This is a genomic window from Mucilaginibacter sp. P5_A6, assembly GCF_056400585.1.
On the sequence record NZ_JBFUKZ010000031.1, the window covers coordinates 1 to 55,618 of the forward strand.

The following is a 55,618-nucleotide window of genomic DNA, read 5'->3' on the forward strand; positions in this document are numbered from 1 at the left end:
GGGTTGCCGCTGCCATATAGTAAAAACCCTTTTACCGATAAATTAGACCTGTTTTATACCAATTCGGCACAGCTTACAAAAATGTATAATAGCTATACTTTGCTGGTTAAAAAATACAGGAATCATCCGTCTATCTTATTCTGGTGTGTAGGAAACGAGCTTGATTTTCCATATAAGCCCAATTACAATCCATTTTATACAGCTATTAATCATATTGTTGATGTAATCCATACCATTGATCCTAACCACCCGGTAACCACCACAATAATTAACTTTCAGCGAAGAAACATCATTAATATAAAATTTAAAACGAAAATCGATGTTATATCATTCAATATTTTTGGGGATATCAGATCGTTAAATAAAGACCTGAAAGATTTTGAATGGCTTTGGGACGGTCCGTTTTTGCTAACCGAATGGGGAATTGACGGCCCCTGGGGAGATCATGAACACACACTATGGGGTGCATATATTGAACCCACAAGCACTAAAAAGGCTGAACAAAATTTGGCCATATACAAACAGTTTATGCCGGTAAATAATCCTGGTTTTTTAGGTTCGCTTGTGTTTTACTGGGGTCATAAACAAGAATATACTTCAACATGGTTTAGTCTTTTTGACGAAAATGGCGCGGCTTCTGAAACAGTTGGTGCCATGCAGTACATTTGGACTTCTAAATGGCCACAACATACTGGCCCCCCAATTAATTACATGTTGGTCAACGACAAAGGAGCAAGAGATAATATTCTTTTTAAACCAGATACCCTTACATATGCCCGGCTTTATTTGGCTAATGCTGATACCGTAGGATTATCATATAAATGGCAAATAAAACCCGAAGACTGGTATAAAACAAGCAGGGATGCCAATCAAAATAAACAAAAGCCAGTAGAGCATTTGTTTATTTCGCAGAAAAATACAACCGTTTCTTTCCGTACACCGTTAAAGGAAGGACCCTACCGTGTATTTGTTACCGTTTATGACCGATTTGGCAATTTTTCAACCGCCAATGTACCATTTTATGTAGTTGATAATAAATGAAGGCCGAAAAAATACTAAAACCAACCAGGAAGCAGCTTTTAATTTTACGGGTCATAATATTAATTGGCATTGGCAGTATGGGCTTTTTTTTAAACAGCCTGTTAAGCAGATCGGTTGCAGGCAATTTGCCGCTTTATATACTTTTAATAATAACCTTCGTTTTTACCTGCTTTAAAATACTTTACGAATGGTATCATTACTGGCATATCACAGTTCCGCCTACGCCTGCACATGAAAAAGAATATACTGTTGATATTTTTACCACCTTTTGCGCCGGCGAACCGTATGAGATGATAACTGAAACGCTTACGGCTATTCAAAACATCACGTATCCGCATACCACCTACCTTTGCGACGAAGCTGATGACCCCTACCTTAAAGAATTTTGCAAAAAAAACAATATCAACCATGTAACCCGCATCRATAAAATTAACGCTAAAGCCGGAAACATAAATAATGCCCTGCAGCAATCCACCGGCGAACTTTGCGTTGTACTTGACCCCGATCATATTCCTTTTCCCGAGTTTCTTGACCCTATAGTATCGCACTTTAACAATCAAAAAATAGGTTTTGTACAAGTTGTACAAGCTTATTACAATGCAAACCAAGGGTTAATTGCAAAGGGAGCAGCACAACAAACTTACCAGTTTTACGGCCCCATGATGATGACCATGAACAAGTATGGAACAGTACTTGCAATTGGGGCTAACTGTACATTCCGACGAACGGCATTGGAGTCAATAGGTGGCCATGCCGCCGGGTTGGCCGAGGATATGCATACAGCAATGCAATTACATGCTAAGGGCTGGCAATCTGTTTACGTACCCGCTGTATTGGCCAGGGGGTTGGTACCGGCAACCATATCGGCTTATTATAAGCAGCAATTAAAATGGTCGCGCGGAGTATTCGAATTATTGGTTACATCTTATGTTAAGCTATTTACCAAATTTACCTGGAGGCAAAAGTTACACTATGGTCTTATCCCTTTATTTTACCTGTCGGGAATTATATTTTTAATCAATTTTTCAATACCTGTTATTTCCTTGTTCTTTGGTGTTTTTCCGTTCAAGATTGATTTTTCAACTTTTTCAATCATTTGTCTCCCCTTTATCACCTCTGTTGTGCTTATAAGGCATTATGTACAACGCTGGGTTATGGAAGATTCAGAACGTGGTTTCCATGTTGTTGGCGGACTTTTGCTGATTGGAACATGGTGGGTGTTTAACCTTGGCCTTATTTACACCATCATCAGAAAAAATGTGCCTTATTTACCTACACCAAAGGATGTTGGCAAAGAAAACAACTTCAAAATTAATTTACCAAACATTGCTGTTTTAACCATATCATTAACAGCCATAGTTTATAGTTTATATAACGACTGGAACCCTTTTACCCTTTTTATGGCAGGCGTTGCCGGTTTAAACTGCTTATTTATGATTTTTACGCTATTGGCCAGCGTACAATTCAAATTCAGAGCATATAAAAACCACCACCCGATAATTGCAAACCTGGTTCTTAAAATAAGTAGTTTTAAAAGGCTTTTCTGGCTGTTTAGGCGCAGGCTATATTCTGGTATCAGAAGCGGTGCCTTGATGTTAACGGTACTGATAGCATGTTCGAGCATTTACATGTTTAATTATAAGCCGTCGGGTGAAGATAAATATCCGATGATCAAGAAAAAAAGCATGTTTCTTTCCGGGATATTTGCGCCCCAGGAAACAAACGGACTATCCTCTATAAAACTTGTAAAAGCATATCAGGATGCCAATAAAACACATGCAGATATCATATCCTTCTATATACCCTGGGGAGATCAACCAAAATGCTTCCTGCCTTCTGCCCAAATTGATTCGGTTTATAAAAATGGCTCTATCCCAATGATTACCTGGGAGCCATGGGAAACACTGTTTGAATCCCCGGATTCCGCCGGACATATTTATAATGAAAAAAAGGTTTTTGCTAATATTACGGGCGGAAAGTTTGATGCCTACATTAAACAATTTGCCCTGCAGATTAAAGATCTTAAAAAGCCCGTTTTTTTAAGATTTGCTCATGAGGCAGATAATCCCTTTTATCCATGGTCATCAACCGGCGATAATACAGCCGCGGAGTTTAAAGCTGCATGGAAATATGTACACCAGCTTTTTATAAATAACAATGTTTACAATGTAGTTTGGGTTTGGAATCCATGGAAACAAACTGCTGTTAAGGAATATTTTCCGGGTAAAGATTTCGTGGACTGGATAGGTATTACCGGTTTAAATTTTGGTGAATATAATGAAGACAAAAAATCGTATTCTTTTGAACAATTATACAGTCCTTATCACAAACTAATTGGAAATTCGGGATTACCTGTAATGGTGGCGGAAATGGGCTCAGTAAAATTGGCCGGTCGCCAGGACGAGTGGTTAAAAAATGGGATGAGAAGCATTAAAAGCAAATTTCCGGAAATTAAGGGGTATGTACTTTTTAATTCAGACATCGATAAAAATTTACCGGATGGAAGTACCGGCACAATTGACTGGAAGGTGCCACTGATAGGTAAGCTTTCTCCTTCAATAAAATCAAAGATGAAATCCGAAATATCAAACCGGATCTTTTCGCCTGCAGGCAACTCAAATTCGCCCGTTTATAAAATTGACAGTAATGCCATGTTTTTGTCTGTTCATGGCGTTAATTATACTAAAGGACAATATTGGTATAGAAACTCAGTGGCGCTTACAAAAGAAACCGTTGTAAACGATTTAACTGAAATGAAAAAAGCCGGAGTGAACACAGTTAAATTATATGGTGCTAATATATATGACCGTACTATATTTGATGTTGCCAACCGGTTAGGTTTAAAAATTTTCTATGGTTTCTGGATTCAGGAACCGGTTAATTTCATTAATGACCCTGCATTTTTAAATAACCTAAAGAAAAGCATCCTCAAATCTGTAGACGAAAACAAAGACAATAAAAGTATTATTGCCTGGAATATAGGAAATTATCCATTACAGAAGCTGGCTGATTACTACTATAAACCAGAGCTATTTTATCATCAACAAGATTATTTACTTTGGTTAAGGCAATTAGTTAAAGACATAAAGGCAGCGGATCCGCAAAGGATGGTCACAGTGGATGTTTTAGTTTCGCCAATGCTGGAAGAAACAGTAGGAATATTACATACCCATGTACCCGAAATTGACTCCTATGGATTGATATTACCAGAAAACGCATCAGGAAAAGATCAAATAAAAAACTTAAAAGTGCCTTACTTCTTTAGTAATGCCAATGTCGGGGCTTATCTGCGGTTAAATAAAAACAACAATGGCGTATTCATTGATAACTGGCAGGATATGCAAGCTGCCACAACTGTAACATTTAATGGTTTAAAAGATGTTTGGGGACGCAACAAACCTGCTCTTTATCAACTAAGTAAGCACTGGCATGGAAGCGTTGCAAGCAACAGTTTACCGGCAGTTAAGATATTGCGGCCGGCGTTAACAACCAACGAAGGGAGTTCATTACCATATCATGCCTTAGTTTATCTTAATAATAACTGGCATATGGCTGGTTTCTTAAATACAGGATTAAATTTTGAGTGGCACCTTGTTAAAACGAATGCAGATGGCAATGCAATATCTATGGAAAAGCTTGGCACAGGACCAGATATTAATGTAACTATTCCAAAAAACGCGGCGTTATACAGGCTTTATTTAATTGGTTCAAAAGGAGAAAATATAACTACAACGCTATCTATATTAAATATACCGCTGTAGTTTTTAAGAGTTGAAATACCGGTAAGTAATTACAAAAACCACATTGTGAAGAACAAGAGAAACCTTTTATATATAATTATACTGATTACCATTATCCTGGCTTTTATCGTTATAAGGTTTGGCAAACCTTATATAAAATCGGTATTGGTTGATGAGTACATCGCAAGAAGTTTTGAGCCCGTAATTTGCCTTTACGATCCTGAAAAGAGATTTGATGCTCTACATCCCGAAAGCATCAGGCACTACTCAGTTATTTGGAAAAACACGGGAATCTGGTTTAATAAGGAGTATTTAGTGGACGCTTTAAATAAAGGCGATGTGCTGCTTACAATTGAAACCTGGCATAAAAGCAGTTTAACAAGCTCAACCAACAACGTACTAACCGAAACCCTTAACGGAACGTTTGATAAAAAAATAAAAGAATTAGGTGCAATAGTGTCTTTAAGTCGCCACCAGGTTTTTATACGCTGGAACCCCGACATGGAGGTGCCCGCTTACCAATACCCCTGGCAATTCCAATCGCCGCAATTGTATATAAAATCTTTCAACTATTTTGCCAGCCATCTCAAAAAGGAAGCGCCCAACGTAAAAATAGTATGGGGCCCTTCTGGTTATCCCGGCGATACAGAGTATTGGCCCGGCTCCCGATATGTGGACGTTGCAGGTATTACAATGGGCAGTATTTCAGAAAACTATTCGGTTGCTGATCCCGTCCATTATGAATCCRCTTCAGAAATGCTGAGGCTAAAATTGCACAGGATGAGATTTGTTAATAAACCTGTTTTAATATTAGGATCCGACAAAATCACTCCGGCCACTTTTAACAAAAATTGGCTTTCAGAAGTTGCTGCAACCATGGAGAAGTATAAAAACACCATTTATTCTTCAGATAATTATAATTACTTAGCGGTCATTAAACAAAAACCAACCAGGAAGAAATTATTGGTTGGAGTATATGATGCGAATAAGAAATTAATTGGAGAGCATCAAATAACCTCCGAGCATATTTTTACAAACTGGGGCGATATACAAAACGGAGAGTTTAAAAAAAGTTTCAATGATATTATTTTGAGGAACCATGTTCCAATAGTTACCATGGAGCCATGGCGTGATACCTGCACTACAAAAACGCCACCTGATGCCTTAACAAGTGTTTTAAACGGGCAATATGATAACGAAATTAAAAAGTTTTTTAAAATCATTTCCGGGGTTAAACAGGATGTTTATTTACGCTTTGCGCATGAAATGGAAATACCTATCCACCGGTACGGATGGCAAAGCCAGGATCCTGTAAAGTATGTTAACGCTTTCAGGTACTTTATGCACTTTGCTAATAACTTCGCCAATATTCACAAAGTATGGGGACCAGCCGGAGACAGGGGATCAATAGATTTTTATCCGGGCAACGATGTTGTTGATTATGTTAGCATAGCTATATATGGTTTACCAGACAAAAATATAACCGACCCTAATAAACAGGAAGCATTCGACAACATATTTAGCCGTAAAATATACAGAATGCGGTTTATCAACAAGCCTATATTTATAACCGAATTTGGAGTTAAAGGGCCGGAAKATTACCAAACAAACTGGTTAAAGGAGGCAGCTGGCACAATTAATAAAAACGACCAGGTTTTTGGCGTATGTTACTTTAATTTGTACGACAACCCAAAGGCCTGGGGTAAAATAAAAGCTCCCGACTGGAGTATAAGTAAGAAAAGTTTTGGGGAATTTTGTAAAGCCTTAGATTTAAACTAATCTACTTAGATTTAAACAGGCCATACTTCAAAATACAATAAATAGCTCTCACACCATCCTTCCACCCTATCTTCTTGCCTTCTTCATAGGTACGGCCATAGTAGGAAATACCAACTTCATAAATCCTGATCTTTGGCACCCTTGATACTTTGATGGTTACTTCGGGTTCAAAACCAAAGCGTTTTTCGGTAAGCGAAATAGCCTGTATAATTTGGGTATTAAATAATTTATAGCAGGTTTCCATATCAGTAAGGTTTAAATTACTAAACATATTTGATGCAAACGTAAGCCACCTGTTACCAATAGTATGCCAAAAGAACAATATTCTATGCGGGTTACTCCCCATAAACCTCGATCCATAAACAACATCGGCAAAACCGCTAACTACGGGTTTAAGCAGGTCATTGTATTCAGCGGGATCATACTCTAAATCCGCGTCCTGAATGATAAGATAATCACCTGTGGCTTTGGATATACCGGTGTGCAGGGCAGCACCTTTACCCTTGTTAACTTCGTGTTTAAAATATTGAATATCAAGACCGGGGTTAGCTTGTTTGTAGGTATTAATGGCCAACTCGGTATTATCCTTTGAGCAATCGTTTATAATGATCACCTCTTTTTGGATATTGTTGGTAAGATTAACCGATTTAATTTTATCCAAAATCAAGTGGATGGTGTTACCTTCGTTATAAGCCGGAATTATAATTGATAGTTTTTGTATGCCCATTTATTGTTTTTTATCAAGCTATCCGGTTACGGATATGATATCAGTATAAAGCTTTAGATATATCTTTATCGAAAATATTTTGATGCAAGCTGTATTAAAACGAATTAAAACTTACTTACAAAAGCCAAAAATAATATTTCTGCTTGTATTGTTGTCTGTTTTAACCTTATTGTTCGGGTTTTGTTTGCCCAATCCATTATTTAAAAGCCCTACATCCTATGTAATCGATGATGATCAGGGTCAGTTATTAGGGGCATCCATCGCATCAGATGGCCAGTGGCGCTTCCCTTATAATGATAGCGTGCCCGAAAAATTCAGACAGTGTATTATTGCTTTTGAAGATAAACGATTTGAACGCCACCCCGGTTTTGATGCCCTTGCATTTGGTCGTGCCCTTAAACAAAACATATCATCCAAAAAGGTTACCAGTGGCGGCAGTACGCTAACCATGCAGGTAATACGCCTGGCAACCAAACATAAACGCAACATCTGGAACAAGCTCCTGGAGATCTTTATGGCCCTGCGACTTGAACTTACATACAGCAAAAGCGAAATACTGGCACTTTATACCAGCAATGCTCCTTTTGGCACCAATGTAATTGGACTGGATGCCGCATCATGGCGGTATTTCGGGCGCAGTCCCGATAAACTTTCCTGGGGCGAAATGGCTGCTATGGCTGTTTTGCCAAACTCGCCTTCGCTGGTGCACCCCGGCAGAAACAGGCTAATTTTATTGAAAAAACGCAATTTACTGCTAACCCGGCTTTATAAACAAGGCATTATAGATAGCACAACGGCAACCCTCGCGCAGTTAGAACCTGTGCCCGAAAAACCAATACCCCTGCCCTCGCTTGCCCCTCACCTGTTACAGCGTTTTAAAAATGATCATCATGCCAAACCATCAGGAGATACCCGGATCCAGACAAGTATAAAATCTGCCTTGCAGCAACAGGTAAACGATATACTGGAGCAGCATCACCAGGTGTTAAAGGCCAATGATATCAACAACATTGCTGCAATTGTACTTGATGTAGAAACCGGACAAACACTTGCCTATGCGGGCAATATCACGCACCACGAAGATCCGCAGATGGAAAGCGATGTTGATGTAATAGATGCGCCCCGTAGTCCGGGTAGTACATTAAAGCCCCTGTTATATGCATCTATGCTGCATAGCGGGCTCATACTCCCTAATAGCCTCATTCCTGATGTTCCCACGCTTATTGCCGGCTATCACCCCGAAAACTTTGATCTGGGTTATGATGGCGCGGTACCGGCGTCAAGGGCATTATCGCGTTCATTAAATGTACCAGCTGTAAAAATGTTGCAACAATTTAAATATGAGCGGTTTTATGATTTTTTACAGAAGGCCGGCATTACCACACTAACCAAACCCGCAGATCATTACGGGCTTTCACTAATATTAGGTGGCGGCGAGAACACGCTTTGGGAATTAAGCGGCGCCTATGCCGATATGGCCCGGGTGCTTAACCATTACAATAAATACAACGGCAAATATGATCCCGCTGATTTCCATAGCCCGGTTTATAGCAGGCAGTCAACCGATAAACCTTCTTTAGAAAAGTCGGGCCTGCTGGATGCGGCATCTATTTATTATACATTCCAGGCAATGGAGGAAGTAATGCGCCCCGGGGAAGAAATGTTATGGCAGCAGTTTAGCTCTACCCAGCGGATAGCCTGGAAAACCGGTACAAGCTTTGGCTTTAGAGATGGCTGGGCTATAGGTATCACACCCAAATATGTTGTGGGTGTTTGGGTAGGTAATACCGATGGCGAAGGCAGGCCGGGGTTAACGGGAATAAATACAGCAGCACCTGCCCTGTTCGAGATTTTCAGGTTATTGCCTGTTTCGAGGGATTGGTTTGAAATGCCTGCAGGCGAAATGGTAAAAATTAACGTATGCCATCAAAGCGGCTACCGCGCCGGGCAATATTGTGCTGATTCAGACGAAATGCTGGTACCTAAAAGTGGCTTAAAGGCCCCGGTTTGCCCCTATCACCAACTGATCCATTTATCTGCTGATGGCAAATACCAGGTGAACGGGAACTGTGAATCGCCGGATAATATGATTAATAAAAAGTGGTTTGTGCTGCCCCCTTCCATGGAGTATTATTACAAAGCACGCGACTACCAGTATCATGTGTTGCCGCCATTCCGGGGGGGATGTATACAAGCAGAAAACAACAACACCATGGAAGTTATTTACCCTAAAGATGGCGCTAAAATATACGTCCCCCTTGAAGCAGATGGTGCCCGCGGGCGGATGATCTGCAATGCAGCCCACCGTTTACCCGGCATGAAGATCTTTTGGCACCTGGATGATCAATACGTTGGCGAAACCAGAGACTTTCACCAGATGGCTTTAAACCCACTGCCGGGTAAACACATACTTACTTTGGTTGATGGTAATGGGAATACTATCAATATTGGCTTTGAGGTATTGGGTAAGTAATTGCTAAGGGTACCGCAAGGGAGTCGTAAGGACGTCGTAAGTGAGTAGAAGGTTTATGATAAAGGTAGGGTTGGTAATTGCCGTGTAATCTCATCCATCAAAACCCATTACTCAAAACTTAAATTATTATATTGGCTCAATAAATATAATCCCGCATGCTTGAACAGTATGATCTGCACAATTTACTGGTAATTGATATTGAAACGGTACCACAATACAGTACCCACGATGAGGTGCCCGAACACCTGCAAAAACTATGGGAGCAAAAAACGCAATATCAGCGTAAGGATGATACCCCCGAAGATTATTACGAGCGTGCAGGTATCTGGGCCGAATTTGGTAAGATTGTCTGCATATCTGCCGGAATATTTACCGCGGGCAAGGATACCGGATTACGTATTAAGTCGTTTGCCGGGCACGATGAAAAAGATCTTTTAACCCGGTTCTCTGCAATGCTGTTTAACCAGCCTTCCAATTTAATATTGGTTGCACATAACGGTAAAGAATTTGATTTCCCGTATATATGCCGCAGGTTATTGATCAATGGCCTGCCTTTTCCGCCACAATTGCAGCTCGCGGGCAAAAAGCCATGGGAAATAATCCATTTGGATACCATGGAACTATGGAAATTTGGTGATTATAAAAACTACACATCGCTAAACCTGCTTACCGCTATTTTTGATATCGCTACATCAAAAGATGATATTGACGGCAGCATGGTGGGGCATGTTTATTGGAACGAAAACCAGCTCGACCGTATTTGTACCTATTGTCAAAAAGATGTGGTAGCCACAGCGCAACTGATTAGGCGTTACCGGGGCGAAGAATTAATTAAAGATGAAATGATAACCATAGTAGGGCAATAATGCTGAAAGTAAAAAACCTTGGAATTAGTTTTAAAACCGGAGATGGCTTATTTTCTGCAGTAAAAAACATATCCTTTAATTTAAAAAAAGGTGAAACTATCGGTATAGTTGGTGAATCTGGTTCTGGCAAGTCGGTTACTTCGCTTGCGCTGATGCGTTTGTTGAATGAGCATCAAACTGTAATCAGCGGCGAAGTACTTTTAAATGATGTAAGCCTTTGCAAAATTTCCGAAGCTGATATGCGCCACATCCGCGGCAATCGTATGGCTATGATCTTCCAGGAGCCCATGACCTCGCTTAACCCGGTACTTACCTGTGGTTTTCAGCTTACAGAAGCTATCCAACTGCATTTAAAGGTATCCAAAACCGAAGCAAAAAAGAAAACCCTCGAACTCTTTAACGAGGTAAAACTCCCTCGCCCCGAGGCTATTTTTGATAGCTACCCGCACCAAATCTCGGGTGGGCAAAAGCAACGGGTAATGATAGCCATGGCACTGTGTTGTAACCCTGAAATATTGATTGCTGATGAACCTACAACTGCATTGGATGTAACGGTACAAAAAACCATCATTGAACTTTTGCTTAATCTAAAAACCGTTCGGCATATGAGTTTGATATTCATATCGCATGACTTAGGCGTGATAAAAGAAATTGCAGACCGGGTTATGGTGATGTATAAAGGCGAAATTGTGGAGGAAGCTAAAGTAGGCGACTTATTTGCAAACCCTAAACACCCTTATACCAGGGGCTTGCTGGCTTGCCGCCCTTCACCAAATCAACATTTAAAAAAGCTTCCGGTTGTAACCGATTTTTTTGATATTGATGGCGCTGGTAATAAATCATCAGTGACAATAGAAAACATCAGGGCATTGTATAACTATCCTGAGCAGGAAATAGCCGAACGAAAAAAGGAACTGTATAAGCAGCAGCCCTTACTTAAAATAGATCAGCTTTCTACATGGTTCCCGTTAAAGACGGGGCTATTTGGGCATTCGGCAAACATGGTTAAAGCTGTTAACAATGTAAGTTTCGAAGTTTATCCCGGCGAAACGCTTGGCCTGGTAGGCGAATCAGGGTGTGGCAAAACCACTTTGGGCAGATCTATTTTAAGGCTAATAGAACCTACCGCAGGTAATATCAGCTTTGAAAACACAGATTTACGAAGTTTGAAAAAGAACGACCTGCGCGAGATCCGGCGGAACATCCAGATCATATTCCAGGACCCTTACTCCTCTTTAAATCCACGACTAACGGTTGGTCAATCCTTAATGGAACCTTTACAGGTACACCAGTTTTATGCCAATAATACAAAACGCAAAAAGCATGTTTTGGAGTTATTGGAAAGAGTAAACCTGCTGCCAGAACATTTCAACCGTTTTCCGCATGAGTTTTCGGGCGGGCAAAGACAACGTATCGTGATAGCCAGGGCGTTGGCCCTGCAACCTAAATTTATTATTTGCGACGAATCCGTTTCGGCGTTGGATGTTTCGGTACAGGCACAGGTGCTTAACCTCATCCGCGAATTACAGCAGGAGTTTAAGTTGACCTATATTTTCATTTCGCACGATCTTGCCGTAATCAAACATATATCCGACCGGATGATGGTAATGAATAAAGGCGAGATCATTGAAACAGGATACCCCGACGATATTTACTATCGCCCTAAAGAAGATTACACAAAAAGATTAATAGCTTCAATACCTCAAGGATGATCTGTTTATTGGGTTACAAAACGGTTTATAAATTTTTATTGTTTGTTGAAGTTAACTGTTGCTCCTGATGCGGTTAATTTTAATACTTTCTTTGATGCATCTATCGTTCCGCTATAACTGGTTTTACCAACGTTAAATACCAAATCAAAAGTAAATACCGTGTTGTTAATGCTGGCATTGGTAACCGTTCCGGTTTTACCCCCAACTGTCCCGCTGCCCCCAAGTTGGCCACCCTGATCCTGAAACGTGAATGAATCACTACCACTTTGCCAAAAACCTATGAGATCACCCAAAAGAACTGCAACACCACCGCCGGAAGAATCTTTACCGCAGTTTGTGGTAAAAAAACATGTAATAACGAATAAAATAACATAAACTGATGAATTTAACTTTTTCATGATTGATATGTTTTAGTATTTGATGAATATTAGTTTTTTAACCGGCTCAGAAATTGTTTTACCCGCAGTTCCATAGCATTGAGCTGATCGGTAATACCTGGAACCTGTTCGGCTATTTGTGATTGAATTTCTTTTTTAACCCTCTCCTTATCCTTATTAGCTACCTGGTTCTGAAAATATTTATTGATCTGATTTTTCAGATCATTTAAAGGAACGATCTTATTTTTACCGATACCATAAATTAATGTATCAGCTATACCTTCAAATGATGCAGTGAGTGATGGATCGTCCCAGTAGTCGGCCATTTTTTTTGAGTAAGTAGGATAATTGACATATAATTTTTCAAAAGCCTCGTTAAACCCGCTTTGGGTCTGCGCGTACTGGCTAAGCGCATTAATATTGACAAAGGCGTATACTGCAATAAATTTAAAAGCAATCATTAAACTTTGTGCCTGCAGGATATAATTTTGCAGGGCACCACTGATCTCGGGGTAAAACAGATCAATGCCATCCTGCCTTTCCCGGGCAATTTTCAGGTCATCATTGGTATAACCCGATTTTTTAAGGTTGGAAGCAATGGAGTCAATTTTTATCTGTAATGCTTTTGTTTCGGACTGCCCTTTTTTGGCTGCGTCTTTTAATTGGGCCAATGATGCCAGGTAGCTTTTGATCTGACCGTTTGATTGGAAGCCTTCCAGCACTATCTGGGTCAACAATAATGGGTCTTTAGGTACCAGCACCCTGCCACCCGTTGGGTACGCGATGATATAATTTTTGTCGGACGGCTGAACGGTTAGCTGGTTGGCGCTGCTGCTTATGGCGGTGGTAAATACTCCCGAATCATCTGTTGTTGCCGGTTTTCCGTTAATAATTATTGTATAGTTTTTAACTACCGAATTGTTGTTTAATAGCTGCCCCTTAAAAACGGTAGTTTGACCATAGCCGCTAAACCCGGCCATACATAAGCTTATTATACAGATGATCGCTTTCATAACTCATTCAGTTGAAGAGTAAGGGGTATTTTTGAAGAAAAAACCTGGGTGTTGTTATAACGTAACTTTTTTTTCCGGTAAACTCTCACCGGGAGCTCAGTACCATCTTTTACCGGCAGGATAAAGCGAAAATTGCCTAACTGATCGGCACTGGTTTTATAAAGCCCGTTGGCCAGTACAATCAGCACATTCGGGACAGGTTGCCCTTGCATATCTACAACCAAACCACTGATAGTTAATGAATCAGTTTGTTTTTTCAAATGCAACTCAATAGGCGTTCGCCCATCAGCAGGAATAGTTATCTGCTGGCTTTGCCGGTAAAAACCAATCACCGCCGGAGTAACAGAAATGGTTTTTCCTAATAAATTAGTTGGCAGTTCGGTAAAAGTTACCACACCATTTTCAATCCTTGCTGAGTCGGGTTTGTTGAACAAAACTTTAAGCAATCCGCCATTTACCAACTCATTTTTACTTTCATCCCCAAAAACAATGAATTTGATATTAAATGAATCAGCTTCCGGAGAAAGCTTTAACCCAAAATAGATGATCAGGCAAAAAATAACTGCAGGCCCACCAAGCGCTAAAGTGCCATTAAACAGTTTACCGCTATATTTCGCGTGCGCTTTTAAAGCACCAAATAAAAACCCCGATGCAATTAAGGCAACAAAAACCAAAAGAAAAAAATAAACTTGCGGACTTAAATTCGCGGTTTTATTGCTAAAGATCATAAGTATTACCGCGGCCGCCACAAACAACACAAAGCCCAACCCGGTTATAATAACCCAACTTAAAGGTGAAACAGTTTTATTGGTTTCGACTGACATTATAAGTAAAAGGCTGTGTATTATAAAGTTAGATATATTTTTTCATTTACATAATACAAAGTGTCGATTTCTGATCAGTGGTGCCTGATAAAATCAAAAACAATGAAGAACCCAAAGCAGCCCCGTTATCATACTTTAAAGTTTACTACTTCTTTAAAGCATGAACAAATCTAACTATGGTTGAATGACACCTCACATATATCTTGCGACCTTTACCCCCAATCGCTTAACATCTAAATTCCGTATCTTTGGTCAAATACTTTTGTATGTCTAAAAAGAAAAGCAACTCTTCTATCGTCCAGGTACTTACACAAATGGTACTTGATATATTTGAACAAAACGGTAATACGCCACTAAACTATAAACAGGTTTCTGCTAAATTAAACGTCCGCGATCCCGAATCCCGCGAAATCATATTTGATATTTTAAAGGATGAGGCCCAAAAATCAACACTCAAAGAAGTTTCACCTGGTAAATTTCAGCTACTTGAATTAAAAACGTTTATTGAAGGCCGGGTTGATCTCACCAACGATGGATCGGCTTTTATTATTACCGATGATGAATTTGAAAGTGACATTTTTGTTGCACCACGCAAACTACGCAATGCCCTGCATGGGGATAGGGTTAAGGTTTATGTATACGCCATAAGCAAGGGAAAGCGCAAAGAGGGTGAGATCATAGAAATACTGCAGCGTGCTAAAATGGAATTTACAGGAATTGTAAAACTATCAGAACGCTTTGCTTTTTTTATTCCGGATGACCGCAAAATGATGCATGATATTTTTATCCCGATGAGTGAACTCAACGGGGCTAAAAATGGAATAAAAGCCGTTGCAGAAATAACCGATTGGCCGGCCGAAGCAAAAAATCCTATAGGCCGGATTAAACACATTTTGGGAGTTCAGGGTGATAATGACACCGAAATGAACGCTATCCTTGCCGAATACGGCTTTCCCCTTTCATTCCTGGCAGAGGTTGAGCACGAGTCGGAAAAAATATCTGATGTTATTACCAAAGAAGAAATTGCAAGAAGGAGAGATTTCAGGGACATTACAACCTTTACCATAGACCCTTTTGATGCTAAAGACTTTGACGATGCTTTGTCTTACAAAATACTTGATAATGGCAACTATGAAGTAGGCGTTCATATTGCCGATGTTTCGCATTATATCATACCCGATTCTGCTTTGGATAAAGAGGCATTGGAACGTGCCACATCCGTTTACCTTGTAGACAGAGTAATACCGATGTTGCCGGAGCGTTTATCAAATGGCCTGTGTTCCCTGCGTCCCAAAGAAGAAAAGCTCTGTTTTTCGGCAGTGTTTGAGTTGGATGAGAATGCCTATATTATTAACGAATGGTATGGTAAAACCATCATCTACTCGGATAGGCGTTTTACTTACGAAGAAGTTCAGGAAGTTATTGAAAGCGGAGAGGGTGATTTTAAAAATGAAATACTAAAACTAAATGTATTGGCGTACAAACTGCGCGATCGTAAATTTAGAAATGGTGCAATTAGTTTTGAAACTACCGAGGTTAAATTCAAACTTGATAAAACGGGCAAACCCACAGGTGTATATGTAAAAGAACGCAAGGATGCCCATAAACTTATTGAAGATTTTATGTTGCTGGCTAACCGAAAGGTGGCCGAGTATGTGAGTAAAATGGGCAAAGGAAAGCATAAATATACCTTTGTTTATCGCACACACGATTCTCCTAAACCCGAGGCTTTGGCAAACTTTGCACAGTTTGCAGCAAGGTTTGGATATAAGATAAATACCAAATCGGATAAAGAAACAGCAAAATCTCTTAATTTTCTGATGGAGGATGTTGAAGGTAAAAAAGAGCAGAATGTACTTACCCATTTGGCTATCCGTTCAATGGCAAAGGCTATTTACACAACAAAAACCAGTAACCATTACGGTTTGGCGTTCGATCATTATACACACTTCACCTCTCCTATCCGCCGATACCCGGATGTTATGGTTCATCGTTTGTTGTTCCATTATTTAAATGGCGGGCAATCTGCCAATGCCGAGCACTACGAAAAATTGTGCGGCCATAGTTCGCAAATGGAGAAAAAAGCAGCTGATGCCGAACGTTCATCGGTTAAATACAAACAAGCTGAATACCTCCGCGATCAGGTTGGGAACATGTTTACCGGCATCATCTCCGGTGTTACCGAATGGGGTATGTATGTGGAAATAATCGAAAATAAATGCGAAGGCATGATCCGTTTGCGTGATATCTCTGATGATTTTTATACTTTGGACGAGAAAAATTATTGTATCATTGGTCAGCGTAAAAAGAAAATTTACCAATTGGGCGATGAAGTAAGGATCAAGGTTAAAAATGTTGATCTTACCAAAAAACAAATTGATTTTTCGTTAGTACAGGACTAAGTTGATTAAGTTAGATTACGTGAATGGTTAGCATCCACTTAATCAGACTGATCAACTACACAACAAACAAATGAAACAACTTACAGACCTGCAGGTATTGATTAGTAAAGCTGTAGATACGCTAAAATTCCCCGATTCTCCTGCCGAACTTTATGAACCAATAAGTTATATACTTGCCCTTGGAGGCAAGCGTCTTCGCCCCAGCCTCCTCCTGATGGCTTGTGACCTTTTTGGAGGTGATGTTGATAAGGCCATTGAACCGGCTTTGGCGATAGAAGTGTTCCATAACTTTACCCTAATGCACGATGATATTATGGATAAAGCCCCACTTCGCCGGGGTAAAAAAACTGTTCACGAAAAATGGAATGCCAATGTGGMCATTCTATCGGGCGATGCCATGATGGTGGAGGCCAACAAGCTGATGATGAAGGTTGATGATGTCATTTTACGCCGGGTAATGGATGTATTTAATGAAACAGCAACAGGCGTATGTGAAGGCCAGCAGATTGACATGAGCTTTGAGCAGCGCAACAATGTGCTTATTGACGAATACCTGGATATGATAAGACTTAAAACGGCTGTGTTGTTGGGTGGTACATTAAAGATAGGCGCTATTATTGGCGGAGCTACTTTAAATGATGCACAGCTGCTTTACAATTTTGGCGTTAATCTTGGTATTGCATTCCAGTTACAGGATGATATCCTGGATGTTTATGGCGATCCGGAGAAATTTGGCAAACAGGTTGGCGGGGATATCCTATCTAACAAAAAAACTTACCTGCTTATAAAAGCAGTCGAACTGGCTCAGGATGAACAAGCTGATAATCTGAACAGTTGGTTAAACGTGGAACAATTTGATTCTGCCGAAAAAGTAATAGCAGTGACAGCAATTTACGATCAATTAGACATAAGGCAATATGCTGAGTATGCCATGCAAAACTATACAGAAAAAGCTTTTGACGCGCTTGATAAAATCAACCTATCCGAAGACCGTCGCCAATACCTTAGGCAGTTTGCCGATAGTTTGCTGGTAAGGGAGTATTGATTATATTTAGGGTATGAAGAGAATACCATTAATTATAATTGGAGTACTTGCTTTCATTATTACAAATGCCCAAACCTTAACCTCCGGCGGTAAATTGAAACCAGAGCAGGCCATTATGGATGTGCGGCATTATACCATCGCCCTTAATGTTGATCCCGTTCAAAAAACCATTGATGGTTATACTACCATTGATGTGATCATGGCGCAACCAACTCATGTATTGCTTTTTGATCTGCTGGATTCCTTACAGATTAGCAATGTGTTAGTCAACGGAAAAAAGGAGGCGTATACTTATCAAAACAACCTCATCACCATAAACACAACAAAAGAATTACCCTCCGGTAAGGCAAATATAAAAGTGATTTACGGCGGTAAGCCGCATGTGGCCCGTCGCCCACCCTGGGATGATGGCTTTACCTGGTCGAATGACTCAATCGGGCATCAGTGGATGGCTATCACCGCTGAGGGTATCGGTGGGAAACTGTACTTTCCTTGTAAAGATCACCCGTCCGACGAGCCAAATGAAGGTGTGGATATGATAATTACAGTTCCCAAAGACCTGGTAGTAGCAGGTCCGGGTTTATTACAAAAAGTCACAAAGCAAAATAATACAGCCACTTACCATTGGAAAACCAATTACAGCATCAATAACTACAGCATATTATTTAATGCCGGCGATTATAAAGTAGTAAGCAGACCATATAAAACCATTGGTGGGCATATAGTACCCATCCAGTTTTATGTATTAAATGAGGATGCATCAAAGGCTAATCGTCACCTGGACATTTTTGAACGCACAATTCACATCCAGGAGAAATATTTTGGTGAGTATCCATGGGTTAAGGAAAAAATAGGCATAGTTGAAACGCCGCATTTAGGCATGGAGCATCAAACCATGAATGCCTATGGCAATAAGTTCAGGTATTCAAAATTAGGAGGACAGGATTTTGATTGGCTGATGCACCATGAATTTGGGCACGAATGGTGGGGCAACAAAGTAACGGCCAAAGATTGGGCCGATTACTGGATCCACGAGGGGATCTGCACCTTTGGCGATGCCATGCCAATAAGGGAACTGGAAGGCGAGCAAGCCTACATAAAACATTTTCAGCAGGCTGCATTATCATTTGGCAATAAGATTCCTTTAGTTATTGGAAATGATATAGACGAAGAAGCGGCCTACAACGGCGACATATACGGTAAAGGGGCCTTTTTTATGCACACGCTGAGATATATCATGGGCGATACTGTCTTCTTCCCTACCCTGAAAGGTTTCGTAACCGATCCCAAATACACTTACAGTAACCTGGTTACCACTGCCGACGTGCAGGAATACTTTAGTAAAGCCGCAGGTATTGATCTGAAACCATTGTTTGATTTATACATCTATTCTATCAATAAATTGGAAGTGCATGTAAAAGCACAACGTGGAGATAAGTATCTCGTCCGGCTTTTAAATATTGATATGCCGTTACCTATAGGCATAACCACCGATGGTATTACCAAACGTTATACACTTGATAAAAAAGGAGTAACACTGGTAAGCAAAAGCATGCCAATTATTGACCCGGATACCTACTACTTAAAAAAGCTGATCATTGAATAACACCAGCAGCGATGAAAAAATATTATTGCCATCATTGATCATAATATTCTCATCCTGCGTTAAAGCTCAAAAGATAGGTAAGCCTAAAACACAAACAGATTCGGCTTACCTGTTTACAGAAGTTATGCCTGACCTGATGCCAAATGGAGATTTATAAGCATTAAAAAAGCCCCGATCAAATTGACCGGGGCTTTTAAATATTTATAAAGTATCAGCCAATTACTCAGCTGCTTCGGTATCTGCTTTTTTAGCGGCCGCTTTCTTAGCTTTTGGTGCTTCTTCCGCTACAACCTCTGCAACAGGAGCTGCTTCAACTGCTACCGCCTTTGGAGCAGGTGCTGCTACTACTTCAGCAACCTCTTCTGCAAAAGGAACAACTGAAACGTATGAGCGGTTGTCAGCTTTCTTTTTGAAAATTACGATACCTTCGGCTAAAGCGAATAATGTATGATCTCTGCCGATACCTACGTTAACGCCCGGATTGTGTTTAGTACCACGTTGACGAACGATGATGTTACCTGCAATTGCTGGCTGACCACCGAAAATTTTGATACCTAAACGTTTGCTATGCGACTCGCGGCCGTTTCTGGAACTACCGGCCCCTTTTTTGTGTGCCATTTCTTAATATCTTTTATGGAATTGAAGAACAACTCCCGTTAAACTTTAAATTATAATGTAATACCAGTGATCTCGATCTTGGTAAATTGTTGACGGTGACCGTTTTTCTTTTTGTAACCTTTTCTTCTTTTCTTTTTGAAAATGATCACTTTATCACCTTTTAAATGAGACACGATCTTAGCTGATACTTTAGCACCTTTCAAATCAGAACCTAATTTGAATGAACCTTCGTTTTCTGCTAACAATACACTGTCAAATTCAATACTAGCGCCCTCGTCACCCTGTAATCTGTGTACAAAGATCTGCTGGTCTTTTGCAACCTTAAATTGCTGTCCGGCTATACTTACTATTGCGTACATGTTTGTTAATTATTGTTTTAAAATTCGAGGTGCAAATATAGGGATTGATACTTTAATAAACAACATACCTGCATTTTATTTTTTTAGCCTTCTTTCGGCTGTTGTTAAGCTTTGGTCTATTTCTTTGATCAGCTGTTTGTTGGCATCAATTAATTTAGGGTCACCGGAAAAATTCGAATCAAAGATTACCTTTTTTGTTTTGGTTTTATATTTAAATTCAATGATGTAACGTATAGGCTTATCGGCTGAAGTAGTATCTCCTTTTTCATTTGCCGGAAAATCCCAGAAACCCAGGTCGGCTGCCTTATGGTGCAGGTATAGCAGATCATTATCGGTGAGCCTGATTTGCACTTTTACCAACGAATCTCTTTTATTTAGGTATTGATAATCACCGGTACTTGAATTAAATTTATTTATCAGGCTGTCTTTCTCACCATATTGAATAGATATGGATTGAAAATCGGCATACCTGTATGGCGCGTTTTTTATCATCATGCCATAGTAGTAAAAACAGTAAAGCAGAAACGGAACAACAATAGTAAAGATTAGAAATATTTTTTTGGTACGACTTGACATTTTTAATTAATGAATTATGTTTTAATTATTGATAATTTTCTTCTAACCGTCATTGCGAAGCACAAAGCAATTTCTATACTATACCGAGTTGCTTTGATAACCGGGGATTGCTTTGTACCAATGACGCTTTTATAATAGCTCCTGGAATTATTCCAATTCCCCCTCCCACTTGCTAACAACCGCCGTAGCCATTGCGTTGCCCAAAACATTCGTAGCCGATCTGCCCATATCCAATATTGGATCAATCCCTATAAGTAAAAACAAGCCAGCTTCGGGGATATTAAACATAGATAGCGTCCCCGCAATAACAACCAACGAGGCACGTGGCACACCCGCAACACCCTTACTGGTAAGCATAAGCACCAACAACATAGATAGCTGATGACCGAACGACAAATGAATGTCATAAGACTGCGCCAAAAACAGGGATGCAAAGGTCATATACATCATTGATCCATCCAGGTTAAATGAATAACCAAGCGGCAAAACAAAACTTACAATTTTATTACTGCATCCAAAACGTTCCAGTTCCAATAAAACCTTGGGATAAGCCGCCTCGCTGGTTGATGTGCTGAAAGCAATCAGCATAGCATCCTTGATGTTATTGATCAGTTTGAATACCGGGTTGCGCAATACAATAAAACCTGCCAATATAATGATCAGCCATAGCAATACCAGCGAAAAATAAAATTCGCCGATAAAAATACCATAAGTAGATAAAACACCAAGTCCTTGTTTAGCAATTACAGCTGTAATAGCACCGAATACCGCAACCGGTGCCAGTTTCATTACATAGCCTGTTATTTTTAAAATAACATGAGCAATGGCATCCATAGCCTTAATAACTATTTTACCCTGCTCTCCTATCGCTGCCGTGGCTATACCAAAAAACATGGAGAATACTACAATCTGTAATATCTCGTTATCAGCCATCGATTTTATAAAACTTGAAGGGAATACGTGCCCGATAAACTCTGTAAATGATAAAGCAGTTTTTTTAATCCCGGTACTTAAATGGCTATCGGGCAATGGCAGGTGCATGGTTTTACCAGGCTCAAACAAATTAACCAGCAACATCCCTAATAATAACGAAATCAATGTGGCGCTAATAAACCAAAGCATGGTTTTGCCGCCAATCCTGCCAACTGCCTTAATATCCCCCACCTTGGCAACACCAACAACCAGCGTTGTAAACACCAGGGGGGCTACTATCATTTTTATAAGGTTGAGGAATATCTTGCTTAAAACATTAAAGACCTCCAGCTTATCTTCGCGCAATGTGCTGTTGTCCTGCTGTTTTTTTACTTCAGCTTTGCGTTGCAGTTTTAGATTTTTAAAAACTTCGGTTGTTGTATCTGTAGACGCAAGCAGGCTTTTATCGATGTTTTTTATAGCAGCCTCGGAGGTGCTGATGTTGGCATTTATGGTATTAATTACATTAGTATTGTAAATATATCCCGTTATTACACCCAAAATAAGGGCTACAAAAATGTAGAGCGTTAGTTTGCTTTTTTTGTTCATCGATTTTATTAAGGCTGTAAAAGTACAAAATTTTAACTCTGTTAAGAGCCAAGGATCAAGAGACAAGGATCAAGATAAGCTTTTCTTATCTATTTGTTTCCGGCAGGCATGTTCTGTCTTGGTTCCTGATGCTAAATATCTTGATTCTAATTAGTATTTTGCCCAACTTTAGCACAGCATGACGGTTACTACTTACGGATTACAGCATATAAAGAAAGAGATTCAGCACCTGCCTCATGAGCAGTTAACCGACTTATTGCTCCGTTTGGCACGTTATAAAAAAGAAAACAAAGAATTATTAGCTTACCTATTATTTGAAGCCTATGATGAGGCAGCTTTTATTGAAAAAGTAAAAGCCGAGGCTGGGTTTATGTTTAGCCAACTGCCGGCTTTAAGCTACCACGCGGCTAAGGGCATGCGTAAAATTTTAAGATTACTTAGTAAATACACTAAGTTCACAGGATCAAAGGGAGCTGAGATAGAGCTTTTGCTGAATTTTTGCAGCAATTACCTGGAATATGCCGACAGGCGAACATCCTACAAACCTATCCGGTTAATTTTGACAAGACAGGTTGAGAAAATAAAAAATCTGATAAACAAGTTGCATGAAGACCTCCAATTTGATTACGCTGAGAATTATAATAATTTAATAACCGATGCTGAAAAAAAGCTCACCTGGTTTAAAAAGAATGATTACTTGTTGTAACATATTTAGCCATCGGCAATCTAAACTATAAAAATCTATTAATTGTGGCCAACAAAGAAGCAGCGTTCAAGCAAATATATGAAGCTAATTCTAAAAAGATATTCCATTTGTGCTATGGTTATACCGGCGATGACGATGCCGCGAACGACCTTTTACAGGAAACCTTTTTAAAGGTATGGCAAAATCTTGATAAATTCCGTAACCAGGCCATGATCTCAACGTGGATCTACCGCATTGCTGTAAATACGTGCTTAACTTATTTACGATCGGAAAAGCGACAGGCCAAGGACGAACTCACCCCCCAGATAGCAGAAACCAAACGAGAGGAGCTATCAGACAAAAACGAAAAAGTTGCATTGTTATATAAGTGTATATCAAAACTGGAAGAATCAGAAAGAATAATAATAACATTGGTACTCGACGAAGTACCCTACCCCGAAATTGCAGAAGTTTCGGGTATATCGGAAGGAAACCTGAGGGTGAAGATTTATCGTATAAAACAAAAATTAACAGAATTATATAACCAGTATGAAAGACTTTGATCATTTGATGTCGGTTTGGCAGGGACAGCCAAAACAAGATCAGCTTTCAGTGGATGAGGTGCTGAAGCAGGTAAAGAAGGGGATTCGCAGCATAACTAATAAGTTGTACTGGACTATAGTGGCCATGGTGGCTATCACCATATTTGCGGCCATCGTTACATTTTTCCTGGCATTCAAGTCGGGAGTTACTACAGCCGGTATATTACTGGTATTGATTACCATGCTCATGTACCTGTCGCTAACGGTAAGGCATTATCATATCCTCAGCAAGCGCGATGCTACAATAAACCCATCTGAGTACCTTGAAAGCTTGAAAGAATACCAAAAAACCAGGTCGAAAGTAATTGGCTGGTTTTATTACATTTATATATTGATGATAAGTGCCGGGCTTGCACTTTACTTTATTGAAGTGCTTGAAAACTCCTMCCTGGTATTTAAAATAGTAACTTATACATCAATCATTATTTGGTTTTTGTTTACCACATTTTATTTAAAGCCAAGAATGTTTAAGAACGAGGAAGAGAAGCTTAACCTGATGATAGACCGGTTGGTGAGGTTGAAAGAACAATTTGATTAATTATTATTGCACCGAAATTTTCATTTTAAAATGACGGACAATCCTATCACCCTTCAAAAAGTAACTACAGCTGATGTTGACACCTTGCTGGCTATTAGCAGGGATACATTCTTTTATTTTTTTGCTCCGCTGAATGACGCTGATAATATGGATGCATATGCGGCCAAAGCATTTACTACAGAACGCACAAGCGCCGAAATTGAAAACCCCGGCTCGCAATTTTATTTTGCGCTATTTAATGGCCTAATAGCTGGCTATCTTAAATTAAACTTTGCGGACGCTCAATCTGAATTTAAAGATCCGGACGCCCTTGAGGTGGAACGTATTTACGTTTCAAAAGAGTTTCATGGCAAAAAAATTGGCCAGTATCTCTTAAATTTCGCTATTCAAACAGCACTCGATCATCATTTTAAATATATCTGGCTTGGCGTTTGGGAACACAATAATAAAGCCATTGGTTTTTATGAACATCACGGCTTTAAGGTATTTGGCAGCCATGAGTTTTTATTAGGGAATGACTTGCAAAACGACCTGTTGATGAAGAAGGAATTAGTTCAATCGGTATTATAACCTGTGCTGATTAATCAACAAATGCATTACCTGCTCCCTTAATTGCCTGCTAATTGGAATTTGGTGCAGGCCCACAGCTAACATATTCCCCTCAATAGAGTTAACTTTATCATAAGCAACAATGTAAGATTTGTGGGTTTGCAGAAACTTACGCAACGGCAATTTATCGGCAAAGGCTTTTAAAGTGCTGTGGGTGATTATCTTTTTATTGATAGTTTGTATCACCACATAATTTTCCATACCCTGTACAAAAAGCACCTCATCATAAACAACCTTTTCCAGCTTGCCTTCACTTTTAACAAATAAATAGCTGGCTTCACTCCCATTACTCTGCTGGTCAAAATAATCCTTAGCCTTAAATGCGGCCTTCATAAAACGCTCAAAAGAGATTGGTTTAAGCAGGTAATCCAACACATCCAAATCAAAACCATCTGTTGCATACTCCTTAAAGGCAGTAGTAAATATCACTTTAGGAGGATTTTGCAATGACTTTATAAAATCGACACCTGTTAAATGCGGCATTTGGATATCCAGGAATAACAAATCAACAGGTTGTTGTTTCAGTATGTCACTTAATTCCATTGCATCTTCACACTGGGCCTTTAGATTAAAGAACCCGGCTTTCTCTACATACCCCTGCAAGCCTTTTCTTGCAAAAGGTTCATCATCGGTTATTATACAAGTTATTAAACCCATCTCCTAAAATTTCAATTCAAGTTCTGCTATAAACCTATTTTCGTGGCGGTTAACAACCAGCTTATGTATATCCGGATAAAGCAATTGTAAGCGTCTTTTCAAATTCTCTAACCCTATGCCAGTATAGTTATATTTAGTTTCCATTTTCTCCGGCACATCGTTGGTAACCGAAAAAGCGATCATTCCGTCAATACTCTTTGCAACAATACTAATTTCATATCCCCCGCCAACGTATTTGAAAGCATTCTCTACCAATGGTAATAAAAGCAGTGGGTAAACGGACTGATCGGTCAGCTTCGTATCAAAACAAACATTTAAGCACAGTTTATTGCTTGCCCTTATTTTTTGAAACTCAATATAATTTCGCAGGTATTCCAATTCCTGGCTTATGGATACCTGCTGTTGCTGATCATAAAGCTGATACCTGAGCAAACTGGAAAGCAATTCGGTACTCTTTTTAGCTGCCGGTACATCTTCATCCATCTGGAAATAAATGGTGTTTAATGCATTAAACAAAAAGTGCGGATGATATTGGGCTTTCAAAAACTTAAGTTCGGTTTCTAACTGATCGGTAGTCAACTTTTCCAGTTGTACCTTGTTGGCAATGTAGGCCTTTAACCATGTGCTGCTACGTGCTATGCCATAATAAATAATGGCATATAAGGTTGGTATCATGGTGAGGTCTGCCAGATCACCCCAGGATAGGCCGTCGTCAGTCAATGCAGCCATTGGAGTAAATATCAGGTTCACCAAAACCAGGTTAGCAAACACCAGTATAATTAATTCTCTTACTACTCCCCGATAATTAAATTGCAGTGGCCAGCGCCTGTCATAAAACCGAAAGAGCCACTCAAATATATATATGCCTGCATAGCCCACCAATACACTGCAGCTCATTTCAAGGACATTTAAACCCCAGTCTCTTTTCCAAAACATTTCATCATGTTCAGTGTCATGCAGCAGCCTTACGGTAAAATATACCAGCAGGCCGTACAATGCAGGGAAAATATATTTCCGAAAGAATTTCATAGCAGTAAATTACAAATTTCAGGCAGATAGTACCTCAACAGTTTTTATTTCTTCGGCATGCACTTTTATTACACGCTCCGGTTTATCTTTTGGTTTCATCCCAAATAAAAAGCGGGTTAAAGCGTATGGGCGCACCAATAAATGATAAATGAGCATAGTTATAAAAAAGGTGATCCCAACGGTATAAATATATTTAGACAGGATACTTTCATTTGGCACCTGCACAATGTAATAAACCAGCAGCACTATCACAGTTTGGTGAAGAATATAAAAAGGATACACAGCCTGGTTTAAATAGCTTAACACTTTATGGGTGCGGTTAAGATATTGTTTGCCATAGCCAACCAAAGCCAATACCCATCCCCAGGCAATTATTGGCCTTAAAGCAGTAAAAGCATAACTAAACAATATATTTTGAAATGGCCAGCGGGCGTGTAGGGGTTCGATTCCATTCCACCTCAGGCATTCCCATAACATGAGGCTCAAAAAACCAATAGTTAAAGCAAAACGGCGGTTTCGTTGCAGGCTATCCATTAGTTTAGGCTGTACAATGCATATAAAACCTGCTAAAACAAAAAACAGCCAGTAAACAAAATAGCAGCCATCATGTATAAGGTCATTGGTTTCTGGTAACTGCCAGCTCAATAAGGTAAACCAAATGATACCGGGCAGCATTAACAGGTAAATCCATTTTCCTTTGGCCAATACGGCAAGCTTTTGTTTAAATCCATCACTTTTAGATGACACCATCCAGGCAAATACAGGGGCAAATATTAAATCGTAAATAAACAAATAAGCAATAAACCAAAGGTGATGCCAGCTAAAACTACCTTTAGGATAAGGTACAAAATTAAACACACTTGGATAAAAGTCCCAAAAACTGCCTTTGTATCCATGCGCCAGCCGCTCCATATATATCTGCGGCGGAACAATGAAAAACATGCCCACCAAAAGGGGAATAAACAGCCTGCGGAAGCGTAAACCGATGAAAGTAAGAGTAGATCGCCGCTGCATCATGTAGTAACTCACGGTACCAGAAATAAAAAAGAGCAGCGGCATGCGAAAAAGGTGCAAAAAGTGATTTGATTCCATCATTAGATTGCTGGTCTCGGCATTTTTAATATGCCAGCTATCTTCGGCGACGTAAGGCATAGCCGAATGAAAAAATAATACACCCAGTATGGATAAGATTCTTAACCAGTCGAGGTAAGTTTGGCGTTGTGTTGTTTCCATTTTTCTTTTTTTATCAAAAGAAGCAACTGGAGCCAGCGCTGTAAAATTAGTTTGACCAATGGTTATAAAGCTTTGACCAATGGTAAAAATTAAACCTGCACCATAACACAAACACGCGAAGTTGACCTGCTAAAAACTTTTTGTAAAAGACGCTCAGGACGAAAGCTTCTTAAATATTCCCTGAAGGCAATTCCTATACTTTTGACGCACCGTTGACACACCTTTCATGTATCTGTGAATCACCTTACCAGTACCCTTTGAAAAGCTTTTGATTACCCTTCAACACCGTTTTAATAATACTTAGTTCATTAATAATCAAATAATTAATGAACTTCTATGAATTTTCAAGGCTTTTTATTTTAAAATACACCGGGCAATTATCCTTTAAGATATTCGCCCGGTTTGTTTTATATACAAATATACCAAAAATTTAAAAAACATCCAACAAAACACCCTACATCCGGCAAGGCTCAATCTTTCAAAAACGGGTTAAAGTTCCTCGTCCCTATTTCCATACCTGCTGCACGGCAAACAGTTTTATCGCCAAATTTAAAATTAATATTATCCATGGCCTGGTAAAGGCGGATGCGTTCCTCGTTATCCTCAAACAGGTTGATCTGGTAACGGCCGCTGGCAAGGTTACTGAGCCTTACTCCTATCAATCGGATAGGCCGGTGCTGGTTCCAGGCTTTTTTGAGCAGGTTTTTAATCCCGGGTAATAAAATATGTTCGGCAGCGGTTAAGGCAATTTTTTGCTGTTGTGTATGGGTTTCAAAGTTGGCATAACGGATCTTGATAGCCAGGCACGATGCCAGTTTGTTTTCCCTGCGCAGTTTGGAGGATAATTCTTCCGTCATAGATACGAGGATAGTTTCCAATGTACGCTGATCGTTAACATTTACGCCAAAGGTATGTTCTGTTGATATGGATTTACGGTCGCAATGCGGTATGATCTCACTATGGTCTATTCCATGTGCCTTTTCCCAAATAAAAATGCCCATTTTACCAAAAACAGCTTCCAGGAAACGGATATTGGCACGTTGCAAATCGCCAATTTTTTCCATACCATATTGATACAATTTTTGACTGGTGCTTTCACCAAGACCTGGAATTTTACTGATGGGCAGCGGCGCCAGAAATTGAAGTTCCTCCCCATGTTTAATAAATAGCTGCCCATTAGGTTTAGCCGCGTTGGTAGCCATTTTAGCCACCGTTTTGCCCGATGCCATACCAAAGGAGATAGGCAGGCCCGTTTCCCTGATCACCCTTTGGCGCAGGTTACACGCTATTTGATAACAGTCATAAAAACGGTCCATTCCGGTAAGGTCGATATAAAATTCATCTACAGAGGATTTCTGGTAAAGCGGTACCGAATCATGTATGATCTCTGTTACCTGCCGCGATGCTTCAGAATAACGCCCATGTGTGCCCCGCACAATAATAGCATGCGGGCAAAGCTTCATGGCCTGTTTCATAGGCATGGCAGAGTGAATGCCAAATTTACGCGCCTCATAACTGCATGAAGCCACTACACCCCTATCTGCCGAGCCGCCAATGAGCACAGGTTTACCAATGAGCGCCGGATTAAATTTGCGCTCCACCGATACAAAAAATGAATCGAGATCGATGTGTACGATATACCGCTTTTGCTCCATACACAAATATGAAAATAAATTTGGTATTTTGCTAATTTTATTAGCATTTTTGAGTGAATTAAAAACAGGCTTATGACGATGTACGAAGACTATCTGATGCTTTTATCGCCACCCGAAACGGTGAAACACGAAGTTGCGCGGTATAAAAAAGCTTCGGCAAAACTCATAGGCAACTATCAAAGTATGGATTCGCCAGCCCATATTTCCATCCTTCACCTGGATAGGCAAACACACTCCATGAAAGAAAAAACCAATGGCGTTATGGAGCCGAGCCTAAGGCAGTTGCCGCCTGTGCTACTGCACATGGATGGATTTGGCTATTTTCCGCACCTGCATGCTAAAATGACCATTTATGCCAATATCCGGTCGACCCCGGCTGTTGACGAATGGTTTAGTCAGCTAAAGAAGAAACTGAAGATTATAAAGACCCTTACCCCACACATCACCATAGCCCGAAACATCCCTGAAAAGGATTTTAAGATCCTCTGGCCGCACTTTAAGCATAAACAACTGGTGGAGCCCTTTTGGGTAAACGCCCTCACAGTTGTAAAGCGCGATACATTTGATGCTTATGCCAAATGGGAGTTTTACAAAAAGTATGAGTTTAAAAACCAGGGCGGGTTTATAGGTATCGACAATATTGAGGCCGGGCGAATCAATATAACCGACCAGGATCAGATGAATTTATTTTAAACATTAACGTTGAGCACCATGACATCATTTCATTTTTTACTTGATCTGCCGGGCCACATCAACACCGATATTTACAAATTGAAGAACGAAGCAAAGCGGGTGATCGGGGTGTATCCCAGCATGAATGCTGTTCCGCATATTACGGTGAATAATTATCATCCCAACCCCGGCGATTTTCATGAACCTGGATTTTCGCTTTTTAAAAGGCCGCTAAGCCTTTTACCACCAATAACACTCCAGATTAATGGGTTTGATTGTTTTAATGAAGATAGCTCCCATCATAAAACCATTTATGCCCGGCTTGAGTTAAGTCCGCAAAATAAATTTTGGTTCAAATTACTTTGGAAAATTGTGGGTAAAGGGAGTACTAAACCACACATTACTATTGCCAGATCATTAACAACCGAGCAATTTACCCTGCTGTGGCCGCATTTTCATCAGCGTAAAATACAAGCCAGTTTTACGGTTTCAAAATTTACGATTTTAAGGGTCAGGTATCTAAAAGGTGAATTTGTATCCGAGTCTTACCGTGAATTTGATTTCAATGGATCGCAAAATTCATTGACCGGTCGTTACAACGACTATCAGCTCAATCAATTAAAATCCTATAACACTGGAAGCCAGCAGATAAGCCTTTTTTAACAATTTATTAACCAAAAACGTATCATTTTTCTATATTTGCGCCGGGGTAAGTCTTTTACGGCCAGCTCCTCTTGAACTCCCCCAGGGTGGGAACACAGCAAGGGTAGAGAGTTGAGCGGCGCGATAAAAGTAGCTTACCCTTTTTTTGTGCCCTATATTTTTCTGGCCGGAAGTAATAATATCGAACGCCGAATATTGGCCAAACAAAAAATCGGTATTCGACATTCAAAATTCGTTATTCCATATTAAAAAGTTCTAAATGCGGTTATATCCTACCGCGAATCTCTCTTAAAAACTGCCTATCTTCGCAGCATGCTCGATATACTAATAATAGGTGGCGGTCCCATCGGCCTGACTTGCGGACTTGCAGCACAAAAAGCAGGTTTAAGTTTTATTATTGTCGAAAAAGGCTGCCTGGTTAATTCGCTGTATAACTACCCCTCAACTATGACGTTTTTCTCCACTTCCGAGAAACTGGAGATTGGTGGAGTGCCATTTGTAACCGCTCATAACAAACCTACCCGTAACGATGCGTTGGAGTATTACCGCCGAGTTGCCTTATCAAACCACCTACCTTTAAATTTATTTGAGGAGGTTACCAACGTAAAAGCCGAAGATGGCAGTTTTACCGTAATTACAAGTAAAGCAACCTATAAGGCTAAAAAAGTGATCCTTTGTACGGGCTTTTATGATATCGCTGTTAAACTCAATATTCCAGGCGAGGACCTGCCAAAAGTTAAACACTATTACCATGACCCGCATTATTATACCTCACAAAAGGTTGTTGTTGTGGGTTCAAGCAATTCGGCTATAGATGTGGCTTTAGAAACCTATCGTAAAGGTGCCGAAGTAACCCTTGTAGTGCGCGGACCTGAGATTAGCAACAGGGTTAAATACTGGGTAAGGCCGGATATTATCAACCGGATAAAAGAAGGCAGTATCAAGGCATATTTCAACGCTAACCTGCAAGCGGTACATGAGCATGAGGTTGTTATTAAAACCGCCGATGGCCTCATCACTATACCCAATGATTTTGTAATGGCGATGACGGGTTATAAACCCAATTTCGAATTCCTGAAAAAGCTGGGTATCATCCTGTCCGAAGATAAATTTATCCCGCAATTCAATCACGAAACGATGGAAACCAACCTGCCCGGTTTGTACCTCGCCGGTGTAGTTTGCGGCGGAATGGATACACACTTATGGTTTATTGAAAACTCACGGATCCATGCAGATATGATATTGAATGATATAATGAAGAAAGTGAATGGTTGATTGAGTTATTTTGAACCTTAATTCGCCAATTAAAGAATTTCTTAAACTGGTATAATTGATCTTCAAATTTTCAAATCCTCAAATTTTCAAATTAACTCCCATCAACTAAATCATTTTTTTCTTGTATAAGTAAAAATTTATGGCCTAATTTGCACCCAAATTAAAAACACAGTAATACAATCAAAAAAATGAATCAACCAAGCTTAAATAAGCCCGCAATAAGAGCAACATTTGCTCCGGCTGCCGCTGCTTTGGGTTCAACTGTTTTTTTATGCTGCCCTCCCCGACGAAGGCCCTATATGCCACGGGTTTGAATTACTTTCTCGTCCTGAACCACCACAAAAAGAGTTATTAAACTTCTTTTAAAAAAAGCCATCTAATTATTAAGGCATCAAAAGCCAATTAATTTAACGGTAATATCTATTTAAATGACCATACAAGATTTTGATATTCAGGTTGCTACAGCACAGCATGTAGATTTTGCCACAATGATATGCGATGAAATGGCCGAATCGGCCAAAGCACGTGGTACGGGCATTGCACAACGTTCGCCAGAATATGTTGCCAACAAAATGCTGGAAGGCAAAGCAGTTATAGCTTTACATAAAGACGGCACCTGGGCCGGTTTTTGTTACATCGAAACCTGGAGCCATGGCGACTTTGTTGCCAATTCGGGCCTCATTGTTAACCCACAGTTTCGTAAAGTTGGTTTGGCGAAAGCCATTAAGCATGCCATCTTTCAGCTTTCACGAAAAAAATATCCCGACGCTAAAATATTCGGATTAACCACTGGTTTGGCAGTAATGCGTATTAATTCAGAAATTGGGTATGAGCCTGTTACCTACTCTGAACTAACCCAGGATGAAAACTTCTGGGCCGGTTGCAAAAGCTGCGTTAATTATGATATCCTAATGAGCAAGGACCGCAAAAACTGCATGTGCACCGCCATGCTGTTTGATCCCGCCGAAAAACAAAAGCAGGACGAAGATAAAATGAAACGCATTACACATAAAGCCACTTTGCTTGAACGGATTGAGAACGCGATAAAAAAGCGCATAGGACAGGAATAGGTGAAAGGCAAAAGGTTAAAGGCGAAAGGTAGAAAATAAAGGTAAAATGAGGGATTACAGGAAATTAGATGTTTGGAAAAGATCACACTTGCTTACAAAGCAGGTGTATGCCGATGTCTTGCCTATTATGCCAACCGAAGAACGATTTGCCTTAACAAACCAGCTTCGCCGGTCGACCTACTCGATTCCATTAAATATTGTAGAAGGCTGTGGCAAAAACACCGATAAAGACTTTGCCCATTACCTGGATAATGCTTTAGGGTCGGCTCATGAAGTTGAATATACCTGTTACTTAATTTATGACCTGGGCTTTATCCCCAAAGAAATTTACGACAAAATACACACAGCAATTAATGAGGTGAAAGCCATGTTAATTGGCTTCATAAAGTTTTTACGCGGCGAAAACCTTTAACCTTTCGCCTTTAACCTTTTACCTCATAGAGATACTTTAAAAAATGAAAAAGAAAGTAGTATTAGCATACAGCGGCGGATTAGACACCTCATTTTGCTGTATATATTTAACACAGGACCTTGGTTACGAAGTTCACTCGGTAATTGTTAACACCGGCGGCTTTAGCGACGAAGAATTAAAAGGAGTTGAAGAACGCGCCTACAAAATGGGTGTTACATCACATCATGTAGTTGATGAAACCAAAAACTTTTACGATACCTGTGTTCGCTTTTTGATTTATGGCAATGTATTAAAAAACAACACTTACCCGCTTTCGGTAAGTGCCGAGCGCGTGAGCCAGGCAACTGCCATTGCTAATTACGCTAAAGAAATTGGTGCCGAGTTTGTAGCACATGGCAGCACCGGCGCCGGTAACGACCAGGTGCGTTTTGATATGATCTTCAACATCCTGGTTCCCGAAGTAAAGATCATCACCCCTATCCGCGATTTGAAATTGAGTCGTGAAGCCGAGATCCAGTACCTGAAAGACCATGGTGTGGAAATGAACTTCGAAAAGGCAAAATACTCTATCAATAAAGGTATCTGGGGCACATCAGTTGGTGGTAAAGAAACGCTGACCTCAAACTTAGGTCTGCCCGAAGAAGCATGGCCAACCCAAGTTACCCAATCGGAAGTGAAAAACCTGGAGCTGGTATTTGAAAAAGGCGAACTGGTGGGTATCGATAATGAAAAATATGATCATCCCACCAAGGCAATACAGGCATTGCAAGCTATCGCGCAGCCTTATGGTATTGGCCGCGACATTCACGTTGGCGATACTATTATTGGTATTAAAGGTCGGGTAGGTTTTGAAGCAGCCGCGCCGATGGTGATCATCAAAGCCCACCATACTTTAGAGAAGCATGTGTTGACTAAATGGCAACTATCCTGGAAAGATCAGTTATCCACTTTTTATGGCAACTGGCTACATGAGGGGCAGTTTCATGACCCTATCATGCGCAATATGGAAGCCTTTTTAAGCGATACACAGCAAAATGTAAGCGGTAAAGTGTTTGTACAATTACACCCTTATCGTTTCCAGGTTATAGGTATTGAATCTGCTCACGACCTGATGTCAAATAAATTTGGCAGCTACGGCGAAATGAACAATTCATGGAGTGGTGAGGATGTTAAAGGTTTTTCAAAAATATTTGGCAACCAGGTGATGATTTATCATAAGGTTAATGCCCCCCAGCCTCCATCAGCTGATGGAGAAGCAATTAATGCTCAAGACTAATCATGACAGAAAAAGACAATATGCATGCCATTCCAACCACTCCTTTAGGGGGCCAGGTGGCTTTTTCCAAAGGCGAGTGCTTAAAGCACTATAAATGGGGTGATGACTGTCACGGGTGGACATTTATTGACACCGAAGAGCTGTCTGTAAAGCAGGAATTGATGCCTCCTGATACTGCTGAGCAATTGCACTATCACGAAAAGGCTAAGCAGGTTTTCTTTATTTTGAAAGGAAGAGCAACATTCTCCATCGATGGAAAAATTACGGTGTTAAAACCAGAGCAGGGTATCGAGATATTACCGGGCCAGAAACACTTCATCAGCAATAACGACCGGAGCGACCTGGAGTTTATTCTATATTCGTATCCATCAACAAATAATGACAGGATTACCCGCTAATCCCTTAAAGGGAGAATAATTATTAAGTTATGACGCAAACAATTGAAAATATACAGGATTCTTCACTTACTCCCCTTTCAGGGAGCCGGGGGCCTATTCGTGCAGGCATCATTGGTGGCGCGGGATATACTGGTGGCGAAATGCTTCGGCTATTGATCAATCATCCCAATGTGGAGATTATTTTTGTGCACAGTAACAGCAACACTGGTAAACATGTGTATGAAGTGCACTCCGATCTGTTTGGTGATACCAATCTTAGGTTTTCGGGCGAATTATCAAATGCTATCGATGTATTGTTTCTGTGTGTTGGCCATGGCGATGCTAAAAAGTTCTTAGAAACCAATGCGATCCCCGATCATATTAAGATCATCGATCTGAGCCAGGACTTTAGGTTAATTCAAAATTCAAAAATAAAAAATAAAAACTTTGTATATGGCTTGCCTGAATTAAACCGCGAGGCAATAAAAACCGCTGATAATATCGCCAATCCAGGCTGCTTTGCTACCTGCCTGCAATTAGGTTTATTACCATTGGTATCAAAAGGATTATTGATGAACGAGGTTCATATCACCGCTACAACAGGATCAACCGGGGCCGGCCAAAGCTTAGCTGCTACCTCGCACTTTACGTGGAGAAACGATAACCTATCTGTTTATAAGGCTTTTAACCATCAGCACTTAAACGAGATTGGGCAATCGTTAAAACAATTACAGGTTAATTTTAACCAGGCTATAAACTTCATCCCTTACCGTGGTGATTTTACCCGCGGCATAATAGCCTCTATATACACTGATAGCGACCTAAGTGCCGAAGAAGCATTAAAACTTTACCAGGAATATTATGAAGGCCATCCGTTTACACATGTAACCAGTCATAATATTGATTTGAAACAGGTAGTCAACACAAATAAATGCTTTCTACAGGTTACAAAACATGAAGGTAAGCTTTTAATAATAAGCATTTTAGATAACTTACTTAAAGGAGCATCAGGCCATGCGGTTCAGAATATGAACTTGCTCTTCGGCCTGGATGAACGAGCCGGGCTGCGACTTAAGGCGACCGCTTTTTAGCTAAAAGCCTAAGGCCGAAAGCAAAAAGCTGTTGCGGTGAAAAATAAATATGAGGGATTACAAAAAGTATGAAGTATGGAAAAAAGCACATGAACTTAATATGTTCGTTTATCTAACTCTACTTCCAAAATTTCCAAAGAGTGAACAATATGATTTAATGAGTCAAACAAAACGAGCTTCGTATTCAATACCTTTAAATATAGTTGAAGGTTGTGGAAGAAATACAGAACGTGATTTTGCTCATTTTTTAGATCAGTCATTAGGTTCGGCACATGAATTGGAATATTGCTGTTTGATGTGTAAAGATCTCTCGTACATTACTGAAGATTTGTTTCAGCAAACAAATAAGTTAATAAACGAAGTTAAGGCAATGCTGATAGGCCTGATTAAAACACTTAGAAAATAAAGCTTTATGCCTTCGGCTTTTAGCTTTCAGCTTAAATGATATGAAATTATTTGACGTATACCCTATTAATCCCATAAATATAGTTAGAGGCCAGGGCAGCCTTGTTTATGACGCCCAGGATAATGAATACCTCGATATGTATGGTGGTCATGCCGTAATATCTATTGGCCATACCCACCCTCATTATGTAAAACGGTTGGAAGACCAGCTACATCAATTAGGTTTTTACTCCAACTCCATCGAGATCCCGATTCAAAAAGAACTGGCCCAAAAGTTAGGTAAAGTATCCGGCAAAGACGATTACCAGTTATTCCTATGTAACTCTGGTGCCGAGGCTAATGAAAATGCTTTAAAACTGGCATCATTTTATAATGKTAAAAAGAAAGTTATCGCCTTTACAAAGGCATTTCATGGTCGTACATCTTTAGCGGTTGCCGTTACCGATAATCCAAAAATTGTTGCGCCTATTAACGAGACCGATAATGTGATCTTTTTACCATGGGCAGACGAAGCAGCTTTAGCACAGGCTTTTGCCGATAACGAAATTTCATCTGTGATTATTGAAGGGATCCAGGGTGTTGGCGGGATCCAGGTGGCGCCGGAAAGCTTCCTGCAAAAGATCCGCTCCCTTTGTGATAAGCATAACGCTGTTTTTATTGCCGATTCGGTACAATGTGGGTACGGGCGTACAGGTAAATTCTTTTCACAGGATTTTGCCGGTGTTGATGCTGATATCTACTCTATGGCAAAAGGCATGGGTAATGGCTTCCCGGTTGGAGGAATCATTATCTCGCCAAAAATACAGCCAGCTTACGGTATGCTGGGCACAACTTTTGGTGGTAACCATTTGGCTTGCGCGGCCGGTTTAGCGGTACTTGAGGTAATGGAGCAGGATAACCTGATGCAAAATGCAGCAACAGTAGGCGAATACCTGATAAAAGAGCTTAAAAAGCTTGAACAAGTTAAAGAAGTTAGAGGCCGTGGTTTGATGATAGGTATTGAACTACCCGAGGAATTGGCTCATGCACGTAAAGAGCTTTTATTTAAACATAATATTTTTACAGGTGAGGCCAAACCAAACGTAGTAAGACTATTACCTGCCTTGAATTTAACCAAAGCCCACGCAGACAGGTTCCTGGAAGCTTTTGTAAATGTTTTAAATCAATAGATCGTAATATAAATTTTCCCGACCGATGAAACTATTTTCTTCTGTAAACGATGTTACCGATATCAATGCACTTGTAAAAGAGGCTTTGGCACTTAAACAAAATCCTTATGCCCACCAGGATCTGGGTAAAAATAAAACATTGGCGTTGGTGTTTTTAAATCCAAGTTTGCGTACCCGCATGAGTACTCAAAAAGCAGCCCTTAACCTGGGTATGAACGTGATGGTGCTTAATATTGATAAAGAAGGATGGGCATTGGAGTTACGCGATGGCGTGATTATGGACGGTACTACAGTAGAACATATCCGCGAGGCCGCGGGTGTAATGGGGCAATATGCCGATATTATTGGTGTACGTTCATTCCCGGGATTGCGGAACCGCGAGGAAGATTATAGCGAAATGATATTTAACAAGTTTGTGGAGTTTTGCAAAGTACCGGTAGTAAGCCTGGAATCAGCCACCCGTCACCCATTACAAAGCTTAGCAGATTTAGTCACAATAACAGAATTAAAAAATACTGAGCGCCCTAAGGTTGTATTAACCTGGGCGCCTCATATTAAACCCCTGCCACAAGCAGTTCCCAATTCATTTGCCGAATGGATGTGCAGGGCTGATGTTGATTTCACCATAGTTCAGCCCAAAGGCTACGAACTTTGTGCCGATTTTACCCAAGGTGCCAAAATCACTTATGATCAGGATGAAGCATTGGCCGGTGCCGATTTTATCTACGTAAAAAACTGGTCGGCTTACGAGCCTTACGGTAACATACTGGGTAAAAACGAAGAATGGATGCTTACTAACGAAAAGCTGAAAGCAACCAATAATGCCAAAGTGATGCACTGCCTGCCCGTACGCCGTAACCTCGAATTATCTGATGAGATTTTGGATGGCCCAAATTCCATTGTTGTACATGAAGCTGGTAACCGGGTTTGGGCTGCGCAGGCAGTGTTGAAGCAAATGCTGGAAAGTTTGTAAACACACAGGATTTATACAAGTCTTGTTTCTTGAATCTTATATCCTGACTCTTTGCAATGTATATACCTTCTTTCAATAAATTTCCCGATCAGCAGGAAGCTATCAGCTTTATGCAACGGTACAGCTTTGCTACCATAGTTACAGCCGATAATAATATACCGGTGGCTACACACCTCCCTTTTTTGATTGAGCTGCGCGATGATAAAATAGTTTTGCTCTCGCATTTTGCGAAGGCAAATCCGCAGGCATTGGATATAACTAATAAACCAATTTTAGTAATATTTACCGAGCCTCACGCCTACATATCACCCACTAATTACGAAAAGGAAACCAACGTACCTACCTGGAACTATTTAGCGGTGCATGCCTACGGCAAGGCAACACTCATCCCCGAAGGTGAAGAAACTGCTGCGCTGCTTGCTAAAATGATAAGCTATTACGAACCAGCTTATCTTCAGCAATGGAATGGCTTACCTGGTGAATACAAACAAAAAATGATGAAAGGCATAGTTGCGTTTGAAATTGTGGTGGATGAGCTGCAGGCCAAACAGAAGCTCAGTCAAAACCGATCGGCCTTAGAAAAAGAAAATATCATTAATTCTTTAGAAAAAAGTCCCGACACCAATGAAAGTGAAATAGCAAGGTATATGTCGAAATTAAAATAGCTTAACCTATAAATTTCGACGCCTTGTTGATCATGGCGTTAAGCGTTAGCCCCTGTACAATTACTGAGAATATTACGATAAAGTAACTGCCGGATAAGATCAAATGGCGGTAAGCTGTTGCCGGCAATGTTAAAGCCAGCGCAATAGATATAGCCCCCCTTAAACCAGCCCATGTCATTACATTAATATTACTGTAATTTACTTTTAAGGATTGGCGTAAAAAAGTTAGTGGCAACATAATACTTAACCAACGGGCCAATAATATAAACACAATAGATATACTGCCCGTTACCCAGTAATTATTTACAAACGGTAAGTTAATTAGCTGTAAACCTATCATTACAAACAGAATAGTATTCAGCATTTCATCAACCAGCTGCCAGAATTTCTCCAACGCTTCGTGCGATCTTTCTTTATTATCCTGGTTTATGGAGTGGCTGCCTGCAAACAGGCCCGCGGTTACTATTGATAAAGGTATCGAGAAACTAAAAATAGTTGCCAGTACCGATAAGCCCATAACAAGTGCTAACGAGATCAATACGATGGTTTGAAAATCCTTAACCGATTTCATCAGTCGCTGGGCAAGGTAACCCATGAACGCACCGGCCAATATGCCCCCAAAAACCTCTTTAACTATTAGCATTAAAACCTTTGATGCCTCAATATTATCCTCTCCAACCTTTGTTATCTCCAAAATAATCACAAACAGGAGCAATCCTATGCCATCATTAAACAGCGATTCGCCCGAGATAATGGTTTCGAGGTGGGTAGGAAGCTTTGAATTTTTTACGATTGCTGATACCGCTACCGGATCTGTTGGTGAAACCAGTGCTCCAAACAAGAAGCAATACATGAGCGGCATATGAATATGAAAAAAAGGCGCCAGGTAATATAAAAGAAACCCAAAAATAGTGGTAGATAGTAATACCCCCAATGTGCTTAATATAAACACCGGGCGCATTTCTCTTTTAAGCTTTGCACCATCAAGGTTGAACGCGCTTGAAAAAAGCAGGAACCCCAGCATAACATTAAGCACCACTTTGGAGAAGTCGATATTTTTGGCGAGTGTGGTTAAATATTTAGCTGTAGAAGAATCTAACTTATCAACAATCAATATAACAATTGACACAATGGTTGCTATCAAAACGGTACCTATAGTACCCGGGAGTTTAATGAAACGTGCATTTATATAGGAGAAAAAGGCACTTACAATAACCAATAAAGTAATTACAACAAACAGATCCATAGGCGCTTACTTTTTTATTAATAAAATAAGCGCTACAATGTTTTAAAACTGATGCCTTTTTATTTGGATTCCGGATCTGTCATGCGGGTTTCTATATCAAAATACCGCACTATTAACCTGTTATCGCTGTTTTTAGCAAAATAATTGATAGCCCAGCTAAAAAACACTGTTCCCTTATTGGTAAAACCAGCTAAGGACATTAAATGCACAAAACCCCAAAGCAACCATGCAACAAAACCCTGTAAATGAATTTTACCTAAATCGGCAACAGCCTTGTTTCGGCCTATAGTAGCCAGGGAGCCTTTATCTTTGTACTTAAACGGAACTGCAACTTCCCCGCTTAAAATACTAACCAAATTTTTGGCAAGCCATTCCCCTTGCTGTATAGCAGCCGGAGCCACACCAGGATGCCCGTTTGGGGTTTCGGGTGTTATCATAGCTGCCACATCGCCTATGGCAAAAATATTGGCATAACCATTTACCCTGCTTACTTCGTCTACCTGTATCCGGTTTCCCCTGGCAATGCTCTGTTCAGGCAACCCCGCAGGTACCTCACCTTTTACACCGGCAGCCCACAAAACATTGCGGGTAAGTATTATAGTACCATCATCTATTTTAAGCTGTCCGCCATCATAGCTTTGTACATGCACATTATTAAAAATGGTTACATCCATTTCTTCCAGGAATTTTTTTGCTTTTGCTGATGCAGCCGGAGAAAACGCAGCAAGTAAATCTGGCTTACCTTCAACAAGATAAACTTTCATATCATGCTTTCTTAAGCCATGATAATCCTTCATCAAAATCAGCTGACGCATCTCAGCCAATGCACCCGAAAGTTCAACGCCGGTGGGGCCGCCACCTACTACTACAAAGGTCATTAGTGCAGCTTTTTCTTCGGGATCTTTGGTAACTAACGACATCTCCAGGTTCTGAAGGATCAAACTGCGTAAGTTCAGCGCTTCCGGGATATTCTTCATCGGCATAGCAAAATGCTCAATTTCCTTGTTGCCAAAAAAGTTGGTATTTGACCCTGTAGCTACAACCAGGTAATCGTAATATATAGTACCTATATCAGTTGTAAGTGTGTTGGTTTCAGGATGAATTTGCTGAACTTCGGCAAGCGCAAAGCGAAAGTTATCCTGCTTGGTAAAAATCCTGCGTATAGGGAAACCAATGGAATCTGCAGCGATAGAACCAGCGGCTACCTGGTAAAGCAAGGGTTGAAAAGTATGGTAATTATGTTTATCCAGCAGCAAAACATCTACCGGTGCATCCTTCAAATTTTTAGCTACTTCAAGTCCGCCAAATCCGCCGCCAACAATTACTATACGGGGCTTAGCACTCTTCTTTTTATCCATAGGTCAATTTTACAACAAGTTTAATGCCTTAAATCCAAGTTTACTAATTATTTCATAATCAAATTGTAAACTTACAATACTGTAAATAAATAATCATTTCTTAGTCATTTAAGTAGAAAATACAGCATAATTTCCTACTTTTAACAGATTTTTATTAAAAATGGTAGTAAATTGGCAATGCTATTATTAAATTAATGTGAAGAATGAACAAAAGTGAGACCGTTTCAATAAAACCAACCAAAATAGCAGTAAAAAAAACGCTTCATGTAATAAAAATTGGCGGAAACGTTATAGATAACTCAGAAAACCTGTATCATTTTTTAAAGGATTTTGAAAAGTTAGACGGATTTAAAATATTGGTACATGGCGGGGGCAAAGTTGCAACCCAGGTTGCCGAAGATTTGGGCATTGAAGCACGGTTGGTTGATGGCCGGAGGATAACCGATATTGAAACGTTAAGGGTTGTAACCATGGTTTATGGCGGACTGATTAATAAAAATATAGTGGCTCAACTACAACGCTTTGGCAATAATGCTATAGGTTTAACCGGGGCCGACGGTAATTTTATACGAGCCAAAAAACGACCGGTTAAAACCATTGATTATGGTTTTGTTGGCGATATCGACGAAAACTCTATCAATCCGGGTAATATCAGCCGTTTGATGGAAGCAGGCTTCACTCCGGTTTTTTGCGCGATAACGCACGATGGCGAGGGCCAGTTACTAAATACCAATGCCGATACGATAGCCTCGGCGTTGGCTGTTAATTTGTCTTCTTTATACGAAACCACGCTGATCTATTGTTTTGAAAAAAAGGGCGTATTGCAGGATATTGATGATGAAGATTCGCTGATAAGGGAAATTAACCCGCAACATTACGAAAAACTAAAGGAAGAACGCATTATACACAGTGGCATGCTGCCCAAACTTGACAATGCTTTTACCGCAATAGCCTGCGGTGTAAAAGCCGTTATCATTGGCAAAAGCGATGAATTGGGAAATTTAAAGAATAACAAACCATTTGGAACACGTTTAAGTAAAAACGCATGAACGCATCACAGCAAATAGCCATTTTGGGCTCTGGAAACATCGGGCTGTCATTAGCCAAAGGGTTGGTTAAAGCAGGTATTTGCAAACCCCAGCAAATTACCCTTACACGCAGAAATGTGGCAGCGCTGACCGAATATTCGGCTTTGGGATATTATACAACCGACAATAATTTAAAAGCCGTTAAAAAGGCCGATATTATTGTTTTGGCGGTATTGCCACAGCAGTTAAACAAATTATTAGATGAAATACGGCCTTCAATAAAGCCCGAAAAACAACTTTTAATCTCTGTTATATCAGGAGTAAGCTGCAATGATATCCGCCAGCAGCTTGATCTTAATGTACAGGTAATACGCGCTATGCCTAATACAGCTATAGCCATAGGCCACTCCATGACATGTATCGCTACCGATAACGGTACCAATAAAAACATTAACCTGGTTAAATCACTGTTTGATACCGTGGGCGTAAGTATCCAGATCAATGAAGAATTGATGACGTCGGCTACCGCGCTTTGCGCCTGCGGTATAGCCTTTTTCCTGCGTTCTATCCGTGCGGCTTCACAAGGCGGTACCGAAATTGGCTTTCATGCGGGTGATGCCTTAAAAATGGCCGCGCAAACTGCCAAAGGTGCTGCTGATTTGCTCTTACAGCTATCGTCGCACCCCGAACAGGAAATTGATAAGGTTACTTCGCCAAGTGGCTGCACCATTGCCGGCTTAAATGAGATGGAACATAACGGTTTCAGTTCGGCCATGATAAAGGGTATAAAACTATCTGCCGAGAAAGCCGGTGATCTTTATAAAAAAGATGATCATTAATTTGATAAACCAGCTATCATTTTGATAATTGAATTATAATACTAACCAATTATAAAAACCTAATATATAATTACTTAAAAGTGCTTATACCTTCAGCGGCATTGGGTATGACTTTGGCACACACGCTTAAAAGCGTTTATTTTTTGACATGTTAACAGTAGAAAAAATCGGCGGTACATCCATGACCGCGTTGGGCGATGTTATTAAAAACATCATCCTGTTTGAGCGTAGCGGACAGCAATTATACAACCGCATATTTGTAGTATCGGCATTTTCGGGAGTGACTAATCTCCTGTTGGAGAATAAAAAGACCGGCGCGCCGGGGGTTTACCATCGCCTGGCAACTTACAAGGACTTTCATAAGCCCTTAAACGGACTTATTATTAAGCTAAAACAGATCAACAAAAACTATGAAAGCCTTGGTTTAAACATTGCCAAAGCCGATGCCTTTATTGAGCAACGCCTTAAAGATGCACAAACCTACCTGGAAAACATAGCCAACATCCTGGCATCCGGCTACGTAAACAAAGATGATATTTTACTGGCAGCCAGAGAGATCCTGGCATCAATTGGCGAAAGTCATTCAGCTTTTAACTTTGCCAATATCCTGCAAAATATGGGCATCAACGCAACTTTTGTTGATTTGAGCGGTTTTCATGACCATCGGTCGTTCACCATAGATCAGCGTATAAAAAAAGACCTGCAGCATATCGATTTTGAAAATACCATCAGTATAGTAACCGGTTATGCTAAAGGTACAGAGGGTATCATGCGCGAGTTTGATCGTGGTTATTCTGAAGTCACCTTCAGCAAAATCGCGGTAGCTGTAAAACCACAGGAAGCCATTATTCACAAAGAATATCACTTATGCACAGCCGATCCTCAACTGGTTGGGGTTGAAAATTGCTTTCCGGTTGGAAACACCAATTATGACGTGGCCGACCAATTGGCTGATGTTGGTATGGAGGCTATCCATCCCAAAGCATCAAAGCCGTTGGAGATTAATGACATAGATCTCCGCATAAAAAATACATTTCAGCCAGAACACCCCGGCACACTAATAACCCGCGAATATATTTGTGATAAAAAGCGCGTAGAAGTAATTACCGGTACAGAAAGGGTGATGATGATAGACATTTACGACCCATCGATGGTGGGCAACGTAGGTACCGATTTTCATATCATGCAGCTGTTTTACAAATATGGCGTAAGCTATACTTTTAAGGCCACCAGTGCCAACAGTATTTCTATTGTGATATGGGATAAAGACTATAATAAAAAATTGATACAGGAGCTGGAGGATGATTACGAAAAGGTAACTGTAGAGAAGATGGCTATGGTTTGTTTGATCGGTTCAAATATGGATCAACCGGGTTTGCTGGCAAAATCAGCAACAGCCCTGGCTCAAAAAGGCATTAATATAAAAAGCTGTGGTTTTGCCCTACGTAAAGTAAATATCCAGTTCCTGGTAGCGCGCGAAGATTTTGCTGAGGCAATAAAAGCTTTAAATAAGGCGATGATATAGTTTTGAGGTGAAAGGCATTACTTAACTTAACATAATGCCTTTCACCTTTCACCTTTCACCTTTCACCTTTCACCTTTCACCTTTCACCTTTCACCACTCACCTTTCACCACTCACCTTTCACCACTCACCACTCACCACTCACCATTGTAACTTTCCCATAACTAATTTTAATAAACGGGCAATTTTGAGCATATTTAGTGCATAACAAGGTTGATATGCGCAAAATTTTACTGATTATTTTTTTATCAGCAATCTGCTTCTGTGTTTCTGCTCAAAAAACTTCAAAGAAACCATTGGATCATTCCGTTTTCGATGGATGGCAAAGTATTAGCGGTCAGCGGATAAGTAATGATGGGAAATGGATACTTTATGTGATAAAACCACAGGAGGGTGATGCCGAACTGGTGATCACCAATTCAAAAAATACGGGCAAGATCCATATCCAGAGGGCTGATACCGCCCGTTTCACCAGCGATGGCAAATTTGCTATATTCCAGATAAGGCCATTTTTTAAGGATACCCGCCAGGCTAAGATCAGGAAGAAAAAACCAGCCGAATTCCCTAAAGATACCCTGGGTTTTATCTCATTGGCAACACAAGGCATCACAAAAATTCCCGCTGTAAGAAATTTTAAAATAGCCGAGAACGCCGATGTTATCGCCTACCTTGCAGCCGGAGATACACTAAAAAAGCCCGCATCCAGTGATACTTCAAAAAAGGCGGTAAGTACAACCATTGCACCGCCAACCCGTGAAGGGGCTGATTTGACCGTAAAGCAATTAATGGGCAAAACAACCCGCACCTTCAAATACGTTACAGATTATCAGCTAAGCAAAAACGGCAAGCTGTTAGCATTTGCCGTTACTGCTCCGATAAAACAAAAAGAGATCGTTTCGGGATTATATGTATTTGATATCGAAAAAAACACGCTTAAAGTTATCAGTACAGGCAGGGGTAATTACCATAGTATCACTATTGATGATGCCTGTCGCCAGGTAGCTTTTACCGCCGAGAAAAACCCCGAGAAGGCCTTGGTAAAGCCATTTAAACTATATTACTATAACTTAACCAGGGATAGCGCAACGGTAATTGCCGCAGAAGGTCTGGAAACTATGCCTGCTAAATGGGCGGTAAGTGGCGACGGAAAAGTTTATTTTAGTAAAAGCGGCGCTAATTTATTTTTCGGTACTGCTCCTATACCGAAACCCGCCGATACTACTATTGTTGATTTTGAAGTGGCTAAACTTGATATCTGGAACTACAAAGATGATTACCTGCAGCCGCAGCAGCTTAAAAACCTTCAAACCGAACTTAAACGAAGTTACCTCGCGGTTATCCGCCCGGAAGATCCCGAATCCAAACAGCTACAATTAGGCAGCAAAGCTATACAGGAAGTTTTTGTAGCCGAAAATAAAAATGCAAGGTATGTTTTAGGTGTTACCGATACCGGCGCACGTGTACAATCACAATGGGAGGGCGATACCAAACAACAAGCCATTTTAATAGATACCAAAAGCGGCAATAAACGGTTGATCAGTGAAGGGTTAAAAGCGCATTACAAGATCTCCCCTGATGGGCAATATGTGATCTGGTTCAATTTTAAGGATCAGCAATGGTATACATACTCCATTGCCACAGGTGCCAAAATCAACCTTACCAAATCAATCGGCGCAAAAATGGGTGATGAACTGAATGATGTACCCAACTATGCCTCTGATTACGGTTTAGCCGGTTGGACAAAGGGTGACAAAGCTGTAATGATCTACGATCGGTATGATATCTGGAGCATCGACCCGGCAACTGGTATTGCAATCAACTTTACCAATGGTATCGGTCGTAAAAACAAATTGATCATCAGGTACGATATGGCCGATCCTGAACAAAAATTTATTCCGTCAAAACAGGTAATGTGGCTGTTAGCGCAGGATGAGGAAACAAAACAATGGGGATATTTTGTAAAAACACCTGAAAGCAAAAACACGCCAGAAAAGGTAAATATGGGCAAAATGAGCTATGGTGACCTTTGGAGAGCAAAGAATGCTGCAGTTTACATCTATACCAAAGGCAATTATAAATTACCACCCGACCTTTATGTATCAACGGATCTGAAAAAGGAGATAAAGCTAAGCAACATTAACCCCCAGCAGGTTCAATATAATTGGGGCACAGCCGGACTTGTAACATGGACAACCCCAAAGGGCTATAAATCCAGAGGTATTTTATACAAACCCGAAGATTTCGACCCGAATAAAAAATACCCCATGATTGTATACTTCTATGAAAAACTTTCGGATGGACTTTATAATTACCTGGCACCTGCCCCAACCCCTTCGCGTTTGCCAATTTCGTTTTTTGTAAGTAACGGGTATTTAGTTTTTGCACCGGATATAAGCTATGAAACCGGCCATCCCGGTGCATCAGCCGTTGAATTTGTTAACTCGGGGGTTGAATCGTTAAAGAAAAATGCCTGGGTTGATGGCGCCCATATAGGCCTCCAGGGACAAAGCTGGGGAGGTTACCAGGTGGCATACCTCATAACCCAAACCAATATGTATGCCGCGGCATGGGCGGGCGCCCCTGTTGCCAACATGACATCAGCTTACGGTGGTATCCGTTGGGAATCTGGTGTTAACAGGCAATTCCAATACGAGAAAACACAAAGCCGGATTGGCGCCACGCTTTGGGAAAAACCAGAACTGTATATTGAAAACTCACCACTTTTCCAGTTACCCAGGGTGCAAACCCCGTTTATGATTATGAGTAATGATGCTGATGGCGCGGTGCCATGGTACCAGGGTATAGAAATGTTTACAGCCTTGCGCCGGCTTAATAAACCTGTTTGGCTATTGCAATACAACGGCGAAGCCCATAACCTGGTACAGCGCCAAAACCGTAAGGATATCACTATCCGCGAACAGCAGTTTTTTGATCACTATTTAAAAGGCGCCCCTATGCCCGTTTGGATGGCCAAAGGCGTACCGGCTGTAGATAAAGGGAAAGATTGGGGATTTGAGCTGGTGAAATAGCATGACAGATTTGTACTCAGGTGTTCCACCGGAACGCTGGTTCGCATGGAACGGCCTGGAACGCCTTTACCTTGATTATCAACTATTTAACTTTTATTAAAAACATACCCGGAACACATCAACCCTAATAATCAATGAGTTGGCATTTTAGAGAAGACATTATATAACGCAAAAAACAGGCTGATTTAACCTGTTTTTTTTGCATTATATGGTAAGGATTATATCGTCCTGTTCAAATCCCATTTCTCCAGGTAATCAGCAACGCGCCGTACAAATGATCCGCCCAGCGCACCATCAACCACACGGTGATCGTATGATAACGACAAGAACATCATGTGACGGATTGCGATAACGTCACCCTCAGGGGTTTCAATTACAGCCGGTTTTTTCTTGATAGCACCTACTGCCAGGATAGCTACCTGCGGCTGATTAATAATAGGCGTACCCATCACATTGCCAAACGAACCTACGTTGGTGATAGTAAAGGTACCTTCCCGTACATCATCCGGCAGTAGTTTTCCAATCCGGGCCCGGTTTGCAAGATCATTTACTGCCTTGGTTATTCCAAGCAGGTTTAGTTGGTCGGCTTTTTTAATTACAGGCACAATAAGGTTACCACTTGGCAGTGCTGTTGCCATGCTGATATTGATATTAGCCTTTTTAATGATCTGTGTGCCGTTAACGGTAATATTGATCATTGGGAAATCCCTGATGGCTTTAACTACAGCTTCAATAAATATCGGGGTGAAGGTTATTTTTTCGCCTTCACGTTTTTCAAAGCTATTCTTTATCTTTTCGCGCCATAGCACGAGGCTGGTTACATCGGCTTCAACAAACGAGGTAACATGTGGCGAGGTATGCTTGCTCATCACCATATGATCGGCAATAAGGCGGCGCATCCTGTCCATTTCAATTATTTCATCACTACCCGAAACTGAACCTACCGATGAAGGTTCACTTATTGCTGGTTTTTCTGCCGGCGTTGCAGCTTTTGGCGCTTCTGGTAGTGGAGCTGTTGCCGGCTCACTTGCGGGTACTGCAACACTTGTTGCTTCAACAGAACCATTTTCACTGATAACCGGCGCGCTCCACGCAGGCTGCTGTACAGCTGTTTGAGTTTTTTGACCAGCCGGTGTTTGCTTATACTCAATATAACTTAACAGATCATCTTTAGTAAGGCGGCCTTCCGAACCAGTTCCCGGGATACTATCAAGTTCATTAATACCAATACCTTCCTGGCTCGCAATATTGCGTACAAGGGGCGAATAAAACCTTCCTTCGCTTTTAAATGCCTGCTCATAAACCGAAGCACTTTTTTGTTCGAGTTGACTAATGCCAGGAATATCTGCCGGTACCGCAATTGCCGGTGTTTCTTCAATAACTTCGGCGGTTTCAGCAACCGGTGTTTGTTCTTCGGGTTGCCCTTCTATTGATGCAGGGGCCTCCTCAGCGGGAATATGTTCCACAACCGTTTTTTGTTCTTCTATGTTAGTGTGTTGCACTAATGAGGGTTCTTCAACCGGGGGGGCCGGATGTGCTTCTGACACAGGAGTTGCCTCTTGTTCTTCAGTTTCTATAATTGCAATTATTGCTCCTACCTGTACTACATCATCAACCTGGTAAAGTTGTTGAACCAATTTACCAGATACAGGAGAAGGCACATCAGAGTCAACTTTGTCTGTTGCAATTTCCATTACTGCTTCGTCGGCATCAACGCGATCTCCTGGGTTTTTATTCCATTTAATTACAGTTGCTTCCGCAACGCTTTCTCCCATTTTTGGCAATAACAGTTGGTATTGGGCCATTTTTACAATTTATACTTTTGCCCAAAATTATGCATTTTGAGCCTTAATCTGCAACTTCTGTTAGCAAAGTATTCAACATTGATAATGCCATTACAGCGCTCCGTTCAATGTTTTGCTGTCTTTTATTGCCAAATGTGTATTTCTTTATTAACATTTTGTCCTTACCAGAAACTGCAATCCACACTGTACCAACAGGTTTATCTGCAGTACCGCCATCAGGCCCGGCCACTCCTGTTACAGATATGGCAAAATCCGACTTAAAATTTAATAGTGCACCTTCAACCATTTCTCTTGCAGTTTGTTCACTTACAGCTCCAAATTGCTCAAGTGTTTGGTGTTTTACCCCTAAAATATGCTCTTTTAACCCGTTTGAATAGGTGATTCCCCCACCCAAAAACACTTTTGATGAACCTGCATGCTGCGTAAACAAATGCGAAATATATCCGCCGGTGCAACTTTCGGCAATAGATAATGTAAGACCTCTTCCGACCATTTCATCAAGGATAGCTTTTTCGAGTGGGATATCCCGGTCGACCACAAACACAGACCCGATGCGTTCGATTATTTTACCCGCAAATTCATCAATTTGTTTTTGAAGCTGTAAAACATCATCACCAAAAGCGCTTAAACGCAACCTAACCTGGCCCAATTTAGGTAAATAGGCTAATTTAATGTAAGATGGGAGTTCGTTTTCAATATCAGCTATCCGCTCGGCTAAAAATGATTCACCCTCACCTACGGTTAAAAGTGTTTTATGAATAATCGATGGCAGCTTTAATGTAGTAGTTATTTTAGGAATCACTTCGTCTTCCATCATGTACATCATCTCGAAGGGGACGCCCGGCATTGAAATATAAATAATGCCCTCATGGTTAAACCACATACCCGGCGCTGTGCCGTTTTTATTTAATACAATCTCGCAATTTGCAGGTACTTGTGCCTGCAACCGGTTAACTTCAAGCAAAGGGCGATTGTATTTAGCAAAAATACGTTCCACATTTTCAAGTGCTTCCTTATTTTCAACAAGGCCGACACCAAAATATTCGGCCAGTGTTTTCTTGGTGATATCATCTTTTGTTGGCCCCAGGCCTCCCGTAATAAATATAATTTTTGCTCGTGCTGCAGCTTCGGCCAGGGCTTTAAGTATATGATCTTTATCATCAGATACCGACGAGATCTGTTTAACCCTGATACCTATCTTATTTAACTCCTTAGCCATCCAGGCCGAATTGGTATCAACAATTTGTCCGATGAGTATTTCGTCACCAATGGTTATGATCTCTGCCAACATATTAATTAATAAAAATTTCTGCTACTTGAATAATCGTTTCGTTTACTCAGTTTCAAATCCTGCAAAATGGTTGATTTAACCTTTAAGGTAACGTTGTATGATTTTAAATAGCCAAATGGCACCCACTGAAACGAAAGATCCCAGCAATGCAAATCGCGATAAATGGAAAAAGAGGTGGCGCTGCTTAGCTTGGCAGCTTTAAAATCATAGTTTGTTGAATATTGAATCTTCCATTTTTGCGTGATGCTTACATCGCCGCTAATCATGAGCGTATTACTTGTAGATACATTATTTAAATAATTACTATAGCTATAACTATAGTTAAGCGATATGTTCCAGGGAACATTAAAATCCACATATGAGTTAGGGTCGCTATTGATCAATGCCAGTCGCTGTGCCTGCTGGGCTCCAACATTTTGTAAAGTATTTACATTAGGGGTGCCCGGTGCTTTGGCTGTAGTGGAGTTTAAACTACCGCTCATAGAAATGCTGACGGCACTTAATTGAGGGAACTGACCATTAGACCACCTGTATTTATTAACAAGCGAACTGGTGCGTACGATGGCGTTATTTGAAATAGAATCATGTACACTAATAACGTACGGATTAAATGAACCACTGAAGCTAACATTCACTTTTTGTTTAAACAGGGCCGTGTGCCCCGAAAATTGAATATTTGAAAGCTTCATGGAATCGGCTGCGAAATTATAGAATGTTGAAAAAGATAGCCCCTGCAACAGGGTGATCTTTCTATCGGTACCCGATGTATCCGTACTTTTTGCTTTTAATTTGGCCTCAATCATATTATCCAATGAGAAGCTAATACCAGCCTGCTTGCCGCTGGATGGGTAGCCATAAACTCCGTTTTCAAAAATGGAGTATTTTTGATAAGTGTACGGGTATGGTACACTTGCATTACTTACAGCGGTTTTATAATACCCATAGCTTGGATCCGAGAAATCCGGCGTATAACCAAAACCGATAGATGGAGTCATTACGTGCCTTATTGCTTTTAAATTACCTTTAAAATTTAATGTACCATACAATTTGGTTGACAGACCGGTGCTAAGACTATAATTACCGGCACGCTTAAACCCTTGAATAGTATCAACAAGCAACTGGTCTGAATTGGAGATACTGCCGCGTTCAAATCTTTTATTTACTGATTGAAAATACCAGCGTTCGGTATAATTTACACTGCTGTTAAACTGAAAATATTTAAGCACATTTAAACCCAAACTTACAGGAATCTGGTGCTGAAATCCATTTTGTAAACGCTTGGTAACTGTGCTTTTAAACAACTCCGATTCGGGGATGTTATTTACCTTATTGGTAGCGTTCATGTTATAACTAACCGTTATTTTTTGATACCATTTTTGCTCACCTACCCTATCCTTTGAATCGAAAGGGTTAATGGACGACATACCAAAGGCTATAGTTGGTAACTCTATGGTAATTGTTTTATTGGCTATATCCTGGCTATGGCCAAGACCTATACTCATATTAAAGGGTGTACCGGCCCATGTTTTTCCGTAAGATATGCTTGAACGCAAGCTGCTTTGCGCGGCAGTCACCACATTATAATTTGAGTTTGACGGATTTCGTGAAAAATAACCAGATGTACCCGCGTTAACTGACGCGCTGAATGTTGAACCCGGGTTGGCGTTAGGATCCTGGGAATGGGTCCAGTCAATGTGTATATCCTTCGCCGGGGGATCGCCGGGCAAGCCGTAGTTATGTGACCCATAACTTAAAGATAAGTTACCGGTATATTTATAGCGTACCAGGTACCTTGCAGTAGAGTTTACTTCATATGACCCTTTGGAGTAAATTGTACCTGTTGTGGTTAAATCCATATAATCGCTAAGACCCAGGTAGTAGCCAAAACCAGCCAGTTTAAAGCCCAGCTTTGCGTCTTCGCCAAAAGTGGGTAAAATAACCCCGGATGTTCGCTGGTTAGGTTTAGGGAAGAAACCAAACGGGATGGCCAATGGTAACGGCACCCCCTCTATTTCCAGGTAGGCCGGCCCGGATATGATCCTGTTTTTTTCACCTATGCCCTTTGTTATCACTATACCAAAATGTGTATCAGGATAAGGCAAATCGCAGGTACTGAAAATCACATTACGGTAAGCAACCTCAGTTTCATTTAGCTTTTTTGCCTGCCCGCCAGATATAAAGTTTCCTTCCTGCTCTGATGCAGGGTTATAAAGCTTTCCTTTTTTGGTTGTGTAATTAAATAACAACGAATCGGATGCTACGGGCTTTTCGCTTTTTGATTTGGATAATGGCCTTCCAATGTATCGTTTGGTACGGGGGTCGATGCTTCCGCTTGCAAAAATCAGGTGATTTTTCTGATCAACCCTTATATAATCGGCATCCAACTCAAAATCCTCATAGGTTACCCGGGCGCGGCCATACAGGTATAAAATATCATGTTCATTATCAACAATAGTGGAGTCTTCTGCTACTGCCTTAACTTCTGATTGTATGCCCCCCTTTTTTTTGGTAGTATCATCTGCAGGTAACGCACCTTTATTAACCGGTGCAGGCTGCTTTCCGTTTATTCTTTTATTTTTATTGGTGTCAACTTTATTTCTTGGAGTATCAACTTTAAGAACGGTATCGGCGGCAGGGTTTATATTAAAGGTATTGCCTAAGCCCTGGCCATCGGCATTTTGAGTTGGCTTAGTTGGCTTAGATTTCTTAACTTTAAGGAGTTTCTTATCTCTGGCTTTAGTGGTGTCGAGTTTGATGATGGTATCCGCAGCTAATTTGTGGCTATGCCCGATAAATGTACCTTTGCTTTCAGCAACAAGTACGTTTACTGTCAAAATAATTGCAAGCAGAAAAAGAAGAGATATGAATTTCAAAATTGATTATGAATAGTATTTTTGCAGATATAGTTAACAGCGTTCAAAAATAATGAAAAATAGGGCATTGAAAAGTTTCATTTATAGTTTATCGGTTTTGCTGGCACTTGTTTCATATTTTCCGGTTACAACTTATGGTTTCATAAAAACAGATACTGTTATTAATAGCGGTTTTAAAATAAAAACTATTATTATCGATGCAGGACATGGCGTGAAGCGTTCAGGTAATGAAGGTCATTATTCTCCTGGTGCATCCGGCTCCTTTTCCTTAGAAAGAAATGTAACGCTTGCCATTGCCTTAAAATTGCAAAAAGCTATAGAAAAAGATATGGCGGGTGTAAAGGTAGTTTTAACACGTACAACTGAAGATGATGTGTCCTGGGAAAGGCGTRCCGAAATTGCCAATCAAAACAAAGGAAATTTATTTATCTCACTACACTGTAACTCGCTATCGGGCAGAAGAGTACGCGAAAAAATTGGCACCAAACACCATAAACCAGTTTATCAAACGGTAGAAATACCAGACCGTTCTGGTAAAGGTGTGTTATTATTGGTATATGGTTTATGGCGGTTAAAAGAACAAGAAAACTCGATACGCAACTACCAGGTAGAAGAATCTGAAACAGATGTTGATTCAGACCCCGACGATCCCATTACAGCTATTTTGGCAAACGAATATAAGAGAAAATTCAGGCAGCAAAGTATAAACCTGGCAAACCTGATCAACAACGAGTTTGTTCAAACCGATGGAAGGCCAAGCGAAGGAATCAGAGAACAGGGTATATATGTATTATGCCATAGTGCTATGCCATCTGTTTTAGTTGAAACAGGGTATATCAATAATCCAAAAGATGAAGAATACCTCAACTCAGAAGACGGACAAAACGAGAT

Annotated in this window: 48 protein-coding genes and 1 other RNA gene; 32 read left to right on the forward strand and 17 right to left on the reverse strand. The window is 40.5% G+C overall.

Annotated elements, in window-relative coordinates; translation table 11 throughout:
* The 3 genes from AC1DO4_RS24950 to AC1DO4_RS24960 form a co-directional block, all read left to right on the forward strand.
* Nucleotides 1-1,041, forward strand: a 1,041-nt coding sequence (locus AC1DO4_RS24950; protein ID WP_477420367.1) for a glycoside hydrolase family 2 TIM barrel-domain containing protein, incomplete at its 5' end; no start/stop codon positions are given.
* Nucleotides 1,038-4,802, forward strand: coding sequence for a glycosyltransferase family 2 protein (locus tag AC1DO4_RS24955; RefSeq protein ID WP_477420368.1), 3,765 nt, complete (start codon nt 1,038-1,040; stop codon nt 4,800-4,802). The genes AC1DO4_RS24950 and AC1DO4_RS24955, both read left to right, overlap by 4 nt.
* Before the next feature lie 45 nt (nt 4,803-4,847).
* A complete protein-coding gene (locus AC1DO4_RS24960) occupies nt 4,848-6,560 on the forward strand; it encodes a hypothetical protein (RefSeq protein WP_477420370.1) in 1,713 nt (570 codons plus the stop codon).
* Between the two features lies 1 nt (nt 6,561).
* On the opposite strand, the gene AC1DO4_RS24965 is transcribed toward AC1DO4_RS24960, so the two are convergent.
* Nucleotides 6,562-7,287 carry a glycosyltransferase family 2 protein gene (locus AC1DO4_RS24965; protein WP_477420372.1) on the reverse strand — a complete coding sequence of 242 codons (726 nt, stop codon included), beginning with the start codon at nt 7,285-7,287 and terminating at the stop codon, nt 6,562-6,564.
* 184 nt (nt 7,288-7,471) lie between these two features.
* Here AC1DO4_RS24965 and pbpC point away from each other — a divergent pair, with 184 nt between their 5' ends.
* The 3 genes from pbpC to AC1DO4_RS24980 all read left to right on the forward strand — a co-directional run bounded on the left by pbpC (nt 7,472) and on the right by AC1DO4_RS24980 (nt 12,338).
* On the forward strand, nt 7,472-9,760 hold the full coding sequence (gene pbpC / locus AC1DO4_RS24970; RefSeq protein ID WP_477420374.1) for a penicillin-binding protein 1C: 2,289 nt from the start codon (nt 7,472-7,474) through the stop codon (nt 9,758-9,760).
* 155 nt (nt 9,761-9,915) lie between these two features.
* A complete protein-coding gene (locus tag AC1DO4_RS24975) occupies nt 9,916-10,626 on the forward strand; it encodes a 3'-5' exonuclease (RefSeq protein ID WP_477420376.1) in 711 nt (236 codons plus the stop codon).
* On the forward strand, nt 10,626-12,338 hold the full coding sequence (locus AC1DO4_RS24980) for an ABC transporter ATP-binding protein (protein ID WP_477420378.1): 1,713 nt from the start codon (nt 10,626-10,628) through the stop codon (nt 12,336-12,338). Before AC1DO4_RS24975 ends, AC1DO4_RS24980 begins: the two co-directional genes overlap by 1 nt.
* Nucleotides 12,339-12,373: 35 nt before the next feature.
* On the opposite strand, the gene AC1DO4_RS24985 is transcribed toward AC1DO4_RS24980, so the two are convergent.
* Genes AC1DO4_RS24985 through AC1DO4_RS24995 form a run of 3 tightly spaced genes read right to left on the reverse strand, consistent with a single transcriptional unit; the run spans nt 12,374 to nt 14,552 of the window.
* Entirely contained in the window at nt 12,374-12,736 is a 363-nt protein-coding gene (locus tag AC1DO4_RS24985) for a hypothetical protein (protein ID WP_477420380.1), read from the reverse strand.
* 29 nt (nt 12,737-12,765) lie between these two features.
* A complete protein-coding gene (locus AC1DO4_RS24990) occupies nt 12,766-13,728 on the reverse strand; it encodes a hypothetical protein (protein WP_477420381.1) in 963 nt (320 codons plus the stop codon).
* Entirely contained in the window at nt 13,725-14,552 is an 828-nt protein-coding gene (locus tag AC1DO4_RS24995) for a carboxypeptidase-like regulatory domain-containing protein (protein ID WP_477420383.1), read from the reverse strand. The genes AC1DO4_RS24990 and AC1DO4_RS24995 overlap by 4 nt, the downstream gene beginning before the upstream one ends.
* A gap of 266 nt (nt 14,553-14,818) precedes the next feature.
* On the opposite strand from AC1DO4_RS24995, the gene rnr reads away from it, so the two are divergent.
* The 4 genes from rnr (at nt 14,819) to AC1DO4_RS25015 (ending at nt 19,762) form a co-directional block, all read left to right on the forward strand.
* Nucleotides 14,819-16,954: a ribonuclease R gene (gene rnr, locus AC1DO4_RS25000; RefSeq protein ID WP_477420385.1), complete on the forward strand. Its 2,136-nt coding sequence runs from the start codon at nt 14,819-14,821 to the stop codon at nt 16,952-16,954.
* Between the two features lie 70 nt (nt 16,955-17,024).
* Nucleotides 17,025-17,999 carry a polyprenyl synthetase family protein gene (locus tag AC1DO4_RS25005; protein ID WP_477420387.1) on the forward strand — a complete coding sequence of 325 codons (975 nt, stop codon included), beginning with the start codon at nt 17,025-17,027 and terminating at the stop codon, nt 17,997-17,999.
* A gap of 13 nt (nt 18,000-18,012) precedes the next feature.
* Entirely contained in the window at nt 18,013-19,605 is a 1,593-nt protein-coding gene (locus AC1DO4_RS25010) for a M1 family metallopeptidase (RefSeq protein ID WP_477420389.1), read from the forward strand.
* Complete coding sequence (locus AC1DO4_RS25015) at nt 19,598-19,762, forward strand: hypothetical protein (protein WP_477420391.1); 165 nt, start codon at nt 19,598-19,600, stop codon at nt 19,760-19,762. Before AC1DO4_RS25010 ends, AC1DO4_RS25015 begins: the two co-directional genes overlap by 8 nt.
* 62 nt (nt 19,763-19,824) lie before the next feature.
* Here the strand turns inward: AC1DO4_RS25015 and rpmA are convergent, their stop codons facing one another.
* The 4 genes from rpmA to AC1DO4_RS25035 form a co-directional block, all read right to left on the reverse strand.
* Nucleotides 19,825-20,223, reverse strand: coding sequence for a 50S ribosomal protein L27 (gene rpmA / locus AC1DO4_RS25020; RefSeq protein ID WP_477420393.1), 399 nt, complete (start codon nt 20,221-20,223; stop codon nt 19,825-19,827).
* 50 nt (nt 20,224-20,273) lie between these two features.
* A complete protein-coding gene (rplU, locus tag AC1DO4_RS25025; RefSeq protein WP_477409468.1) occupies nt 20,274-20,582 on the reverse strand; it encodes a 50S ribosomal protein L21 in 309 nt (102 codons plus the stop codon).
* A 75-nt stretch (nt 20,583-20,657) separates the two neighbouring features.
* Nucleotides 20,658-21,077 (reverse strand): hypothetical protein, encoded by a 420-nt coding sequence (locus AC1DO4_RS25030; RefSeq protein ID WP_477420395.1) that lies wholly within the window; start codon nt 21,075-21,077, stop codon nt 20,658-20,660.
* A 228-nt stretch (nt 21,078-21,305) separates the two neighbouring features.
* A complete protein-coding gene (locus AC1DO4_RS25035; RefSeq protein WP_477420397.1) occupies nt 21,306-22,679 on the reverse strand; it encodes a dicarboxylate/amino acid:cation symporter in 1,374 nt (457 codons plus the stop codon).
* A 178-nt stretch (nt 22,680-22,857) separates the two neighbouring features.
* Between AC1DO4_RS25035 and AC1DO4_RS25040 the strand changes: the two genes are divergently transcribed.
* From AC1DO4_RS25040 to AC1DO4_RS25055, 4 genes are read left to right on the forward strand one after another with little or no spacing between them, the layout of a single operon-like run.
* Nucleotides 22,858-23,385 carry a hypothetical protein gene (locus AC1DO4_RS25040; RefSeq protein ID WP_477420399.1) on the forward strand — a complete coding sequence of 176 codons (528 nt, stop codon included), beginning with the start codon at nt 22,858-22,860 and terminating at the stop codon, nt 23,383-23,385.
* Nucleotides 23,386-23,429: 44 nt separating this feature from the next.
* On the forward strand, nt 23,430-23,927 hold the full coding sequence (locus AC1DO4_RS25045; protein WP_477420401.1) for an RNA polymerase sigma factor: 498 nt from the start codon (nt 23,430-23,432) through the stop codon (nt 23,925-23,927).
* The gene (locus AC1DO4_RS25050) at nt 23,914-24,504 is read left to right on the forward strand and encodes a hypothetical protein (protein ID WP_477420403.1); all 591 of its coding nucleotides are present in this window, start codon (nt 23,914-23,916) and stop codon (nt 24,502-24,504) included. Before AC1DO4_RS25045 ends, AC1DO4_RS25050 begins: the two co-directional genes overlap by 14 nt.
* A gap of 30 nt (nt 24,505-24,534) precedes the next feature.
* The gene (locus tag AC1DO4_RS25055; RefSeq protein WP_477420405.1) at nt 24,535-25,074 is read left to right on the forward strand and encodes a GNAT family N-acetyltransferase; all 540 of its coding nucleotides are present in this window, start codon (nt 24,535-24,537) and stop codon (nt 25,072-25,074) included.
* Here AC1DO4_RS25055 and AC1DO4_RS25060 read toward each other — a convergent pair.
* The 4 genes from AC1DO4_RS25060 to dinB all read right to left on the reverse strand — a co-directional run bounded on the left by AC1DO4_RS25060 (nt 25,069) and on the right by dinB (nt 29,687).
* On the reverse strand, nt 25,069-25,770 hold the full coding sequence (locus AC1DO4_RS25060) for a LytR/AlgR family response regulator transcription factor (protein ID WP_477420407.1): 702 nt from the start codon (nt 25,768-25,770) through the stop codon (nt 25,069-25,071). The two genes, AC1DO4_RS25055 and AC1DO4_RS25060, sit on opposite strands and share 6 nt — an antisense overlap.
* Before the next feature lie 3 nt (nt 25,771-25,773).
* Entirely contained in the window at nt 25,774-26,799 is a 1,026-nt protein-coding gene (locus AC1DO4_RS25065) for a sensor histidine kinase (RefSeq protein WP_477420409.1), read from the reverse strand.
* Nucleotides 26,800-26,817: 18 nt separating this feature from the next.
* Complete coding sequence (locus AC1DO4_RS25070) at nt 26,818-28,032, reverse strand: acyltransferase family protein (protein ID WP_477420411.1); 1,215 nt, start codon at nt 28,030-28,032, stop codon at nt 26,818-26,820.
* Between the two features lie 470 nt (nt 28,033-28,502).
* Complete coding sequence (dinB, locus tag AC1DO4_RS25075) at nt 28,503-29,687, reverse strand: DNA polymerase IV (RefSeq protein WP_477420413.1); 1,185 nt, start codon at nt 29,685-29,687, stop codon at nt 28,503-28,505.
* A gap of 72 nt (nt 29,688-29,759) precedes the next feature.
* Here dinB and AC1DO4_RS25080 point away from each other — a divergent pair, with 72 nt between their 5' ends.
* The 13 genes from AC1DO4_RS25080 to AC1DO4_RS25140 all read left to right on the forward strand — a co-directional run bounded on the left by AC1DO4_RS25080 (nt 29,760) and on the right by AC1DO4_RS25140 (nt 39,735).
* On the forward strand, nt 29,760-30,380 hold the full coding sequence (locus AC1DO4_RS25080; RefSeq protein ID WP_477420415.1) for a 2'-5' RNA ligase family protein: 621 nt from the start codon (nt 29,760-29,762) through the stop codon (nt 30,378-30,380).
* Between the two features lie 18 nt (nt 30,381-30,398).
* Nucleotides 30,399-31,022 (forward strand): 2'-5' RNA ligase family protein, encoded by a 624-nt coding sequence (locus tag AC1DO4_RS25085; RefSeq protein WP_477420417.1) that lies wholly within the window; start codon nt 30,399-30,401, stop codon nt 31,020-31,022.
* Nucleotides 31,023-31,066: 44 nt separating this feature from the next.
* An RNA gene (gene ffs, locus AC1DO4_RS25090) (signal recognition particle sRNA small type) lies at nt 31,067-31,165 on the forward strand.
* A 169-nt stretch (nt 31,166-31,334) separates the two neighbouring features.
* Nucleotides 31,335-32,297 carry a YpdA family putative bacillithiol disulfide reductase gene (locus AC1DO4_RS25095; RefSeq protein ID WP_477420419.1) on the forward strand — a complete coding sequence of 321 codons (963 nt, stop codon included), beginning with the start codon at nt 31,335-31,337 and terminating at the stop codon, nt 32,295-32,297.
* 428 nt (nt 32,298-32,725) lie between these two features.
* Nucleotides 32,726-33,367, forward strand: coding sequence for a GNAT family N-acetyltransferase (locus AC1DO4_RS25100; RefSeq protein ID WP_477408726.1), 642 nt, complete (start codon nt 32,726-32,728; stop codon nt 33,365-33,367).
* 46 nt (nt 33,368-33,413) lie between these two features.
* Nucleotides 33,414-33,779 carry a four helix bundle protein gene (locus tag AC1DO4_RS25105; RefSeq protein ID WP_477420421.1) on the forward strand — a complete coding sequence of 122 codons (366 nt, stop codon included), beginning with the start codon at nt 33,414-33,416 and terminating at the stop codon, nt 33,777-33,779.
* 43 nt (nt 33,780-33,822) lie between these two features.
* Nucleotides 33,823-35,055, forward strand: a complete 1,233-nt coding sequence (argG, locus tag AC1DO4_RS25110; RefSeq protein WP_477420423.1) for an argininosuccinate synthase — start codon at nt 33,823-33,825, stop codon at nt 35,053-35,055.
* 2 nt (nt 35,056-35,057) lie between these two features.
* On the forward strand, nt 35,058-35,453 hold the full coding sequence (locus tag AC1DO4_RS25115; protein WP_477420425.1) for a cupin domain-containing protein: 396 nt from the start codon (nt 35,058-35,060) through the stop codon (nt 35,451-35,453).
* Nucleotides 35,454-35,482: 29 nt separating this feature from the next.
* Nucleotides 35,483-36,523, forward strand: a complete 1,041-nt coding sequence (gene argC, locus AC1DO4_RS25120) for an N-acetyl-gamma-glutamyl-phosphate reductase (protein ID WP_477420427.1) — start codon at nt 35,483-35,485, stop codon at nt 36,521-36,523.
* Nucleotides 36,524-36,572: 49 nt separating this feature from the next.
* Nucleotides 36,573-36,929 carry a four helix bundle protein gene (locus AC1DO4_RS25125; RefSeq protein ID WP_477420429.1) on the forward strand — a complete coding sequence of 119 codons (357 nt, stop codon included), beginning with the start codon at nt 36,573-36,575 and terminating at the stop codon, nt 36,927-36,929.
* Between the two features lie 40 nt (nt 36,930-36,969).
* A complete protein-coding gene (locus AC1DO4_RS25130) occupies nt 36,970-38,097 on the forward strand; it encodes an aspartate aminotransferase family protein (RefSeq protein WP_477420431.1) in 1,128 nt (375 codons plus the stop codon).
* 25 nt (nt 38,098-38,122) lie between these two features.
* Nucleotides 38,123-39,070, forward strand: coding sequence for an N-acetylornithine carbamoyltransferase (locus tag AC1DO4_RS25135; RefSeq protein ID WP_477420433.1), 948 nt, complete (start codon nt 38,123-38,125; stop codon nt 39,068-39,070).
* A gap of 56 nt (nt 39,071-39,126) precedes the next feature.
* Complete coding sequence (locus AC1DO4_RS25140) at nt 39,127-39,735, forward strand: FMN-binding negative transcriptional regulator (protein ID WP_477420435.1); 609 nt, start codon at nt 39,127-39,129, stop codon at nt 39,733-39,735.
* 1 nt (nt 39,736) lies between these two features.
* Here the strand turns inward: AC1DO4_RS25140 and AC1DO4_RS25145 are convergent, their stop codons facing one another.
* Both AC1DO4_RS25145 and AC1DO4_RS25150 read right to left on the reverse strand, forming a co-directional pair.
* Complete coding sequence (locus AC1DO4_RS25145; RefSeq protein WP_477420437.1) at nt 39,737-40,981, reverse strand: cation:proton antiporter; 1,245 nt, start codon at nt 40,979-40,981, stop codon at nt 39,737-39,739.
* A 59-nt stretch (nt 40,982-41,040) separates the two neighbouring features.
* Nucleotides 41,041-42,339, reverse strand: coding sequence for an NAD(P)/FAD-dependent oxidoreductase (locus AC1DO4_RS25150; protein WP_477420439.1), 1,299 nt, complete (start codon nt 42,337-42,339; stop codon nt 41,041-41,043).
* Nucleotides 42,340-42,542: 203 nt separating this feature from the next.
* Between AC1DO4_RS25150 and argB the strand changes: the two genes are divergently transcribed.
* The 4 genes from argB (at nt 42,543) to AC1DO4_RS25170 (ending at nt 48,758) form a co-directional block, all read left to right on the forward strand.
* Entirely contained in the window at nt 42,543-43,388 is an 846-nt protein-coding gene (gene argB / locus AC1DO4_RS25155; RefSeq protein WP_477420440.1) for an acetylglutamate kinase, read from the forward strand.
* Entirely contained in the window at nt 43,385-44,206 is an 822-nt protein-coding gene (gene proC, locus AC1DO4_RS25160) for a pyrroline-5-carboxylate reductase (protein ID WP_477420442.1), read from the forward strand. The genes argB and proC overlap by 4 nt, the downstream gene beginning before the upstream one ends.
* 148 nt (nt 44,207-44,354) lie before the next feature.
* The gene (locus tag AC1DO4_RS25165; protein ID WP_477420444.1) at nt 44,355-45,731 is read left to right on the forward strand and encodes an aspartate kinase; all 1,377 of its coding nucleotides are present in this window, start codon (nt 44,355-44,357) and stop codon (nt 45,729-45,731) included.
* A 294-nt stretch (nt 45,732-46,025) separates the two neighbouring features.
* The gene (locus tag AC1DO4_RS25170; RefSeq protein ID WP_477420446.1) at nt 46,026-48,758 is read left to right on the forward strand and encodes a S9 family peptidase; all 2,733 of its coding nucleotides are present in this window, start codon (nt 46,026-46,028) and stop codon (nt 48,756-48,758) included.
* Between the two features lie 218 nt (nt 48,759-48,976).
* Here AC1DO4_RS25170 and AC1DO4_RS25175 read toward each other — a convergent pair whose 3' ends face one another.
* The 3 genes from AC1DO4_RS25175 to AC1DO4_RS25185 are packed head-to-tail and all read right to left on the reverse strand — an operon-like array spanning nt 48,977 to nt 54,727.
* Nucleotides 48,977-50,563 carry a dihydrolipoamide acetyltransferase family protein gene (locus AC1DO4_RS25175; protein WP_477420448.1) on the reverse strand — a complete coding sequence of 529 codons (1,587 nt, stop codon included), beginning with the start codon at nt 50,561-50,563 and terminating at the stop codon, nt 48,977-48,979.
* A gap of 43 nt (nt 50,564-50,606) precedes the next feature.
* Nucleotides 50,607-51,854: a competence/damage-inducible protein A gene (locus AC1DO4_RS25180; RefSeq protein WP_477420450.1), complete on the reverse strand. Its 1,248-nt coding sequence runs from the start codon at nt 51,852-51,854 to the stop codon at nt 50,607-50,609.
* Nucleotides 51,855-51,859: 5 nt separating this feature from the next.
* Nucleotides 51,860-54,727 (reverse strand): putative LPS assembly protein LptD, encoded by a 2,868-nt coding sequence (locus tag AC1DO4_RS25185; protein ID WP_477420452.1) that lies wholly within the window; start codon nt 54,725-54,727, stop codon nt 51,860-51,862.
* Between the two features lie 67 nt (nt 54,728-54,794).
* Here AC1DO4_RS25185 and AC1DO4_RS25190 point away from each other — a divergent pair.
* Nucleotides 54,795-55,618, forward strand: an 824-nt coding sequence (locus tag AC1DO4_RS25190) for an N-acetylmuramoyl-L-alanine amidase family protein (RefSeq protein ID WP_477420454.1), incomplete at its 3' end; no start/stop codon positions are given.

Bases quoted from the DNA above. Each gene is read 5' to 3' on its own strand.
- AC1DO4_RS24975 (WP_477420376.1), top strand. From the start codon at position 9,916: ATGCTTGAACAGTATGATCTGCACAATTTACTGGTAATTGATATTGAA.
- argG (WP_477420423.1), top strand. From the start codon at position 33,823: ATGAAAAAGAAAGTAGTATTAGCATACAGCGGCGGATTAGACACCTCA.
- rpmA (WP_477420393.1), bottom strand. From the start codon at position 20,223: ATGGCACACAAAAAAGGGGCCGGTAGTTCCAGAAACGGCCGCGAGTCG.
- argB (WP_477420440.1), top strand. From the start codon at position 42,543: ATGAACAAAAGTGAGACCGTTTCAATAAAACCAACCAAAATAGCAGTA.
- AC1DO4_RS25030 (WP_477420395.1), bottom strand. From the start codon at position 21,077: ATGATGATAAAAAACGCGCCATACAGGTATGCCGATTTTCAATCCATA.
- AC1DO4_RS25035 (WP_477420397.1), bottom strand. From the start codon at position 22,679: ATGAACAAAAAAAGCAAACTAACGCTCTACATTTTTGTAGCCCTTATT.
- AC1DO4_RS25010 (WP_477420389.1), top strand. From the start codon at position 18,013: ATGAAGAGAATACCATTAATTATAATTGGAGTACTTGCTTTCATTATT.
- AC1DO4_RS25100 (WP_477408726.1), top strand. From the start codon at position 32,726: ATGACCATACAAGATTTTGATATTCAGGTTGCTACAGCACAGCATGTA.
- AC1DO4_RS25085 (WP_477420417.1), top strand. From the start codon at position 30,399: ATGACATCATTTCATTTTTTACTTGATCTGCCGGGCCACATCAACACC.
- AC1DO4_RS24980 (WP_477420378.1), top strand. From the start codon at position 10,626: ATGCTGAAAGTAAAAAACCTTGGAATTAGTTTTAAAACCGGAGATGGC.
- AC1DO4_RS25125 (WP_477420429.1), top strand. From the start codon at position 36,573: ATGAGGGATTACAAAAAGTATGAAGTATGGAAAAAAGCACATGAACTT.
- AC1DO4_RS25040 (WP_477420399.1), top strand. From the start codon at position 22,858: ATGACGGTTACTACTTACGGATTACAGCATATAAAGAAAGAGATTCAG.
- AC1DO4_RS25060 (WP_477420407.1), bottom strand. From the start codon at position 25,770: ATGGGTTTAATAACTTGTATAATAACCGATGATGAACCTTTTGCAAGA.
- argC (WP_477420427.1), top strand. From the start codon at position 35,483: ATGACGCAAACAATTGAAAATATACAGGATTCTTCACTTACTCCCCTT.
- AC1DO4_RS24995 (WP_477420383.1), bottom strand. From the start codon at position 14,552: ATGTCAGTCGAAACCAATAAAACTGTTTCACCTTTAAGTTGGGTTATT.
- AC1DO4_RS25145 (WP_477420437.1), bottom strand. From the start codon at position 40,981: ATGGATCTGTTTGTTGTAATTACTTTATTGGTTATTGTAAGTGCCTTT.
- AC1DO4_RS24965 (WP_477420372.1), bottom strand. From the start codon at position 7,287: ATGGGCATACAAAAACTATCAATTATAATTCCGGCTTATAACGAAGGT.
- rnr (WP_477420385.1), top strand. From the start codon at position 14,819: ATGTCTAAAAAGAAAAGCAACTCTTCTATCGTCCAGGTACTTACACAA.
- AC1DO4_RS24985 (WP_477420380.1), bottom strand. From the start codon at position 12,736: ATGAAAAAGTTAAATTCATCAGTTTATGTTATTTTATTCGTTATTACA.
- AC1DO4_RS25140 (WP_477420435.1), top strand. From the start codon at position 39,127: ATGTATATACCTTCTTTCAATAAATTTCCCGATCAGCAGGAAGCTATC.
- AC1DO4_RS25105 (WP_477420421.1), top strand. From the start codon at position 33,414: ATGAGGGATTACAGGAAATTAGATGTTTGGAAAAGATCACACTTGCTT.
- AC1DO4_RS24990 (WP_477420381.1), bottom strand. From the start codon at position 13,728: ATGAAAGCGATCATCTGTATAATAAGCTTATGTATGGCCGGGTTTAGC.
- proC (WP_477420442.1), top strand. From the start codon at position 43,385: ATGAACGCATCACAGCAAATAGCCATTTTGGGCTCTGGAAACATCGGG.
- AC1DO4_RS25175 (WP_477420448.1), bottom strand. From the start codon at position 50,563: ATGGCCCAATACCAACTGTTATTGCCAAAAATGGGAGAAAGCGTTGCG.
- AC1DO4_RS25150 (WP_477420439.1), bottom strand. From the start codon at position 42,339: ATGGATAAAAAGAAGAGTGCTAAGCCCCGTATAGTAATTGTTGGCGGC.
- AC1DO4_RS25055 (WP_477420405.1), top strand. From the start codon at position 24,535: ATGACGGACAATCCTATCACCCTTCAAAAAGTAACTACAGCTGATGTT.
- dinB (WP_477420413.1), bottom strand. From the start codon at position 29,687: ATGGAGCAAAAGCGGTATATCGTACACATCGATCTCGATTCATTTTTT.
- rplU (WP_477409468.1), bottom strand. From the start codon at position 20,582: ATGTACGCAATAGTAAGTATAGCCGGACAGCAATTTAAGGTTGCAAAA.
- AC1DO4_RS25180 (WP_477420450.1), bottom strand. From the start codon at position 51,854: ATGTTGGCAGAGATCATAACCATTGGTGACGAAATACTCATCGGACAA.
- AC1DO4_RS25080 (WP_477420415.1), top strand. From the start codon at position 29,760: ATGACGATGTACGAAGACTATCTGATGCTTTTATCGCCACCCGAAACG.
- AC1DO4_RS25070 (WP_477420411.1), bottom strand. From the start codon at position 28,032: ATGGAAACAACACAACGCCAAACTTACCTCGACTGGTTAAGAATCTTA.
- AC1DO4_RS25065 (WP_477420409.1), bottom strand. From the start codon at position 26,799: ATGAAATTCTTTCGGAAATATATTTTCCCTGCATTGTACGGCCTGCTG.
- AC1DO4_RS25165 (WP_477420444.1), top strand. From the start codon at position 44,355: ATGTTAACAGTAGAAAAAATCGGCGGTACATCCATGACCGCGTTGGGC.
- AC1DO4_RS25115 (WP_477420425.1), top strand. From the start codon at position 35,058: ATGACAGAAAAAGACAATATGCATGCCATTCCAACCACTCCTTTAGGG.
- AC1DO4_RS25135 (WP_477420433.1), top strand. From the start codon at position 38,123: ATGAAACTATTTTCTTCTGTAAACGATGTTACCGATATCAATGCACTT.
- AC1DO4_RS25095 (WP_477420419.1), top strand. From the start codon at position 31,335: ATGCTCGATATACTAATAATAGGTGGCGGTCCCATCGGCCTGACTTGC.